Source organism: Leucobacter sp. NPDC015123, assembly GCF_043080205.1.
GTDB lineage: Bacteria > Actinomycetota > Actinomycetes > Actinomycetales > Microbacteriaceae > Leucobacter > Leucobacter aridicollis_A.
This window is the reverse complement of record NZ_JBIBVH010000001.1, coordinates 234994-292218: the sequence shown is the minus strand read 5'-3', so window position 1 is coordinate 292218 and position 57225 is coordinate 234994. Positions and strand designations below refer to the sequence as shown.

Annotated in this window: 48 protein-coding genes and 1 riboswitch (1 of these 49 only partly in view); of the genes, 22 read left to right on the top strand and 26 right to left on the bottom strand. The window is 65.8% G+C overall.

What is annotated here, in order from left to right:
• The 3 genes from ACF07D_RS01245 to sucD form a co-directional block, all read left to right on the top strand.
• Positions 1–765, top strand: partial view of an ROK family protein gene (locus ACF07D_RS01245; protein ID WP_391503603.1) — the 3' portion only. Its footprint begins 363 nt before the window's first position; the window shows 765 of its 1128 coding nt (coding positions 364–1128); the start codon falls outside the window, past its left edge; the stop codon is at positions 763–765.
• A 413-nt stretch (positions 766–1178) separates the two neighbouring features.
• Positions 1179–2345 (top strand): ADP-forming succinate--CoA ligase subunit beta, encoded by a 1167-nt coding sequence (sucC, locus tag ACF07D_RS01240; RefSeq protein WP_119281470.1) that lies wholly within the window; start codon positions 1179–1181, stop codon positions 2343–2345.
• Positions 2346–2379: 34 nt separating this feature from the next.
• Positions 2380–3282 carry a succinate--CoA ligase subunit alpha gene (gene sucD / locus ACF07D_RS01235; RefSeq protein ID WP_391503602.1) on the top strand — a complete coding sequence of 301 codons (903 nt, stop codon included), beginning with the start codon at positions 2380–2382 and terminating at the stop codon, positions 3280–3282.
• Positions 3283–3602: 320 nt separating this feature from the next.
• Here sucD and ACF07D_RS01230 read toward each other — a convergent pair whose 3' ends face one another.
• Genes ACF07D_RS01230 through ACF07D_RS01220 form a run of 3 tightly spaced genes read right to left on the bottom strand, consistent with a single transcriptional unit; the run spans position 3603 to position 5921 of the window.
• Complete coding sequence (locus tag ACF07D_RS01230; protein WP_391503601.1) at positions 3603–4439, bottom strand: MetQ/NlpA family ABC transporter substrate-binding protein; 837 nt, start codon at positions 4437–4439, stop codon at positions 3603–3605.
• A gap of 40 nt (positions 4440–4479) precedes the next feature.
• On the bottom strand, positions 4480–5163 hold the full coding sequence (locus ACF07D_RS01225; protein WP_391503600.1) for a methionine ABC transporter permease: 684 nt from the start codon (positions 5161–5163) through the stop codon (positions 4480–4482).
• On the bottom strand, positions 5160–5921 hold the full coding sequence (locus ACF07D_RS01220; RefSeq protein WP_255809387.1) for a methionine ABC transporter ATP-binding protein: 762 nt from the start codon (positions 5919–5921) through the stop codon (positions 5160–5162). Before ACF07D_RS01220 ends, ACF07D_RS01225 begins: the two co-directional genes overlap by 4 nt.
• Before the next feature lie 158 nt (positions 5922–6079).
• On the opposite strand from ACF07D_RS01220, the gene ACF07D_RS01215 reads away from it, so the two are divergent.
• The 7 genes from ACF07D_RS01215 to ACF07D_RS01185 all read left to right on the top strand — a co-directional run bounded on the left by ACF07D_RS01215 (position 6080) and on the right by ACF07D_RS01185 (position 13867).
• Positions 6080–6535, top strand: coding sequence for an OsmC family protein (locus ACF07D_RS01215; protein ID WP_391503599.1), 456 nt, complete (start codon positions 6080–6082; stop codon positions 6533–6535).
• A 104-nt stretch (positions 6536–6639) separates the two neighbouring features.
• Entirely contained in the window at positions 6640–7695 is a 1056-nt protein-coding gene (locus ACF07D_RS01210; RefSeq protein WP_391503598.1) for a hypothetical protein, read from the top strand.
• 33 nt (positions 7696–7728) lie between these two features.
• A complete protein-coding gene (locus ACF07D_RS01205) occupies positions 7729–9615 on the top strand; it encodes a DUF6350 family protein (RefSeq protein WP_391503597.1) in 1887 nt (628 codons plus the stop codon).
• A 6-nt stretch (positions 9616–9621) separates the two neighbouring features.
• Positions 9622–9731, top strand: a riboswitch (TPP riboswitch).
• Positions 9729–10832 (top strand): thiamine ABC transporter substrate binding subunit, encoded by a 1104-nt coding sequence (locus ACF07D_RS01200; RefSeq protein WP_391503596.1) that lies wholly within the window; start codon positions 9729–9731, stop codon positions 10830–10832. It overlaps the preceding riboswitch by 3 nt.
• Positions 10833–10863: 31 nt before the next feature.
• Positions 10864–12540 (top strand): ABC transporter permease, encoded by a 1677-nt coding sequence (locus ACF07D_RS01195; RefSeq protein ID WP_391503595.1) that lies wholly within the window; start codon positions 10864–10866, stop codon positions 12538–12540.
• Positions 12537–13211: an ABC transporter ATP-binding protein gene (locus ACF07D_RS01190; protein ID WP_391503594.1), complete on the top strand. Its 675-nt coding sequence runs from the start codon at positions 12537–12539 to the stop codon at positions 13209–13211. The genes ACF07D_RS01195 and ACF07D_RS01190 overlap by 4 nt, the downstream gene beginning before the upstream one ends.
• Positions 13208–13867, top strand: coding sequence for a hypothetical protein (locus tag ACF07D_RS01185; RefSeq protein WP_391503593.1), 660 nt, complete (start codon positions 13208–13210; stop codon positions 13865–13867). The genes ACF07D_RS01190 and ACF07D_RS01185 overlap by 4 nt, the downstream gene beginning before the upstream one ends.
• A gap of 129 nt (positions 13868–13996) precedes the next feature.
• Here the strand turns inward: ACF07D_RS01185 and ACF07D_RS01180 are convergent, their stop codons facing one another.
• Complete coding sequence (locus ACF07D_RS01180; protein WP_391503592.1) at positions 13997–14782, bottom strand: SDR family NAD(P)-dependent oxidoreductase; 786 nt, start codon at positions 14780–14782, stop codon at positions 13997–13999.
• A gap of 129 nt (positions 14783–14911) precedes the next feature.
• On the opposite strand from ACF07D_RS01180, the gene purN reads away from it, so the two are divergent.
• From purN to ACF07D_RS01165, 3 genes are all read left to right on the top strand, one after another.
• Positions 14912–15523 (top strand): phosphoribosylglycinamide formyltransferase, encoded by a 612-nt coding sequence (purN, locus tag ACF07D_RS01175; RefSeq protein ID WP_391503591.1) that lies wholly within the window; start codon positions 14912–14914, stop codon positions 15521–15523.
• Positions 15524–15567: 44 nt separating this feature from the next.
• Entirely contained in the window at positions 15568–17232 is a 1665-nt protein-coding gene (purH, locus tag ACF07D_RS01170; protein WP_391503590.1) for a bifunctional phosphoribosylaminoimidazolecarboxamide formyltransferase/IMP cyclohydrolase, read from the top strand.
• Between the two features lie 122 nt (positions 17233–17354).
• Positions 17355–17705: a hypothetical protein gene (locus ACF07D_RS01165; RefSeq protein ID WP_119281457.1), complete on the top strand. Its 351-nt coding sequence runs from the start codon at positions 17355–17357 to the stop codon at positions 17703–17705.
• A 142-nt stretch (positions 17706–17847) separates the two neighbouring features.
• On the opposite strand, the gene ACF07D_RS01160 is transcribed toward ACF07D_RS01165, so the two are convergent.
• The 6 genes from ACF07D_RS01160 to ACF07D_RS01135 form a co-directional block, all read right to left on the bottom strand.
• Positions 17848–18258 (bottom strand): META domain-containing protein, encoded by a 411-nt coding sequence (locus ACF07D_RS01160; protein WP_255809394.1) that lies wholly within the window; start codon positions 18256–18258, stop codon positions 17848–17850.
• Between the two features lie 113 nt (positions 18259–18371).
• Complete coding sequence (locus ACF07D_RS01155) at positions 18372–19124, bottom strand: hypothetical protein (RefSeq protein ID WP_391503589.1); 753 nt, start codon at positions 19122–19124, stop codon at positions 18372–18374.
• Positions 19121–19501, bottom strand: coding sequence for a PadR family transcriptional regulator (locus ACF07D_RS01150; RefSeq protein WP_391503588.1), 381 nt, complete (start codon positions 19499–19501; stop codon positions 19121–19123). Before ACF07D_RS01150 ends, ACF07D_RS01155 begins: the two co-directional genes overlap by 4 nt.
• 155 nt (positions 19502–19656) lie before the next feature.
• Positions 19657–21180: an aldehyde dehydrogenase (NADP(+)) gene (locus ACF07D_RS01145; RefSeq protein WP_391503587.1), complete on the bottom strand. Its 1524-nt coding sequence runs from the start codon at positions 21178–21180 to the stop codon at positions 19657–19659.
• 105 nt (positions 21181–21285) lie between these two features.
• Positions 21286–22308 (bottom strand): agmatine/peptidylarginine deiminase, encoded by a 1023-nt coding sequence (locus ACF07D_RS01140; RefSeq protein WP_391503586.1) that lies wholly within the window; start codon positions 22306–22308, stop codon positions 21286–21288.
• Positions 22309–22342: 34 nt separating this feature from the next.
• Positions 22343–25984: a multifunctional oxoglutarate decarboxylase/oxoglutarate dehydrogenase thiamine pyrophosphate-binding subunit/dihydrolipoyllysine-residue succinyltransferase subunit gene (locus ACF07D_RS01135; protein ID WP_370647877.1), complete on the bottom strand. Its 3642-nt coding sequence runs from the start codon at positions 25982–25984 to the stop codon at positions 22343–22345.
• 319 nt (positions 25985–26303) lie between these two features.
• Here ACF07D_RS01135 and ACF07D_RS01130 point away from each other — a divergent pair, with 319 nt between their 5' ends.
• Genes ACF07D_RS01130 through ACF07D_RS01120 form a run of 3 tightly spaced genes read left to right on the top strand, consistent with a single transcriptional unit; the run spans position 26304 to position 29135 of the window.
• Positions 26304–27647 (top strand): hemolysin family protein, encoded by a 1344-nt coding sequence (locus tag ACF07D_RS01130; RefSeq protein ID WP_391503585.1) that lies wholly within the window; start codon positions 26304–26306, stop codon positions 27645–27647.
• Positions 27644–28693 carry a hemolysin family protein gene (locus tag ACF07D_RS01125; RefSeq protein WP_119281449.1) on the top strand — a complete coding sequence of 350 codons (1050 nt, stop codon included), beginning with the start codon at positions 27644–27646 and terminating at the stop codon, positions 28691–28693. Before ACF07D_RS01130 ends, ACF07D_RS01125 begins: the two co-directional genes overlap by 4 nt.
• 37 nt (positions 28694–28730) lie before the next feature.
• Positions 28731–29135, top strand: a complete 405-nt coding sequence (locus tag ACF07D_RS01120) for a hypothetical protein (protein WP_391503584.1) — start codon at positions 28731–28733, stop codon at positions 29133–29135.
• 17 nt (positions 29136–29152) lie between these two features.
• On the opposite strand, the gene ACF07D_RS01115 is transcribed toward ACF07D_RS01120, so the two are convergent.
• From ACF07D_RS01115 to ACF07D_RS01090, 6 genes are all read right to left on the bottom strand, one after another.
• Positions 29153–30559, bottom strand: coding sequence for an ABC transporter permease (locus ACF07D_RS01115; protein WP_391503583.1), 1407 nt, complete (start codon positions 30557–30559; stop codon positions 29153–29155).
• Complete coding sequence (locus ACF07D_RS01110; protein WP_370647879.1) at positions 30556–31281, bottom strand: ABC transporter ATP-binding protein; 726 nt, start codon at positions 31279–31281, stop codon at positions 30556–30558. Before ACF07D_RS01110 ends, ACF07D_RS01115 begins: the two co-directional genes overlap by 4 nt.
• A 113-nt stretch (positions 31282–31394) precedes the next feature.
• Positions 31395–33089, bottom strand: coding sequence for a hypothetical protein (locus tag ACF07D_RS01105; RefSeq protein WP_255809399.1), 1695 nt, complete (start codon positions 33087–33089; stop codon positions 31395–31397).
• Positions 33090–33092: 3 nt separating this feature from the next.
• Positions 33093–34130, bottom strand: a complete 1038-nt coding sequence (locus ACF07D_RS01100) for a hypothetical protein (protein ID WP_119281446.1) — start codon at positions 34128–34130, stop codon at positions 33093–33095.
• Between the two features lie 168 nt (positions 34131–34298).
• Positions 34299–35504 carry a homoserine O-acetyltransferase gene (locus ACF07D_RS01095; protein WP_255809400.1) on the bottom strand — a complete coding sequence of 402 codons (1206 nt, stop codon included), beginning with the start codon at positions 35502–35504 and terminating at the stop codon, positions 34299–34301.
• A 132-nt stretch (positions 35505–35636) separates the two neighbouring features.
• Entirely contained in the window at positions 35637–36959 is a 1323-nt protein-coding gene (locus tag ACF07D_RS01090) for a bifunctional o-acetylhomoserine/o-acetylserine sulfhydrylase (RefSeq protein ID WP_119281444.1), read from the bottom strand.
• Positions 36960–37125: 166 nt separating this feature from the next.
• On the opposite strand from ACF07D_RS01090, the gene ACF07D_RS01085 reads away from it, so the two are divergent.
• Together ACF07D_RS01085 and ACF07D_RS01080 are read left to right on the top strand one after the other, a co-directional pair.
• Positions 37126–37938: an SDR family NAD(P)-dependent oxidoreductase gene (locus ACF07D_RS01085; protein WP_119281443.1), complete on the top strand. Its 813-nt coding sequence runs from the start codon at positions 37126–37128 to the stop codon at positions 37936–37938.
• Positions 37939–37946: 8 nt separating this feature from the next.
• Complete coding sequence (locus tag ACF07D_RS01080) at positions 37947–38768, top strand: uracil-DNA glycosylase (protein WP_391503937.1); 822 nt, start codon at positions 37947–37949, stop codon at positions 38766–38768.
• A 72-nt stretch (positions 38769–38840) separates the two neighbouring features.
• On the opposite strand, the gene ACF07D_RS01075 is transcribed toward ACF07D_RS01080, so the two are convergent.
• On the bottom strand, positions 38841–40289 hold the full coding sequence (locus ACF07D_RS01075) for an amino acid permease (protein ID WP_391503582.1): 1449 nt from the start codon (positions 40287–40289) through the stop codon (positions 38841–38843).
• Positions 40286–41263, bottom strand: coding sequence for an agmatinase family protein (locus ACF07D_RS01070; RefSeq protein ID WP_391503581.1), 978 nt, complete (start codon positions 41261–41263; stop codon positions 40286–40288). The genes ACF07D_RS01075 and ACF07D_RS01070 overlap by 4 nt, the downstream gene beginning before the upstream one ends.
• A 124-nt stretch (positions 41264–41387) precedes the next feature.
• On the opposite strand from ACF07D_RS01070, the gene hutH reads away from it, so the two are divergent.
• Both hutH and ACF07D_RS01060 read left to right on the top strand, forming a co-directional pair.
• Entirely contained in the window at positions 41388–42971 is a 1584-nt protein-coding gene (gene hutH / locus ACF07D_RS01065) for a histidine ammonia-lyase (RefSeq protein ID WP_370647863.1), read from the top strand.
• 190 nt (positions 42972–43161) lie between these two features.
• Positions 43162–43947 (top strand): IclR family transcriptional regulator, encoded by a 786-nt coding sequence (locus tag ACF07D_RS01060; RefSeq protein WP_391503580.1) that lies wholly within the window; start codon positions 43162–43164, stop codon positions 43945–43947.
• A gap of 97 nt (positions 43948–44044) precedes the next feature.
• Here the strand turns inward: ACF07D_RS01060 and ACF07D_RS01055 are convergent, their stop codons facing one another.
• Positions 44045–44638 carry a TetR/AcrR family transcriptional regulator gene (locus tag ACF07D_RS01055; RefSeq protein WP_391503579.1) on the bottom strand — a complete coding sequence of 198 codons (594 nt, stop codon included), beginning with the start codon at positions 44636–44638 and terminating at the stop codon, positions 44045–44047.
• Positions 44639–44725: 87 nt separating this feature from the next.
• Between ACF07D_RS01055 and ACF07D_RS01050 the strand changes: the two genes are divergently transcribed.
• Positions 44726–46012 (top strand): MFS transporter, encoded by a 1287-nt coding sequence (locus ACF07D_RS01050; protein WP_391503578.1) that lies wholly within the window; start codon positions 44726–44728, stop codon positions 46010–46012.
• Between the two features lie 10 nt (positions 46013–46022).
• On the opposite strand, the gene hutI is transcribed toward ACF07D_RS01050, so the two are convergent.
• The 3 genes from hutI to ACF07D_RS01035 form a co-directional block, all read right to left on the bottom strand.
• The gene (hutI, locus tag ACF07D_RS01045; RefSeq protein WP_391503577.1) at positions 46023–47252 is read right to left on the bottom strand and encodes an imidazolonepropionase; all 1230 of its coding nucleotides are present in this window, start codon (positions 47250–47252) and stop codon (positions 46023–46025) included.
• A 58-nt stretch (positions 47253–47310) separates the two neighbouring features.
• Entirely contained in the window at positions 47311–49038 is a 1728-nt protein-coding gene (gene hutU, locus ACF07D_RS01040) for a urocanate hydratase (protein WP_391503576.1), read from the bottom strand.
• Between the two features lie 151 nt (positions 49039–49189).
• On the bottom strand, positions 49190–50728 hold the full coding sequence (locus ACF07D_RS01035) for an APC family permease (protein WP_391503575.1): 1539 nt from the start codon (positions 50726–50728) through the stop codon (positions 49190–49192).
• 255 nt (positions 50729–50983) lie between these two features.
• Between ACF07D_RS01035 and ACF07D_RS01030 the strand changes: the two genes are divergently transcribed.
• On the top strand, positions 50984–51652 hold the full coding sequence (locus tag ACF07D_RS01030; protein WP_391503574.1) for a hypothetical protein: 669 nt from the start codon (positions 50984–50986) through the stop codon (positions 51650–51652).
• A gap of 191 nt (positions 51653–51843) precedes the next feature.
• On the opposite strand, the gene hpaD is transcribed toward ACF07D_RS01030, so the two are convergent.
• The 4 genes from hpaD to ACF07D_RS01010 all read right to left on the bottom strand — a co-directional run bounded on the left by hpaD (position 51844) and on the right by ACF07D_RS01010 (position 56800).
• Positions 51844–52986 carry a 3,4-dihydroxyphenylacetate 2,3-dioxygenase gene (hpaD, locus tag ACF07D_RS01025; RefSeq protein ID WP_119281434.1) on the bottom strand — a complete coding sequence of 381 codons (1143 nt, stop codon included), beginning with the start codon at positions 52984–52986 and terminating at the stop codon, positions 51844–51846.
• Positions 52987–53054: 68 nt separating this feature from the next.
• The gene (hpaE, locus tag ACF07D_RS01020) at positions 53055–54551 is read right to left on the bottom strand and encodes a 5-carboxymethyl-2-hydroxymuconate semialdehyde dehydrogenase (RefSeq protein WP_391503573.1); all 1497 of its coding nucleotides are present in this window, start codon (positions 54549–54551) and stop codon (positions 53055–53057) included.
• Positions 54552–54601: 50 nt separating this feature from the next.
• Complete coding sequence (locus ACF07D_RS01015) at positions 54602–55273, bottom strand: GntR family transcriptional regulator (RefSeq protein WP_255809411.1); 672 nt, start codon at positions 55271–55273, stop codon at positions 54602–54604.
• Between the two features lie 3 nt (positions 55274–55276).
• The gene (locus ACF07D_RS01010) at positions 55277–56800 is read right to left on the bottom strand and encodes a fumarylacetoacetate hydrolase family protein (protein ID WP_391503936.1); all 1524 of its coding nucleotides are present in this window, start codon (positions 56798–56800) and stop codon (positions 55277–55279) included.
• Positions 56801–57225 lie beyond the last annotated feature (425 nt).

The window sequence follows — 57225 nt, the reverse complement described above, 5'->3', positions numbered from 1 at the left end:
ACACTGCAGGTGAAGGCGGCCTTCCATGAGGCTTCACTCCCGCTCGATAGGCTTCGCGCGGTCGGGCTCTCGCTCCCCGGCATCGTTGACGAGGCGGGGAGCGTGGTGACGTCAGTCGTCATTCCCGAATGGTCTGGGGTTGATGTTGGCAGTCGGCTGGCCGTCGCGCTGGGTGCCCCCGTTGTCGTCGACAATGGCGTTCGGCTGGCGGCAGTCGCCGAACATGAGCTCGGCGCCGCCCAGCTTGTCGACGACGTGCTGTACCTGTCGGTGGGAAACCGTATCGCGATGGGCCTCATACTTGACGGGAAGCCCAGGCGGGGGCGGCACAACGCCGCGGGCGATATTGGCCGCCTGGCGGTTCGGGGCGTTGACCCCGAAACCGGTGAGATCCGCTGGGCCCACGGAACCGGTGCAGCAGAGCTGTTCCAGCGGGTCCGAGACGACGAGCCAGCCGCTATTCAGGAGCTCGCCGCATTCACTGAGGAGCTTGCGCATTCGCTCGCAACGCTGATTATGGCAGTGGACCCGGGCAAGGTCGTTGTCGGGGGAGGGCTCTCGCGTGCCCACGACGAGTTCCTCGTGCCGTTGGGGCGGGCGGTGTCGCGCCGCATTCGGTTGGCAGCGGAAGTGCCGATCGTTGGGGCCCGACTGGGGGACGAGGCAGCTGCACACGGGGCGCTCGTGCACGCTTTTGCCCACGCCTCCGAGCGAATCTATGGAATTGCGGGAATGACGGTGCCGAGAATCACGCCAATCGCGTAAGACGAGCCGAACCGCTCGACGGCTGGCAGGCTGGCCTGCCGTACGGGTGGGCTGACCTGCTGCACGGGCGGGCTGACTGGGCGGGAGCCAAAACGGGCCGCTGCGGTTGCGCGATCCTGCGGATTTGATCCCCACTATGCGCTGCCGAAGCCGTGTCGCGTAAAGAGTGCGATTTCCTACGGTATGGAGGCGCTGATTCGCCTGGATCGCTTGAACCGTGGGTGCCTAAATGCTGGTTCAGTCGAATCGTTGCCGCCGTTCGCGGCCGCGATCGCCGGGTGGCGTCTACAGCTGAGCGCCACGGCTGAATCTACCGAGACACCGGTGTTAGACTGGCAAACGGTCGACATTTCTCTCGACATCGAGACATTTTTGCCTCGGGTAACCAAACATCCCAAGCAGAAGGACAGTACGTGGATCTGTACGAGTACCAGGCACGCGATCTTTTCGAACGATACGGGGTGCCGGTGCTCCCCGGCATCGTCGCTGACACCCCCGAGGAGGTGCGTGCAGCAGCCGAGAAGCTTGGTGGCGTCGTCGTCGTCAAAGCTCAGGTAAAGGTCGGCGGTCGCGGCAAGGCTGGCGGCGTGAAGGTCGCAAAGAACCCCGACGAGGCGTTTGAGGCCGCGCAGGCAATCCTCGGCCTCGACATCAAGGGCCACACAGTCAACCGCGTCATGGTTGCCGCTGGCGCTGACATCAAGGAGGAGTTCTACTTCTCAGTCCTGCTCGACCGGGCAAACAGGTCGTACCTCTCGCTGTGCAGCGTTGAGGGTGGCATGGAGATCGAGGTCCTCGCAGTCGAGAAGCCCGAGGCTCTCGCGCGTATCGAGATCGATCCGATCGCCGGCATTGACGCGGCAAAGGCCGAGGAGATCGCACGTGCGGCGAAGTTCCCTGAGGAGCTCGTCGGCAAGGTCGTGCCCGTCTTCCAGAAGCTCTACGAGGTTTACGTCGGTGAAGACGCAACCCTCGTCGAGGTCAACCCGCTCGTGCTCACAGGCGAGGGCGACATCGTCGCACTCGACGGCAAGGTCTCGCTCGACGAGAACGCTGACTTCCGTCAGCCGGGCCACGTTGAGCTCGAGGACAAGGCAGCCGAGGATCCGCTCGAGGCGAAGGCCAAGGCTCAGGATCTCAACTACGTGAAGCTCGACGGCGAGGTTGGTGTCATCGGCAACGGTGCAGGCCTCGTGATGTCGACGCTTGACGTCGTTGCCTACGCTGGCGAGAACCACGGCAACGTGAAGCCCGCGAACTTCCTCGACATCGGCGGCGGTGCATCGGCTGAGGTTATGGCTGCTGGCCTTGACGTCATCCTCGGCGACCCGCAGGTGAAGTCGGTCTTCGTGAACGTCTTCGGCGGAATCACCGCGTGTGACGCAGTCGCAAACGGCATCGTCGGCGCGCTTGAGAAGCTCGGTGACGCAGCGAACAAGCCCCTTGTTGTTCGCCTCGACGGCAACAACGTTGAGGAGGGGCGCCGCATCCTCAACGAGGCGAACCACCCGCTCGTGACCCAGGCCGCCACGATGGACGAGGGCGCCGACAAGGCCGCCGAGCTCGCCAACGCACGCTGAACCGCCCCCTGGAACTAGAAGGAATTACAGAACTATGTCGATCTTCCTGAACAAGGATTCAAAGGTCATCGTCCAGGGCATCACCGGCGGCGAAGGCACAAAGCACACTGCGCGCATGCTCGCTGCTGGCACCCAGGTCGTCGGTGGCGTGAACGCCCGCAAGGCAGGCACGACAGTGTCGCATGTTGACCCTGACGGCAACGCAGTCGAGCTTCCCGTCTTCGCGACGGTTGCTGAGGCGATGGCTGAGACCGGAGCCGACGTTTCGGTCGCCTTCGTGCCGCCCGCCTTCACAAAGGATGCGGCGATCGAGGCAATCGATGCAAGCATCGGCCTGCTCGTGATCATCACCGAGGGCGTGCCCGTGAAGGACTCGGCTGAGCTCTGGGCTCACGCCAAGGCCACCGGTGGCAAGACTCGCATCATCGGCCCGAACTGCCCCGGCATCATCACCCCGGGCGAGGCGCTTGCAGGCATCACGCCTGCGACGATCACCGGCAAGGGCCCGATCGGTCTCGTGTCGAAGTCCGGTACCCTCACCTACCAGATGATGTACGAGCTCCGTGATCTCGGTTTCTCGACCGCAATCGGTATCGGTGGCGACCCCGTCATCGGAACAACGCACATCGATGCGCTGGAGGCGTTCGAGAACGACCCCGAGACCAAGGCAATCGTGATGATCGGTGAGATCGGTGGCGACGCTGAGGAGCGCGCAGCCGAGTACATCAAGGCGAACGTCACGAAGCCTGTAGTCGGCTACGTTGCGGGATTCACCGCTCCCGAGGGCAAGACGATGGGCCACGCTGGCGCCATTGTGTCGGGCTCGGCGGGCACCGCTCAGGGGAAGAAGGAGGCCCTCGAGGCCGCAGGCGTGAAGGTCGGTAAGACTCCGACCGAGACCGCGGAGCTGTTGCGCGCTGCTTTCGCACAGCTGTAACGCGCAGCGATTACGCACAGGACCCCGCAGGCATTTGCCTGCGGGGTCCTGTGCGTCCTGGGGATTCCGGTTGAGAAGCCCCACCAGCGCTGGCCCCCGGGCCGGGGTGCCGGCCCTGCTCGTGCCGATCTGCCCCGCAAACGCACACGATCCTCGCAAAACCGCCCCTTAATTCAGGTATTTAACGTGTGGTTTTGCGAGGATCGTGTGCACCGGCGGGGCGAGCCGAGAGGCAAGGCCTTGGCGGCGCGGGTTCGGGGCGACCTCCAGCGGCGGCGAGGCATGCCCGGCGCCAGCCCGGCACTCCGGCCGCGTCAGCGCTAGAAGGCTGCAGGCACGTCGAACTCTTCGAGCACGGCGCGCACTTCGTCGCTGTGGAACGCCCGTGCGAGGGCCTTCACCTCTGGCGAGTTCTGATTGTCTGCGCGGCTCACGAGCGACACCGCGAACTGCGGGTCTTGCTCGACAGCAATCGCATCTTCTCCTGGCACGAGCCCAAGCTGTCGCGCGAACGTGCCGTGCAGGAAGACGCCGTCGGCCTCTGGATACGCCGCGTTCAACTGCATGAGATCTACCTCAGTGAACTGGAGGTTCTGAGGGTTCTCGACGACGTCCTTCACCGTGACCTCCCACTTGTCGACCTTCGGGTCGAGCTTGATGAGCCCCGCGCCCGCGTACATCTGTAGCGCGCGCGACTGGTTCGAGAGATCCTGTGGAACGACGATGTGGCCGCCCTCAGGGATGTCCTCCATGCTCTCGTGCTTGCTCGAGTACGTGCCGACGACGGTGAGATACACGGGTTCGATCGCGACGAGCGACGCGTTGTTTGCGGCGTTGAAGTCTTCCATGAACGGCGGGTGCTGTACGAAGTTCGCGTCGAGCTCGCCTGCGGCGAGCATCGTGTTCGGCTGCACGTAGTCCGCGACCTCGACGAGTTCGATTGAGTACGGCTCCTCGATTGCCTCGGCAGCGGCACGCACGACTTCGGGCATTGGAGTTGTCGTCGCGGCAACCTTGAGCACGTGTGTGCCGGAGGTGTCATCGGCAGTGCCGTCTGCGCCTGGGGTTGCCGCGCAACCGGCAAGCGCCAGCATCGCCGTTGCGAGGGCGGCGGCCGTGATGAGCCTCGGGTGCTTGGAGGGTGTCGAGCGAATCATTGTGTGTCTCCTTTCGGGCCGTGGCTATGCCATCGGCCGGTTAACGCTTGTCGAGTGCGCGCGAGATCCTGAGGCCGGTGGCCTGCAGCAGAACGACGCAGGCGACGATGAGCAGAATCGTGGTGTACATAAGGGTGAAGTCGTATCGCTGGTAGCCGTAACGCATCGCGAAGTCCCCGATACCGCCGCCACCGACCACGCCGAGCACTGTCGAGTACGACACGAAGCTCACAGTCGCCGAGGTGAGCGCATACACGAGGCCTGAGCGGCCGTCGACGAGGAGAAACCGGAAGACTGTTTGTGGCACTGTCGCGCCCATCGAAGCCGCGGCCTGCCAGAGGCCACTCGGTAGCTCGAGGAGGATCTGCTCCGTGAGGCGCGCATAGATCGCGACTGCAACGAAGGCGAGCGGGAATGTCGCGGCGACGGTTCCGAAGCTAGTCCCAAACACGAGGCGCGTGAGCGGGATCATGAACACAACGAACAGGAGAAAGGGGAACGACCGAAACACGGTGACGTACAGGTCGGCGATGAGCCAGACGGCCCGGTTCTCGAGGATTCCGCCTGCGCGGGTGAGCGTGATGACGACGCCGAGTGGCAGCCCGATGAGTACGGCGACACCGATGGACGTGAGCACCATGTAGCCCGTCTCAGCCATCGCTGTGGCGATCTCTGCTCCGTGCTCGCCGAACACTCGCTGGAACTCCGTGAGGATCGCATTCATCGCCGGAGCTCCGCTCTCACGTGCTCGACGTAGCTGAGTTCCCGTGAGTCAGCGTGTGACTCGACCCGGATGATGTCTCGCAGTTCGCCCGCTTCGAATATCGCTGCCGAATCGCAGCTGCGCTTCACGGCGTCGAGCTCGTGTGTCACGAGCACGATACTTGTTCCGAACTCAGACCGGGTGGCGCCCAGCAGGGTAAGGATCTCTCCTGTCGTGTGAGTGTCGAGCGCGGAGGTTGGTTCGTCACAGAGCAGCATTGTTGGGTTCGTCGCGAGGGCACGCGCGATTGCGACGCGCTGTTTCTCGCCGCCGGAGAGCTGGGCTGGGTAGTGGTCAAGGCGTGGCCCGAGCCCGACGAACTCGGCGAGCTCAGCGACGCGACGCGCGGCGTCGGTGCCTCTGGCTCGCTGTAGCTTGAGGGGAAGCGCGATGTTGTCGCGCACCGTGAGGTTGCCGACGAGGTTGAACGATTGGAAGACGACGCCGATCCGATGGCGCACGGCGTTGAGCTCTCGCTGGGTGAGCGTCGCGAGGTCAATGCCGTCGAACAGGACGCGGCCGCTCGTGGGGTGGTCGAGTCCGTTCATCATGCGAAGCAGTGTCGACTTGCCTGCACCACTCTCGCCCACGACACCGAATACGGCGCCTCGTGGCACAGCAAGGGAAACGTCTGTCAGGGCGTTCACTTCCTGTGCGCCTGTGCCAAAGCTCCGGGTGACATGAATGAACTCCACGGCGGGAGCTGTTGGAGCGGTCATCGTTCGTGCATCTCGGTGAGTCGGACTTTCGGGGAGGGATGGAGGCGGTGTGTGGTTGTCGGGGCCCGGCCTGGGCAACCCTGCAAGCATGACACATTTATTGGACTGCGTCTAACTTGTGGGTAATGTGGGTGAGACCACTGTCGAAAGGAGTCCAGGTGAACGACCGAGAAACCACGGAAACACCCGGCCATGGCCCGGCCCTGTACACGGCTGTCGCGCGAAACTCGACGGGTGTTAACGGCGAGAGCACAGCAGAAGGTGGACTGACTGTCGCTGTCGCGTCTCCTCCGACTGGCGCTGGCTCTGCCCCCGCGGGAACGACGAACCCCGAGGAACTCCTCGCGCTGTCGTGGGCGACATGCCTGAATGCGGCAGCGCGCGTCGTTGCGGGAGCCAGCGTCGAGGTTTCGGCGCGTGTCGAGATCTCGCTGCACGCGCGCGGGGCGGGCGACGGGTATGAGTTCTCTGGGCGCGCGGAGCTCTTCTTTGCCGGGATCGAGGAACCGCAAGCTGAGGCACTGGCGGCAGCCGCCCACGCAAGATGTCCGGTCTCGCGAATGCTTGCGGGAACCTCGCGCGTGGAAGTCGCCGCAGTGGGCGCCCCGCGCTGACACGCTCGATGACCGCAGCTCCACTCAGCCCAGGGGCGGGCGCCGGACCCGTCACGATTCGCAACACGGAACAGTGTGGGGGATCTGTCGGGGATACTTGAAGCATGAGCGACAGTCAGGTCCAGGGAGCCCACCTCGTGGGAAGCATCAACTTTGACGACGCGGAGCAGACGATGCGCGTCGCCGCCGAAGAACTCGGGGGCCTCCTCCGCAGGATTCCCGACGGCGAGGTTGGGGAGCGCTTTCACTGGATCCTCTTCCAGGCAGATAAGCTCGGCGCAGCCGAGGGCATTGAGCGGGTAGGTGACACGCCGATCCCGATGCGCATGCTCGACATTCGCCCCGTGAAGCTCGCGCAGGGCGTGCAGGCGGCGGATGTCACATTGCCGCCGCTCGGATACGCGGCAGCGGCCGTCGAATCCTGGCGCACCTTTAGTGGGCTGAAAGCCGCCGGGGTCATCCCCGCGAAGACTCGCTTCCAGGTTTCCCTGCCCACACCGCTCGGCGTCGTCGCGAGCCTCGTGCTCGCTGCGGACCGCGAGGCATTCGAGCCCGTCTACGAGCGCGCGCTCGCTGCCGAGCTTGCCGAGATTGTCGCCACAATTCCGGGCGATGAACTCGCGATTCAGTGGGACGCGGCGCTCGAATTTGCAATTCTTGAGGGGCTCACCGCGCACACCGGTGACCGCTACGAGTGGTTCGGCGACGTCTGGGATGCGACCAGCGAGCGGCTTGCCCGGCAGATCGACAGGGTGCCGCTCGACGTCGAGGTCGGCGTCCACCTCTGCTATGGAGACGTCGCTGAGAAGCACTTCGTCGAACCGCGCGACGCCGCACACCTCACCCGGTTTGCAAACGCAGTCGCCGCCGCGGCCGAGCGAGACCTCACCTGGCTCCACCTCCCGGTTCCGATCGAACGAGACGACACCGAGTTCTTCGGTCCGCTCGCCGAGCTGAACGTGCCCGCGACGACTGAGCTATACCTCGGTCTCGTGCACCGCGAGGACGGAGTTGAGGGCGCCACTCGACGTATCGCGGCAGCCACCCAGGTGCTGTCGCGCGATTTCGGCGTCGCGACCGAGTGCGGGTTCGGGCGAGCGCCCGAAGGCACGACGGTGCCGCTGTTCGAGACACACCGGGCGGTCGCTGCAGCCTGGTAGCCGTGTGCGTGTCGCCGGGTAGACTTTCGGACGATGAGAGCAATACTGACCGGGGTTGTCGCAACGATTGAGGCCGTCGCGGTCGCGCTGGCGTCGCTGCTCGCGGTCGCTGCCTACGCGTTCCTCGTGTGGTGGCTCGGCTTCGGCCTTGCCGCCGAACCGAGCGCGGTGTTCGGCGGAGCTGGCGCAGCGTGGCTGCTCGCTCACTTCGTGCCACTCACCGCCGAGATCTCGGCCGAAGCCATGCAGGTGCTCGGGTTCGCCCCTGAGGCGCTGACGTTCTCGGTGTCACTCGCGCCGCTCGGGCTCACTCTCGCAACGGTTGTCTTCGCAGCGCGTGCGGGCTGGCGGTTCGGTGCTCGTGGCGGCGCTGGCGGAGTTGGCGTGCTCGGCGGCGCACTCGGGTTTGGCGCTGTCGCAGCGGTCGTCGCCTCCGCGGTTGCTCCGGGAGGCGAGGTGGCGGTCGGTCTGGGCTGGGCGGCCGCCGCTGGGTGCGCAGCAATCGTCTACGGCGCACCGTCTGGGGTTGCCTACCTCACCCGGGCAGCGCGCGACGAACACCCCTGGTGGATAGCGGCGGTCAGCGGGATCGAAGCTGGGCTCGGGCGACTTCGGATCCCGCGGCCTGCTGTCGTTCCCCGCGTGGCGGGGCAGGCCTTGAGGCTCGCCTCAGCGCTTGTCGCGGCATACATCGGGATCGCCGCGCTCGGATTCACGTTTTCGCTGCTCGGCCGTTTCGCGCTGGTGATCGGCGCGTCAGAGGCGCTGCAGCTCGACCTGGCCGGCACGATCCTGATGTTTCTCCTGCAGCTCGCGCTGCTGCCCGTGTTCGTGATCTGGAGCGGTGCGTGGCTGACAGGCTCCGGCTTCGCCGTCGGTATCGGCAGCTCGGCTTCGCCCTTCGGGCAACTGCTCGGCCCGATGCCAGGCATTCCGGTGCTCGCTGCGATCCCTGACGGGTGGGGGAGCGTCGCGGTGCTCGCTCCGCTTCTCCTCGTGCTCCTCGGGCTTGCAGTTGGGATCGGGCTCGGCGACGTGGCGCGCCGCCAGTCCATGGCACGCCTGGGGGCTCAGATCGCAGGGGCCGTGATCGTCGCAGGGCTCACCATCGCATTGCTTAACTGGACGGCGACAGGCGCTCTCGGGCCGGGGCGGCTCGCAGAAGTTGGACCCGACGTCTGGCGGGCCGCGGGCCTTGCCGCCGCGGAGCTCGGGGTTGGCTGCCTACTTGGTGCGCTCGCGGCGCGCGCCGATATCGCCCGGCGGGTCGTCGCAGGGCCAGGCGAGGTCGCCGCGCTTCTCGGGCTTGGGGACGACGGGGCCGCTGCCGATCCTGATCGAGGGATTGCACTCGGCGGAGAGCCCGACCCAGCGACAGTGCGCCAGGCTCCTGCCAGGACGGCGTCAGAAGAAGATCCCGTCGAGGACGAGCAACGGCTCGCGCCAGTGTCGCCACTCGTCCCGCACGCGCGAGCCTCGGCGGGGAGCCGCGTCGACGATCAACTCACCGAGCCGCTTGAGCTCGATGTCGATGTCGATGTTGACACCGACATCCTGCCCGACCTCAAGGGTACGCCAGGCATGCCGGGCGACAGCGCCTTGGCGCCGGCTAGCGACCGGGCATGGTGGCATACGCGCGACGCCGATCCAGCGGGAGTGGATTCAGCGGACGCGGATCCGGGTAGCCTGCACGTCCCCCAACCAGACGCCGAGCTCTTCGATCAGCACGCGGTGACGGGACCTGTCGAAGCCGTTACCGCACATCCCGCAGAGGAGGCGACCGCGAGCGAAGCCGTCGACGCTCAAATCGACGAGGAAGCCCTCGTCGAGGCTTACTCTTGGGACAACGTCGATCTCGACGCAGACCGCGGTGGCGACGAGAAGCGAGCCGGCTGGCGCTGGCCCGGCCGTAAGGGCTAGGCTGAGGGAGCAATCCACGGGAGTCCCGGCGCGCGGGGCTGAGAGGGAGCACGCGTGCTCCGACCGTTCAACCTGATCTGGTTCATGCCAGCGGAGGAAGGACTCTTCTCGTTATGCGTACACGTGCACGCTCTTACACATTGGCTGCGCTTATCGCGCTCCCACTCGCCGCCATGCTCGCCCTCACTGGCTGCGCTGGGGGCCAGGATTCGAGCGCTGAAGACGGCGACTCGGCGAAGGTCACGCTCGTCGTCCATGACAGCTTCGTCGACGGCGACGAGTTCTCACAGCTCGCGAGCGCGGCGACAGGCTACGACGTCGAAGTTCTCACTGCTGGCGACGGCGGCCAACTCGCGAACAAGCTTGTGCTCACAAAGGGGGCGCCGATTGCTGACGCGTTTTTTGGCGTCGACAATACGCTCGCCTCCCGCCTGATCGAGAACGACGTAGCGCTGCCGGTTCCGGCAAGTCTCCTGAAGGGTGACGGCCTCCTGCTCGCCACCGAGCTCGATGCCGAAAGTGCGGAATCGGGCAGCGTGCCGCTCGTGCCGATCGACCGCGGGGCGACATGCGTAAACATCGACACCGCGTGGTTCGCGGAGAAGGGTATCGCAGAGCCGGAGACGCTCGACGACCTCGCGGATCCCGCCTACAAGGACCTCACCGTGCTGCTCGATCCCACGGCATCAAGCACGGGCGCTTCGTTCATGATCGCGACGATTGCAGCGTTCGGCGAGGACGGCTTCGTTGACTACTGGAAGCGCCTCGAAGCGAACGGCGCCCGCACCGTGCAGGGCTGGACCGAGGCCTACAACACGGAGTTCACCGGCGTGAGCGAGACAGGCACCAGGCCGATCGTCGTCTCCTACTCGACGTCGCCAGCGTTCACTGTGAACGACGACGAGAGCGCATCGAATACGAGGGCGCTGCTCGACACCTGCTCGCAGCAGGTCGAATACGCTGGCGTGCTCAAGGGCGGCGAGAACCCAGACGGAGCGCGCGCCGTCGTTGAGTACCTGCTCTCTGAGGAGTTCCAGTCAGGCATCGCCGACAACATGTACATGTACCCTGTCGACGAAGACGTGGAGCTGCCCGCAAGCTGGGCGAAGTTCGCGCCGCTGCCAGAGTCGGGCCAGACACACGACCTGCCAGCAACCGAGATCCAGGCGGGCCTCGACGGTTGGCTGCGGACGCTCGGCGACGCCGTCGGGCTCTAACAGAGCACGATACAGGTCAGAGGAAGTCGCGGTGCGTGCACGCTCACGTCGCCCGCTCGGGCCCCTCGCTTGGGGGTTCGCAGCGGCGATTCCTGTGCTCTTCGTCGGGGTCTTCTTCCTCTGGCCTGTCATCGCGCTCGTCGCGACGGGTCTCACGAGCGGCGGGCAGCTCGACCTCGGCGGCCTCCCGGAGGTGCTCGGGCTCGAACGCAGCTGGCGGGTGCTGCAGAACACGCTCGTGCAGGCGAGCCTCGCGACTGTCGTCGCGATCCTGCTCGGCGTCCCCGCGGCCTACGTGCTCTACCGCCTTGAGTTCCGCGGGCGCGGGGTGCTCAGGGCGCTACTCACAGTGCCGTTTGTGCTGCCTGCCGTCGTCGTCGGCGTCGCGTTCACCGCACTGTTCGGGCCCGGGGGAGCCCTGTACTGGCTTGGCCTCGACAGGTCGCTCGTGGTCGTCGTGCTCGCGCTCGCATTCTTCAACGTCACCGTCGTGGCGCGCACAGTCGGGGGCTACTGGGCGCAGCTGGACACCCGCCAGGGGCAGGCAGCGCGCACGCTCGGGGCAGGCCCGGTGAGGGTGTTCTGCACGGTCACGCTGCCCGCGCTCGGCCCGGCGCTCGCATCTGCCGGGGCGCTCGTGTTCCTGTTCTGCGCGACCTCGTTTGGCGTCGTGCTGATTCTTGGCGGGCGCGAGTTCGCGAACATCGAGACCGAGGTATACAGGCTCACAGTGCAGTTTCTCGATCTGCGCTCAGCGGCCGTGCTGTCGCTTGTGCAGTTCGCGATTGTAGCGCTCGCGCTCATCGCCTCGGCGCTGCTGCGGAGCCGAAACGAACGTGCCCAGGAGGTTCGCATCGAGGTGCGCGCACCGCGCAGAACGGACGCACCAGTGCTGGCGGTGTTCGGCGTCACAGTGCTGCTGCTGCACGTGCTGCCGATCGGTGCGCTCGTGTGGCGGTCGCTCCAGGGGCCGCGGGGTGTCGGGATCTCGTTCGCGAACTATCGAGCACTCTTCGACCCGCCTGAGCGCTCGCCATTGCACGGGTCAGTCGTCGACGCGGCGCTGCTCTCGTTCGGGATCGCGTGCGTCGCGACCCTCATCGCGGTGACGCTCGGGATGCTTGTCTCGCTGATCGTGTCGCGACGGCCTCGCTCAGCGGCGCTGCGCCGGGGCATCGCCGTCTACGACGCAGCGATCATGCTTCCCCTCGGGATCTCTGCGGTGACACTTGGGTTCGGGCTGCTGCTCACGATGCACAAGCCGCTCGGAATTGGATTCGACCTGCGCACCTCAGTCGTGCTTATCCCGATCGCGCAGGCGCTCGTCGCGTTGCCGCTTGTGGTGCGCACGCTCACGCCCGTACTCAGATCGATTGATCCACGTACCCGAGAGGCCGCAATGATGCTCGGGGCCTCACCGTTGCGCGTCTTGCGCACGATTGATTTCGCGCTGCTCGGTCGGTCGGCTGGCCTCGCGCTCGGATTCGCGTTCGCCGTGTCGCTCGGGGAGTTCGGGGCGACAGCATTTCTCGTGCGCCCCGACGCGCAGACGCTGCCAGTCGCGATCGCGGCCCTCGTCGGCAGCCCAGACCCCGCGAGCTACGGAATGGCGCTCGCCGCTTCAGTGGTGCTTGGGGCGATTGCAGCGGGCATTATGGTCGTAGCTGAACGCTGGCGGGTAGACAGCGGAGTAGGGGGAAGCTGGTGACAGCACAGGCACGCACTGGGGCCGCGAGCGGGCTGAACGTCGCAGACGTCAGCGTCGCATACCGCCGTGACGAGGTCGTCGTGCGCGACGCGACCTTCGGCGTTCCACGCGGCGACGTCGTCGCCCTGCTCGGCCCCTCTGGCTGCGGGAAGTCGACGCTGTTGCGGGCTATCGCCGGGCTCGAGCCGCTGACGTCAGGCGTCGTCAGTTGGGCGGGAGAGGATCTCGTCGGCGTCCCCCCGCACCGCCGCGAGTTCGGGCTTGTGTTTCAAGACGGCCAGCTCTTCACTCACCGCTCGGTCGGGGAGAACATCGCGTACGGCCTGCGGGTGAAGCGTTGGCCGCGTGCGGATCGCGACGCACGAGTCGCTGAGCTTCTCGAACTCGTTGGGCTCGGAGGCTTCACGAACCGCCCAGTCACCGAGCTCTCCGGCGGTCAGCGCCAGCGCGTCGCTCTCGCACGCGCGCTCGCGCCGAGCCCGCGACTGCTGCTGCTCGACGAGCCGCTCTCCGCGCTCGACCGCGAGCTGCGCGACAGACTCGCCGTCGATCTCGCCGATCTGCTGCGCAAGACGGCGACCACAGCGATTCTCGTCACCCACGACGAGAGCGAGGCCGAGACCATTGCCGACAGGGTGCTGCGGATGAGTGACGGGCGGGTCGCGGGGTGAGCGGTCAACTCACCGTTCCCGCGATTGGCGCGGGCGCGGGGCCTTTTGCCTGCGGCGGGCCGGATGCGCTCGCTGCGCGGCTTGGGAGCCGGCTGGGCTCGGGCCGGCTGGGCGCTGGCAGGCTACCTGCGACGGGTCAGAATGACGACCCATCTGGCTGGCCACGGGTGCTGTTCATCGACGGCAGATCAGGATCGGGTAAGACCTCACTCGCCGAGTCCCTCGCCAGCGCACGCGAGGCAAACGGATGGGAGCGCCCGCACATCGTCGGCATGGACGAGCTCTACCCCGGATGGGATGGGCTTGCCGCTGGCAGCGCCGCGGTCCCGGCGCTCCTGCTGTCGGGCGCCTACCGCCGCTATGACTGGTACGCAAAGAGCTTCACACCCGAAGTCGAGTTCGACAGGGCTGCGCCCCTCATCGTCGAAGGGTGCGGCTCTATCAGCGCGCGTGCCCTCGCTGTCGCCCGTTCACTCGGCTCTGCGTACGCGGTGTGGGTGGAGTGCCCGGCAACGCTGCGACGGGAACGTGCGCTTGCCCGCGACGGTGAGACCTTTATTCCGCATTGGGAGCGCTGGGCTGAGCAAGAAGTGCGGCACTTCGCGATCACACAGCCCGTGGCCCGGGCACACGAAGTGCTCCACGTGGCAGGTTGAGCGTCCCGTCGTAACTTGGGATCGTCCACAGCTCGTATCCCTGGGATCGGCAGTTGGTATTGCGCAACCGTGAGACGCAGGCATATGAACTGCAGATCCCAGGTGATAGGACGTACCGCCCCCGGCAAACTAGTGCACGGAGAAGCCGCCGTCGACTGCGAGTGACTGGCCAGTGATGTACGCGGCGGCGGGACTCGCGAGGAAGACTGCCGCGCCAGCGAAGTCCTCGGGGAGTCCGTTGCGCCCAACAAGCGTGCGAGCGGCAAGTGCCGCGACGACTCCCGGGTCCGAGCTCAGCCTGGTGTTCAGCGGGGTTTGCACAAACCCTGGGATGAGCGAGTTCGCGGTCACTCCGCCCGCCGACCACGCCTCGGCCTGCGACCGTGCGAGCCCCTCTACGGCCGCCTTGGACACCCCGTACGCACCGCTTGAGGCGAATGGTCTGTGTGCCTGCTGCGAGCTGATGTGGATGAAGCGGCCGTAGCCGCGCGCAAGCATCGCCGGGGCGAGCCGCTGGCCGAGTACGAATGGAGCTTCGAGGTTCACTGCCATTGTCGTGTCCCACTCGGGCTCGGTCAGCTCGCTAAGCGGTGGCCGGATGTTCACGCCAGCCGAGTTCACGACGATATCTACGTGACCGTGCCCCTCAAGTACGGCGTCAGCGAGCGCATGCGCGCCAGCCCGGTTCGTCAGGTCGGCTCGCAGCCAGGACACCTCTCCGCCCGCAGCGCTGACGGCTTCGTTCGCCGTGACCTCGGCGGTGGTCCGCTCGAGCCCTTCGACGGTCCGTGCTGCGATGACGACGTGTGCGCCTGCGCCAGCCAGCGCTTCGGCAATCGCTCGGCCGATACCCGAGCTTCCGCCGGTGACAAGTGCTGTGCGGCCGGTCAGGCCGAAGAGATCGTGAAGAAGCATGGGGAGAGCTTACCGCCGGGCCTGGCGGGCGCGAGGTGTGGGGTTCGGCAATGCAATTGAGCCAGAAACGCAAGCGCGAGGCTCGTCGTGCGGGCCTCCACACATCTACACAGCGAGTAGACTGGGCGAGTGTTGAGACTCGCGGTTCTTATCTCAGGTGGCGGCAGCAACCTTCAGGCCCTCATCGAGGCGACGGCAGATCCTGATTTTCCAGCTGAGATCGTGTGCGTCGGCGCCGACACCGACGCTGCAGGCCTCGCGCACGCCGCGGCTGCCGCGATCCCGAGCTTTGTCGTTCGACCGGCCGACTACGCGAGCCGCGCCGACTGGGGGGCCGCGTTTGCGGCAGCGATCCAGGACTACGACGTTGACCTCGTGGTGAGCGCGGGCCTCATGCGTATTCTTCCTGCAGCCTTCGTGAGCACCTTCTCGCCGCGGCTCATCAACACCCATCCGGCATTGCTGCCCCTGTTCCCGGGCGCGCACGCGGTGCGTGACGCACTCGCCGCTGGCGCAACCGAAACCGGCGTCACCGTGCACATCATCGATGAGGGCGTCGACACGGGCCCGGTGCTGCGACAGGCGGTCGTCGCCGTGCATGAGGGGGAGGCGGAGGCTGACCTTCACGAGCGCATCAAACAGGAGGAGCGACCACTGCTCGTCCGAACCGTCCGCGAGATCGCCGACGGGTCGCTCGACCTCGCCGCCGTCGCTGCCGCAGCCGCTGCGCCCACCCCGTAGCCACGACTTTTTAGCCCCCACACCGCACGAATTCAAGGAGCCCCATGGCAGTCCAGAGCCACGACCCGAGCCTGTACGAGCATCGCGACCTCATCGAGGTGAAGCGCGCGCTCATCTCTGTGAGCGACAAGACGAAGCTGCTCGATCTCGCCGCAGCGCTTGCCGCTGCCGGCGTCGAGATCGTGTCGACAGGGTCGACTGCCGCCACCATTCGCGAGGCTGGCCACGCAGTGACCGACGTTGCCGAGGTGACAGGGTTCGCTGAGGCACTCGACGGTCGCGTGAAGACGCTGCACCCGGCGGTGCACTCGGGCCTGCTCGCCGACCTGCGCCTCGCGGATCACCGCGCGCAGCTCGAGCAGCTCGGCTTCGCCCCGTTCGAGCTCGTCGTCGTGAATCTGTACCCGTTCGAGCAGACTGTCGCAGCAGGCAAGCCCGCCGCTGACATCGTCGAGAACGTCGATATTGGCGGCCCAGCGATGGTCCGTGCGACGGCGAAGAACCACGCGAATGCGGCGATCGTCGTCTCGCCCGGCCGCTACGACGAGGTCATCTCGGCGATTCAGGCCGGTGGCACGACCCTCGCGCTTCGCCGCTCGCTCGCGACCGAGGCATTCGTGCACACCGCGCAGTATGACGGTGCGGTCGCGAACTGGTTCCTCGACCAGCAGGACGCAGGCTGGGAGGATGCCCCCGCGGCAGCAGAACTCGAGGCCCCCGAAGAAGACGAGGTCGCGGCGATCTTCGCCACGAGCGAGGGTTACGTCGGCTACGAGGTGTTTGGCCTCCGCGAGTCGGTGCTGCGCTACGGCGAGAACAGCCACCAGCGTGCCGCACTGTTCAGCGAGAACGAGGGTGTGGGGATCGCCCAGGCGACCCAGCTGCACGGCAAGGAAATGTCGTACAACAACTATGTTGACGCCGACGCCGCGCTGCGGGCAGCGTATGACCACGAGCGCCCCGCGGTCGCCATCATCAAGCACGCGAACCCGTGCGGCGTCGCTGTCGCCCCCGAGGGTGCAGCCGACCCGATCGCTGCCGCACACGAACTCGCGCACGCATGCGACCCTGTCTCCGCATTTGGTGGCGTAATCGCGGCCAACCGCGTCGTCACCGAGGGCATGGCCAAGACAGTCTCAGAGATTTTCACCGAGGTCATCATCGCGCCTGGCTTCGAGCCTGAAGCGCTGGCGATCCTCGCACAGAAGAAGAACGTGCGCTTGCTCGTGCTGCCTGAGGGGTACGCGCAGAACCCTGTCGAGCTGAAGCAGGTCTCCGGCGGCTTCCTGATCCAGGACGCCGACCGCCACTTCGCACCCGCAGCCGAGTGGACCCTCGCCGCCGGCGAGGCAGCCGACCCAGAGACGCTCGCGGAGCTCGAGTTCGCGTGGCGAGCGTGCCGCGCAGTGAAGTCGAACGGCATTCTGCTCACGAACGGCGGCGCCTCGGTCGGCGTTGGAATGGGGCAGGTCAACCGTGTCGACTCGTGCCGCCTCGCGGTTTCTCGCGCCGGTGAGCGTGCCGCGGGCGCTGTCGCTGCGTCCGACGCCTTCTTCCCGTTCGCTGACGGCCTGCAGGTGCTGCTCGACGCCGGTGTTCGCGCCGTCGTTCAGCCGGGAGGTTCGGTTCGCGACGAAGAGGTCATCGCGGCGGCTCAGGCGGCCGGTGTGACGATGTACTTCACCGGTGAGCGGCACTTCTTCCACTAGGACCCGCGCTTTGCCAGGCGGGCAGGAGAGATGAGCTCGACGCCCTGCCCGCTTGGCCTCACACGTTCCGGCCGTAGCGCCGACACCCACACACATTCGCAATTACACGGGAGGAATACACGATGGAAATTTTGAGAAACATCCTGCTGATCCTGCACATCGTTGGCTTCGCAGGCGTCGCTGGCGCGACGATCGCACAGTTGCCCAAGGTTAAGGAGGGCGTCGCCAAGGTATCGGGCGGCATCCTGCACAGCGCCTGGCTCATGCTTGCGACGGGCCTTGGCCTCGTCGGCATGATGTACGCAATGGGAGGCTCTCCGAACAACATGAAGATCGGCGTGAAGACGATCGTGCTCGTCGCGATCATCGTGCTCGCCCTGGTCTTCAAGAAGAAGGAGAACGTCTCGGGTGGCGTGCTTGGCGCGATCCTGGGGCTCTCGGTGCTGAACGTGGCGCTGGCTGTCGCTTGGTAACTGAGTAAGTCGTTCGCCGGGCGCCGGCGAACAGTTCAACGTCCCGCTGGTGGGCTGGGCGCGCAACGCAAGAGGCGGGGTGAGGATCAGATCCTCACCCCGCCTCTTGCGTTGCTCCTGAGCGATGCCGCCCGGCTGCGACCTACTCGGGGGCAGTGAACTCGGTCTTCTTGAGCGAGCCGATCTTCTTGCCCTCTTCATCGCTGAACGAGATCTTGTCGCCCTCGACGACGGCGGTCGATGCGCCAGTCAGCCACGTGTCGACGCCCTCACAGAACATCATCGTCGAAGCGAGCGGCCCGAATGTAACCTTGCCCTTTTCCTCGGTCCACGTGCCGTTAACGATGTTGCAGCCGTCAGTGCCGAAGGCCTTGCCGTCTGCGGTAAACGTCATTGCCGGTTCGCCGCGGGTATCGAGCGTTCCCCAGCTCGTATCGGCGACGGAGGCGCTGCCAGAGCATGCTGTCAGCACGAGCGCCGCAGCGCCGAGCAGGGCAGCTGCGGTCGCGCCGCGGAAGGTGCGTGAGCGGGTAACGGTGCGTGTGTTCGTCATGTGCTCAGCGTAACCTATCCGGTTCCAATCAGTGCATGGAATCGGCTGAGGGGTCGACTGTGGAATCGAGCGCTGCGCGGGCAGCCTCTGCGACAGCTTCCTGCCTGAACGTATTACCCCTGGGCATCCTCGGGAATGCGCCTGCTGCGGAGTCTGAGGAGGAGCCAGACGGCGGTCAACGGTGCGACCAGTATCGGTGTGACCAGTATCGACGCGTGAGGGCCGGGGAGAAGCGGATTCGCCGAATCCTGCCCGCCCGCCACCGTGCTGAAGAGCCAGGAGAGGAGAGCCGGGATAAGCAACGCAAGTGGTGGGAAAATGATCGCCCAAACTTTCTCACTGATCCGCCAGAACCCACTTGTGGCAACGAGTACGCAGCCGACAAGCCAGCCAATGACTGGCAGCACGATGCCGCCTACTCCGAATGTGATGAGGCCTGCGACTGCATAGCCGCGGGTCTCCGAGAGGGCCCGTACCTGCGCCGGCTGAGGCGCTAGCTGTGTCGGGGCGGCGGAGCGAGATCCTGCCGCCTGGTCAGGCAAGGCAGCGGCTCCAACATGAGCCGGGGGAAGGTTTGTGCTGTAGCCGGCGAAAGGCGAGGCGCTGGTTCCCGGCCCCTCATCGCGCCCTGCGATCGCGGCGGCGCTGGCGACTTCAATGGGGTCCCCAAGTGCGGTGATCCGAGCGCGCAGTTCGTCACCTTCGAGGCAGGCGAGCTCTTCGCCCACCCCGGCGCGGAGTTCGACAGCTAGCCTGTGGGGCAGCCCGCCGATGGCTTCGTCGAGTGCTGCTAGATAGGCGGTTCGTTCATCGTCAGCTGTCAACGGAGTGTGCCGACGATCGTTCGTCGTGTCGTCGTTACTCATGATTCGAGCCCCTTCTCAAGTATCTCGGTGACGTTCTGCGTGAATGGCCCCCACTGGGTGCGGAAGGCCGCGAGGTGGGACTCGCCCTCCTGAGTGAGCCTGTAATACTTGCGCGTCGGGCCGCCCGACGGCGTTGCGACTCCGGCGTCGGGGGTCGGATCGGGTTCGCCATTGTCCTGCTGCTCGAACGTGACGATGAGGCCGCGGTCTCGCAGCCTCCCGAGTAGCGGGTAGAGCGTGCCGATGCTCGCAATGAGGCCGCGTTCAATCAGCGCGGAGGAGAGTTCCCAGCCGTACATCGGGCGCGCCGACAGGAAGCCGAGAACGCAGAATTCGACGACGCCCCTGCGCAGTTGCGTAGCGACGTCATCTATCATGCGACACAAGCTAGCATGTCTCGCAAGATAGTGTCAACACGTGCCAGGGATTCATCTCGCCGCATTCGTCCCCGCCCCCTAAAACGGCAGTGCGGCCCACCCCTGAGGGGTGGGCCGCACGCATATTGAGTCCGGCCGGTGGGCGGACAGCGCCGCTATCCGCGGTACTGGCTGCCCCAGTCGCCCGACTGGCCTGCTGGCGAGATCGCCTGCGGGAGGCCGAGCGGGTTGTCATCGCGCAGCGCCTCGGGGAGGAACGCCTCAGGCGTGTTCTGGAACGCGACAGGACGCAGGAAGCGCTTGATGGCAGACGTGCCGACCGAGGTGCTTGCGTCGTTCGAAGTCGCCGGCCACGGGCCGCCGTGCTGCTGCGCGGGGGTGACTGCGACGCCTGTCGACCAGCCGTTGAACAGGACGCGGCCGACCTGCTTCGCGAGGGCCGCGACGAGTGCGCGGAGTTCGCCAACGTTTGCGGTCGTGCCTGACGCCTCATCGGCGCTCACGTGGATGGTGCCAGAGAGGTTGCCCTCGTAGAACTCGGGCATGAGTGCTGCGAGGTCGGTGCCCTCGGGGGTCTCCACGAGGATCGTGAGAGGCCCGAATGCCTCCTCTACGAGCTCCTGGTGGCCGGCGCGGAAGTCTGCGAGCGAGACCGAAACGACGGTGGGTGATGCCCAGCCGTGGCCCTCTTCGTCGAAGCGAACGCCGCCTGGGATGACAGCGGAGACGCCAGGGGCCGCGAGGATCGTGTCGCGACGCTCGTTGAAGCTCTGCGCGATCCGCGGGTCGAGGAGGCGGTGCTCGGGGAGTTCGCCCGCCGCGGCAGTTACGGCCGCGGGGAGAGCTGAGCCAGCGGGGATGAAGATGAAGCCAGGCTTCGTGCAGAGCTGGCCAGCCGAGCCAGCAACGCTCGTGATGAGGCCCGATGCGATCTCATCTGCGCGCTCGGCGATAGCCGCCGCGGTGATGAACACGGGGTTGACCGAGCCGAGCTCGCCGTAGAAGGGGATCGGGGTGGGCCGCGCGGCTGCGATGTCGGTGAGCAGACGGCCGATGCCGATCGAGCCTGTAAACGAGCCCGCCTTGATCCGCGGGTCCTTGAGCACTGCAACGCCTGCCTCGCGGCCGTGGATGAGGTTGAACACGCCTTCTGGCGCGCCGACAGACGCGAGGGCCTCGCGCGCAACCTCCGCGGTCGCGTCTGAGAGCTCGGGGTGGCCTGAGTGGGCCTTCACGATGACCGGGCAGCCCGCCGCGAGGATCGACGCGGTGTCACCGCCAAGCACTGAGAAGGCAAAGGGGAAGTTCGACGCCGAGAAGTTGATGATCGGGCCGAGGGGCACGTGCGTGCGGCGAATGTCGGGGCGCGGTCCGAGGACGAACTCGGGGTCTGCGTAGTCGATGCGCGCGTCGAGGTACGACCCGTCCATGACGGTTTCCGAGAAGAGGCGGAGCTGCACTGCGGTGCGCGTTACTTCGCCGTTGAGGCGAGCCTCGGTGAGGCCGGTTTCGCGCATTGCGATCTCAACGAGGCGCGGCTTCGCTGCTTCGAGTGCGTCGCCGAGGGCGACGAGGATGCGTGCGCGGTCGGCGGGCGCGAGGGCCGCGTAGGCGGGCGCGGCGGCTGCGGCGCCGGCGACTACCGCTTCGAGCTCGGGGGTGAGAGTGCTCTCGGTCATCTATCGTTCCTTATGTGGTGAGGGATCGAGGCGCGCGATCGGTGCGCGCCAAGCAATCGTCATGTGACATTGTACAGGCTGGGGTGGGGCATGTCGCCCCTGACGCTACAGCGCCGGTTGTTGCTGGGTGATGCAGTGGATACCGCCACCGCGGGCGAAGAGCGGGCGCGCATCGATCGCCATCACCTCGCGGCCGGGGTACACGTCGCGGAGTACGCCGAGCGCGCGGTCATCCGCGGGGTCGGCGAAGGCGCACGCAAGCACGCCGCCGTTCACAACAAGATGGTTGATGTAGCTGTAGTCGACGAAGCCCTCGTCGTCGTGGAGCGTCTCTGGCGCAGGGAGGTCAACGATCTCGAACTGATCCGAGCGGTCGTCGCGGTAGCGCTCGACAACCTCGCGGTTCGCGCGCGCGATTGCGTGGTCTGGGTGGGACTCGGCGTCCTGGCGGTGCATGAGCAGCACGTCTGGCGTGGTGAAGGCCGCCAGAATGTCGGCGTGTCCGCGGGTGCCAAAGGTGTCATGATCGCGTGTGAGGCCCCGGGGAAGCCAGATCGCGCGGTCAGTACCAATTGTGCGCGCGAGTTCAGCCTCAACCTGCTCCTTCGTCCAGCCAGGGTTTCGACCCGGATCGAGTTGCACGGTCTCGGTAAGTACGACGCGGCCAGTGCCGTCGACCTGGATCCCGCCACCCTCGTTCGTCATCTCAGAGTCGACGAGAGTTGCCCCCGCGGCCTCTGCGATGATTCGACCGATGTGCTGATCCTTATCCCACTCGGCCCAGTCTTGCCCGCCCCAGCCATTGAAACGGTAATTCACGGCTCCGAGCGTGCCATCGTCGCCGAGAACAAAGCTCGGGCCGATGTCGCGCATCCAGGCATCATTCAGCGGGGCGACGAGACGATCGATCTGACCCGACAAGTATCGGGAAGCGATCGCCTCGTCACCTGGGTTCACGACCACGGTGACTGCCTCAAACTCGCTGGCAGCATTCGCGACGGCGGCCCACGTCGTGCGAGCCGACTCGACCTCCGCCTCGGTGTCGCCAAGCGTGTAGCCCGAGGTCGGCCATGCGAGCCAAATGCGCTCCTGCGTGTGGCCCTCGATTGGCATGCGCCATGTGGTCATCGGTGATCCCCCTGAATGAAGTACGAACTCGCGCTTAGTCGAACTTGAGCGCCTGCGTGAGCAGGGCTTCCTGCTCGACAGCGTGCACCTTCGCCGAGCCCGTTGAGGGCGCAGCCGACGCCGCACGCGAGACAACTCGAATGCGGTCGTTCGCCAGGTGCTTCGCGAGCACGAGCGAGATGAAGGGCCACGCACCCTGGTTCTCAGGCTCGTCCTGAACCCAGACGAGCTCGGCGTTCGGGTAGGTCGCGATGATGCGAGTAAGGTCGATGACCGGCATCGGGTAGTACTGCTCGACTCGCACAATTGCGACGCGGGAGTCGGGATTCTTCGCGAGCGCACCCTCGAGGTCGTAGTAGACCTTGCCGGAGGTGAGGATCACGCGCTGAACCGCATCGCGATCCTGCACATTCGGGTCATCGATCACGGGCTTGAAGCTGCCCGTCGTGAAGTCCTCGACGCTCGAGGTCGCGCCACGCAGTCGCAGCATCGACTTCGGGGTGAAGACGATGAGCGGCTTGCGCGGACGGGCGTACGCCTGGCGGCGAAGCAGGTGGAAGTAGTTCGCGGGCGTCGACGGACGCGCGACGATCATGTTGTCTTCTGCACACAGCTGCAGGAATCGCTCGATGCGGGCCGACGAGTGGTCGGGGCCTTGGCCTTCGTAGCCGTGGGGGAGCAGCATGACGACGGACGACTGCTGGCCCCACTTCTGCTCGGCCGCGGCGACATACTCGTCGATGACTGCCTGCGCGGTGTTCACGAAGTCACCGAACTGCGCCTCCCACAGTACGAGTGCATCCTCACGCTGCAGCGAGTAGCCGTACTCGAATGCGAGCGCCGCGTACTCAGAGAGCAGCGAATCGTAGATCCAGAAGCGGGCCTGATCCTCGGAGAGGTTCAGGAGCGGCAGCCATTCCTGGCCGTTCGCCCGGTCGTGGAAGACTGCGTGGCGCTGCGTGAACGTACCGCGGCGGGCGTCCTGGCCAGCGAAGCGCACGGGGGTGCCCTCCATGAGCAGCGAACCGAGCGCGAGCAGCTCGCCGAAGCCCCAGTCGATTTCACCGGAGCGGCTCATCTCAACGCGCTTGGCGAGGAGCTGCTGCAGCTTGCGGTGCACGGTGAAGCCCTCAGGGGTGTTGCCGTGTGCGTCACCAATACGGTGGATGACTTCCGTCGATACGGCGGTGTCGAGCACCTCGCCAGTCAGCTGACCGGGCTCTTCGCGCTCGGCGATGCCCGACTGATCGATCACGGGGATCGAGCCGGTCTGCGCGGCGTGTGTCTCCATGAACGCCTGCTCGAGGCGGTCTTGGAAGTCTTGCTTTGCAGTCTCGTACTGCTCCTGCGTGATATCGCCACGGCCGACGAGCCCCTCGGTGTAGAGGCGCCTCGTTGAGCGCTTCGCCTCGATCAGGTCAGTCATGAGCGGCTGAGTCATCGACGGGTCGTCGCCCTCGTTGTGCCCGCGGCGGCGGTAGCAGATGAGGTCGATGATGACGTCTTTATGGAACTTCTGGCGGAACTCGTATGCGAGCTGCGCCACGCGCACGACAGACTCGGGGTCGTCGCCGTTCACGTGGAAGATCGGCGACTGGATCACCTTGCCGACGTCTGACGAGTAGACACCCGTGCGGGAGTCGAGCGGCAGCGTCGTGAAGCCGACCTGGTTGTTGATGATGATGTGAATCGTGCCGCCGGTGCGGTAGCCGCGCAGCTGCGACATCTGGAGCGTCTCGTAGACGACGCCCTGACCGGCCATCGCTGCGTCGCCGTGAATGAGCAGCGGCAGCGTGGTGAACGAGCCGATCGGCTTGAGATCCTGCTTCGCGCGGACGATGCCCTCGAGCACACCGTTCACAGTCTCAAGGTGCGACGGGTTCGCGGCGAGGTGGATCGGGACCTGCGTGCCGTTCGGTGCCGTGAAGACGCCAGACGTGCCGAGGTGGTACTTCACGTCGCCCGAGCCTGTCTTCTGCGCGGTCCCCTCGAACTCGCGGAAGATCTGGCCGTACGTCTTCCCGGCGATGTTCGAGAGCACGTTCAGGCGGCCACGGTGCGCCATACCGATGTCGACAGAGTCCACGCCATCTTCTGCGGCGTCGATGAGCATCGCGTCGAGCAGCGGAATGACTGACTCGCCGCCCTCCAGGCTAAAGCGCTTCTGCCCGACGTACTTGGTCTGCAGGAATGTCTCGAAGGCTTCCGCCTCGTTGAGCTTCTCGAGGATGCGCATCTGCTCCTCGCTTGTCGGCTTCGCGTAGGTCACCTCGAGCTGGTCGCGCAACCAGATCCGCTCTTCCGGATCCTGGATGTGCATGTACTCGACGCCGATCTTTCGGCAGTAGGTGTCGCGGAGCACGCCGAGAATGTCGCGCAGCTTCATTGTCGGCTTGCCGCCGATGCCGCCGGTGACGAACTCGCGGTCGAGATCCCAGAACGTCAGTCCGTGGCTCTCGATCTCGAGGTCGGGGTGCGTGCGCTGCACGTACTCGAGCGGGTCGACGTCGGCCATGAGGTGGCCGCGCACGCGGAAGGCGTTGATGAGCTCCTGCACGCGCGCTGACTTGCCGATCGCGCCCGAGACGTCAACATGGATGTCTTTCGCCCACTGGATGGGCTTGTAGGGGATGCGGAGCGCCGCGAAGACGTCTTCGTAGAAGTTGTGCCCGCCGGCGAGGAGCTCGTGGACGTACTTCAGGAACTCACCGGAGCCCGCGCCCTGGATGACGCGGTGGTCGTAGGTGCTCGTCAGGGTGATCGTCTTCGAGATGCCGAGGTTCGAGAGCACCTCTTCAGAAGCGCCCTGGAACTCTGCGGGGTACTCGAGCGCGCCAGCGCCGATGATCGAGCCCTGCCCGTTCATGAGGCGGGGGACCGAGTGCACGGTGCCGATGCCGCCCGGGTTTGTGAGCGAGATCGTGGTGCCCTGGAAGTCGCTCGCGGTGAGCTTGTTCTCGCGCGAGCGCTTCACGAGGTCTTCGTATGCCGCGAGGTACTCGTTAAAGTCGAGCGTCTCCGCGTACTTGATCGCGGGGACCATGAGCGAGCGGCTGCCATCTGCCTTCTGCACGTCGACGGCGATGCCGAGACCCACGTGTGCTGGCACGACGACGCCGGGCTTGCCGTCGACCTCGGTGTAGAAGACGTTCTGCGCCGGATGCGCCTTGAGTGCCTGGATGAGCGCCCAACCGATGAGGTGAGTGAACGACACCTTGCCGCCGCGGCTCCGGCGCAGGTGACTGTTGATCACGATGCGATTGTCGATGAGGAGCTTCGCGGGGACAGTGCGAACGCTCGTCGCTGTGGGAACAGTGAGGCTCGCGTCCATGTTCTTGGACAGAGTGCGCGCCATGCCCTTGAACACGCTGAACTCGTCGGTTGCCGTATCGTCTGCTGCCGCCTGCGGGGTGACGGGCGTCTTGCGCGGCGCGTCAGCAGGGATCGGGGCGGTGCGAGGCGCGACATTCGTGGTGCGGGCGGGCTGCGTTGCAGGCCCGGTGCCTGGCGCTGCGTGTGCCGCGACCGGCGTGGTGGAAGCCGTCGCAGGTGCCGACGGCGGTGCCGCGGGCGCTGACTGAGACTGAACTGCTGACTGAGTGGCCGCAAACTTCTCGAGCGTCGGCCACCAGGCCGGGTCTACCGAGTTCTTGTCGACGACGTACTGTTTGTACATCTCATCGACAAGCCAAGCGTTCGCACCAAAATCTTCTGCGGAACCATCCTGTGAGGTGGTTTCCGAGCGCTCTGCCAAAGCGACTTCCTCTCCCGTGAGTAATGTTGTCTCGTGCGAAAGTGCCGCTGTATCCGGCGGCACGACCCGCGATAACGGTTCGCCATCGCACACTGTATAAGCCTACGCCGTTCCCGCTCCGAAAACGCCAATCTCGCTGATAAAGTAGAGCAATCATGGAAGCGGACCCCCGAAGACCCTCAGACCCTCCGAGTATCAGCCGCGCAGAAGCGCGGACTTCGCCCAGGAATTCGGTTCTCGTATGAACGAGTGGCTGCAACTTTCTCTCGGTATTCTCCTCACGTTTGGAACAGGTGTGTTCGTCGCGGCGGAGTTCTCGCTCGTCGCGCTCGATAGGCAAGATCTCGAGCGGCGCCGGGGGAGCGGAGAACGCGGCCTCGACCGCGTCATTCGCGGGCTTTCCCACACATCGACTCACCTGTCGAGCGCCCAGCTTGGCATCACGCTCACAACGCTGCTCGCCGGCTACCTGCTTGAACCAGTCATTAGCGGGGCCCTCGGCGGTCCGCTCACAGCGATCGGTCTGCCGCGGGAACTCCTCGGTGTCGTGACGGTTCCGGTGGCAGTTGCAGTCGCGACGATCTTTTCGATGATCGTTGGTGAACTTGTGCCGAAGAACTTCGCGATCTCGATGCCGCTCGCCACAGCGAAGCTCGTAATGCCGCTGCAGGCGGGCTTCACCGCGGTCTTTAAACCCGCGGTGAGGGTGCTGAACGGCAGTGCCAATGGGATTCTTCGCTGGATTGGTATCGAGCCGAAGGAGGAGCTCTCCGGCGCCCGCTCGGCCCAAGAGCTCTCGTCGCTCGTCCGCCACTCGGCGAGCGCTGGCTTGCTCGAAGCTGACACGGCGACGCTGCTCGACAGAACCCTGCACTTCGCAGAGCTCACTGCAGCGGACGTGATGACGCCCAGGCTGCGCATGGAGAGTATTCAGCGTCTGGAGCCTGCGCAGGCGGTGCTCGAACTGTCTGGGCGCACAGGGTTTTCGCGATTCCCGGTCATCGATGAGGATCGCGATGACGTCGTCGGGGTGGTTCACGTGAAGCAGGCCGTCGCGGTTCCGCGTCCGAAGCGCGCTGAGGTGCCTGTCGCGGCGTTGGCGGAGGAGTCACTCCGGGTGCCTGAGACGTTGCGGGTTGACCAGCTGCTTGAACAGCTGCGCGCCTCCGGCTATCAGCTCGCGATCGTCGTGGATGAATACGGTGGCACTGCGGGCCTTGTGACGCTTGAGGATCTCGTTGAGGAGATCATCGGTGAGGTCTCTGATGAGCACGATCGTTCTGCCGCCGGTGTGATTGGCACCGCGAACGAGATGACCTTCCCGGCTGACCTCAGGCCAGACGAGCTGCGCGAGCAGACAGGGATCGAGATTCCAGAATCTGACGACTATGACACTGCCGCAGGGTTCGTGCTGTTCCAACTCGGAGCCATTCCTCTGGTAGGCGACGAGGTCGAGCTGCCAGATGGCGCGACGCTTCGGGTGGAGCGGATGGACGGGAGACGCATTGCCAGGTTGCGGTTCTTCGCTGCGCCAGAGGATGAAGCTCTCGAGGAATCGGGCCACGGCGAAGGGGAACGCGCATGAGTGACTGGCTCGGAATTCTCTGGCTCGTGCTGCTGCTCGCCGCGAACGCCTTCTTTGTCGCCGCGGAGTTCGCGGTGATCTCGGCACGGCGGTCGCAGATCGAACCACGCGCGGAAGCTGGCTCTAAGAGCGCGAAGACAGCCTTGTTCGCGATGGAACATGCGACGCTGATGCTCGCGACGTGCCAGCTTGGTATTACGGTCTGCTCGCTCGTGATCCTGAACGTATCGGAGCCCGCGATCCACCACCTGCTCGCCGGTCCGCTTGAGTGGACAGGGATGAGTGTCGAGGTCGCTGGTATTACCGCGTTTGCACTGACGCTGCTTCTCGTCACCTACCTTCACGTTGTCTTCGGCGAGATGGTTCCGAAGAATGCCGCGTTCACCCTCCCTGATCGCGCCGTGCTGTTGCTTGCACCACCGCTCGTGGCGATCTCACGCGTGCTCCGTCCGATCATCACCGCGCTCAACGCGATCGCAAACGGCGTGCTTCGCATGTTCGGCGTCGAGCCGAAGTCTGAGACGACAAGCACGTTCACGCTTGAGGAGGTCGCGAGTATCGTCGACCACTCGCGTCGGGAGGGAGTGCTTGAGGATCGCTCTGGCGCGCTGACCGCGGCCTTCGAGTTCACCTCGAAGCGTGCAGGCGACGTGCTCGTGCCGATCGACAGGCTTGTTGTGCTCCCTCCGGGGTCGACCCCGGCCGACGTCGAGGCAGCGGTGGCCCGTCACGGGTTCTCGCGCTACCCGATCGTTGACGCCGAGGGCGCGCTCGTCGGCTACGCGCACATCAAGGACCTCGTGCGCATCGGCGAGAGCTGGATCAACGAGCCGATCCCGCCAAAGCGGGTGCGTGAGATTGTCACGATGCGCGTCGATTCGGAGCTTGAGGACGTGCTCTCGCACATGCAGCGTCGCGGCATTCACATGGCGCGTGTTGTCGATGCCCAAGGCGTCGAGCTCGGAGCCGTCTTCCTTGAAGACGTCATCGAGGAGCTCGTCGGCGAGATCCAGGATGCGACGAGGCGCCAACGCTACGAGGAATAGTTGGGTTGGCGTGTCGCCGGGGTGCGATACTTGACGCATGACACGGATGACTGGCCAGACGCTCGGACTCGGAAGCCTGCGGCTTGACGCCGCCTACTGCCTGATCCTTGGCGTGGCAGTCGCGGCGGCGGCAGGCAAGATCGCGGGAGTCATCGCGCTCCCGGAGTCGCTCTTGTTCGCGACCGGTGGCATCGTCGTCGTCTGGGCTGGTCTCGTGTTCTGGATGGCTGGGCGAGTCCCCATGAAGATCGCCTTGCGCGTCGTGATGGGAGTGAACATTGTCGCGACAGCGCTCATTGCGGCTGCATCAGTCACTGCCGCAAGCTGGTTTGTCGTCGCCGTTGTGCTCGCGATTGCAATTGAGGTTGGGTTGTTTGCCGTCAGTCAGGCCGTGGCGATTCGCCGCCTCGCGGCCACTGACGCCGGGTCACGGCTCGCGTAAGCCTCATCGATAGAGGCTTACGCGTCGCGGAGCGCGTCGACAGGTTCGATCTTCGCTGCCTTCATTGCTGGGTAGCTGCCGGCAGCGAGCCCGACAAGCGCTCCGACGGCCACGCCGAGCGGGGCTGCCCACGGGGCGAGCACTGGCGTCCATTGCTGCACGAGACAGACGCCGATGAGTGCGAACATGCCAACCACAACTCCCATGAGCCCACCGAGGAGTCCTGTGGTCACTGACTCGATCATGAACTGGCCGGCGATGTCTCTTGTGCGCGCGCCGAGCGCTCGACGGAGGCCGATCTCACCGCGGCGTTCGGTCACTGACATCAGCGTGACGCTCGCGATGCCGATGCCACCGCCGATGAGCGCGACGACGCCGATTGCGAGAAAGAGCACGTTCACGTCAGCCTCGACGCCTTCCCTGAGCGCATTCGCACTCGACGGTGCGGATACCTTGAACGCGTCTGGGGCGTTGGGGTCGAGTGCGATCGGTGCCTGCCTCGCGACGACGTCTCCTGCCCCGACGGCGATCCTGATGTCGAGGCTGTTCGCGGCCGTGAGGCCGAGCTCACCGCGAGCCGTGTTGACAGGGACAATCACTGAGTCGAGGAGGGTGTTTCGGGTGCCGACCTTGTCGAGGATCCCGATCACCGTGTAGGCGCGCTCCTCGATAAAGATTGCAGGCTGACCGCTCACCCGGTTCACGCCGAGGCGTTCGGCGGCGTCCTTGCCCAGCACGACAACCCGGTCTCCACGGTCGTCATGGCCAGCGTCAAAGAAGCGGCCAGCGCTGATGTGACCGGCGACAGTGTCGAGCAGTTCTGGCGACGCAGCCACCACCGGGGGTGCTGCCTTCGCCGCCGCCGACGGGTCGTTGACGCGTACGGTCACGACGTCTTTGACGTTGTCGAGCTTGGCATAGAGCGCCGCGTGCTCGACGCCAGCGAGGTCGCGAACCCTGTCTGCCGCGTCCCACGGCAGGCGGGCAGTCGCACGCTCTTTGCCGCCAGCTGCCTTCGCCTTGCCAGGTTCGACAGTCACCCGGGTCGCCGAGAGTGCATCGAACTGCTGAGCGATCTGACCGCCCGCAGTTTGCGCGAACCCGATCGTCGCGACGAGAGAGGCGATGCCGAGCACTGTACCCGCGAGGGTGATGAGTAGGCGAGAGGGGCGAGACCCGACGCCCTCGAGCGCTTCTCGAACGAGGTCGCCGCGCGAGATCGTCGACCTGGGGGCGCGGGCGTCCTGCTGCTTGCGGGCACGACGCGACGCAAACAGGCGCTGCCGCTTCTTCTCCGGCTGCTCGGAATCCGTTGACAGGCCCTGCGTGAGCTCCTCGAGCGTGATCTCCGGTGAAGCCGAAGCGCCTGCCGGTGAAGTCTCACGCCGCTTTCTACCGCGCCAACCGCGCTGATTGGGCTTCATTCGATCACCGTAAGCTCTCCGTCATTGATCCGGACTCGGCGGCCGGCGGCCTCAGCCACAGCCTCGTCGTGCGTGATCATCACGATCGTCAGGCCATCGCGTGAGAGTTCGTCGAAGAGCGCCATGATTGCCCGAGAATTTGCCCGGTCCAGGTTGCCCGTTGGCTCGTCAGCGAGGAGGAGGCGAGGGGACGTGCAGACGGCGCGAGCGATCGCGACACGCTGGCGCTCGCCGCCCGACAACGTGTTCGGCGTCGAATCGATGCGGTGCGAAAGCCGCACCCGATCGAGCGCCCGCCGCGCCAACGGCTCCCGCTCCTCGCGGCTGAGTCCGGCATATGTTCCTGCCAGCATGACGTTCTCGAGCACGGTTCGGGTCGGCATGAGATGGAACGACTGGAAGACGAAGCCGATTGCCCGCGAGCGGAGACCCGCACGCTCGTCCTCGCTGAGCCCAGCGACGTCGATCCCCTCAAACAGGAACGTGCCTGTACTTGGCCGATCGAGGAGGCCGAGGGTATTGAGCATCGTCGACTTTCCCGAGCCCGACGGGCCGATGATTGCGAGATAGTCGCCGCGGTCGACAGTGAGGTCGACTCCGCGCAAGGCGTTCACTGGGGGAGGGCCCGGGAAGAACCGGGTCACTCCGCTCAGTTCGGCGATGGGGCCCTCGAACTCCGGGTCCCCGATGTCCGCGCGCTTCGAGGATGCATGCGCCTGCACACCGGCCCCCGTAGTAGCCGCGTTCGCGAGGGTGGCGTCTGCCGCTTCTGCAGCGCCGGCCGAAGCGTTCGAGGGCCCCGCCGAGTCCTCGCGGAACAACTCATCGACGCCACTCACCGACCAACCACGACCTTCGCGCCCTCGACGATGCGGTCGTCGCTGCTCGTGATCTCGACGTAGCCGTCGGCGGCGAGACCTGCCTCGACGGTGACGGTCTCGGTCTCTGCGTTGTGACCGTCACGAACGTCGATGAGCAGCTCCACTCGATCCTCGCCGCCCGAGCCCGCAGACAACGCTGCGATCGGTACTGCGATGACCTCACCGTCTGTCGAAGCAACTGGAATCCGAAGGCGCACGTTCGTGCCGCGCAACTGATCGAACTGCTCAGTCGTGAGATCGACTGGCTCGAGCTCGACAGTGTAGCGGGCGCCGCTGGTGTCGCCGCCGCCACCACCGCCACCTGAACCGCCGCCGCCCTCTGCGCCTTCGCCACCTTCTGAACCGCCACCAGACTTGGGGGCCTTCACCGCGGTGACCTTTGCAGTGAGGGCTGCGCCGTCGGGGCCCGAGAACTCGGCGACGAGACCCTCCGACAGGAGCTCAGCATCTTGCTTGGAGACGGTGCCGCTGATCGACAGCGTGGCGCCAGAAACGCTCATCGGAGACCCCGAGAGCACGTCGCCGCGCTTCACGCTCACCTCGTCAACCCGGCGGGGAAGCCCCGCAAGGAACAGCGCCTCGCCTGCCGGGAGCGTCGGAAGCACGGCAGCCTGCGCCTCACCGAGCGCCTCCTGCGCGTCGTTCACACCCTCCCAGGCCGAGTTCACTGCGGCCTGCTCGCTGGTGACGTTCGGGGCCTTCGCCGCGCGTGCCTCGTCAAGGGCAGCCTGTGCCTGTGCCGCGGCAACATTCGCGTCGCGGAGGGCACGCTCTGCGCTTCTCAGCTGGTCGCGCGACTCGTCGCCGCCAGTCGCTGCGGTGTACCCAAGCTGCTCGTAGAGCGCCCCAACACCCGCAGCGGTATCCCAGTCGAACGTATCAGTGTTGAGGTCACCACTCGCGTAGCCGAGCGCCGACAGCGCCTGCTTGAGCTGGGTCACGTCGGGGCCGCGCATGCCGATGCTCAGGCTGCGGTAGGCGGGGAGCTCTCCGGGAAGCACGATGACGGGCCTGCCGGCGACCTCAAGAGCCACGTTGCCGGCCTTGAAGATGGCGCCGACGGCGGGCACCTGCCCAGTGATGACTGCCTTCGATTCGCCACCAGCGGCGTCGATCGCGACTGCGACCGAGTCTGCGTAGGCGACCTCGCCGCGCAACACCACCGTGTTCTCGATAATCCGGTTCTCGATCGGCGCAGTGACCGGGCCGGGCTTTGGGGCCTCGGTGCGGGCGGCAAGCGTCGCGGGAGAGACGATGAACTGCATGACGATCACGCCGAGCAGGAGCGACGCCACAGCAACCGCGGCGATCAGGGCGACAAGACGCTTGCCGGTCCAGGGCTTCTTCGCGTTCGAATCGTCACCCTCGGCATCTTCTGGCTGTGCAGATTTCCCGGCCTTCGCGGCTTTCGCCTTGGAGCGCTTAGCCCGCTTCGGTGAGTCAGCTTGGGCCCCGCCAGTGCTGGCCCCGCCGGTGCTTGCCTCGACCGTGTCAGCGGCAACGTCAGCGGCAGACTCGGCAGCAGCCTCGGCGGAGCCGGCAGCCTCGGGTTCTGGGGTCTCGGCGTCAGTTACTCCAGCTGCGTCGGTTTCAGCTGTGGGCATGGATTCGGAGGCGTCGCCTCCCTGGCGACGCCTCTTGAAAGCCACGGGTTACTTCTCCTCAGACTTTGAGCCAGACTTCGTCTGGTACTTCGCGAGCATCGCGTCGAGCTCGGCCTTGTGCTCATCAACGAACTTCTGCTCTTGCGCATGCATGATCTTCGTCGACTTCTTGTCGAAGTCGATCTTCTCCTTGCAGGTGAAATCAGCGACTGCCGTCTCGACCTCAAGCTTCTTGAGTTCGTCCATTTCCTTCTTCGACGGCTCCTTGGGCTCCTCACCCTCGACGTACTCGCCGTAGAGACCGTTCTGCGCTTCCATGATCGAGTTCTGCGCATCATCTGGGCTCGCGAACTGCGCGTAGCCGCTGTCTGCCATGCACGAAGCCCACTCGGTGTTGAGCGCGGTCATCTCCTCGGAGGGCTCCATGCCCCATACCTCGTTCATCGCTTCGAATAGGTCAGCGAACTCTGGGTCTTCGTAGGCAGCCTGGGCGCCCTGTGCGTCCTGGGAGATCTCGTGGCGGGCCGCTCCCTGGCAGCCCTCCTGAGTCCAGTCTGAGGTGTAGCTGCCGCCGTCTTCCATCTCGGCCATCTGCTCCTCGGTCGGGCCGGGACCGTACAGCACCTCGTAGAACGCCTGCTGCTCAGACTCGCTCAACGACTCTACGTACTTCTGGTTGGGGTCGACGTATTCGTTCTCGGGCTCTTCGACCTGATTGTTCCAGGGGCTGTCAAAGAATCCGTAGCCGTACTGCTCGGCGAACTCCTTCGTGCCCCACTGGGGGCCGTCCATTTCTTCCTCGTCGCCCGAGAAGAAGGTCATGCTTTGGGTGTCGGGCTCGTACTCGAACCCCTCCTTCTGCATGCAGACAGCGACGAGCTCCTCAACCTTGAGTTGCTCCTCCTGCATTGCCTCCTCCGTCATCTCCTCGCCGTCCCAGAGGGCCGACAGGTACTTGCTCAGCGGCCCCTCCTCGAGCTCCGGCGCCTTGTCGCCTGGCTTTGCCGAGCAGCCAGAGAGTGTGAGGGCCACTGCCGCGGCGATAGCGGTAATGGGCAGGAGAGCCTTGCGGGCATTGCGGGGCATGAAAAGACCTCATTTGATCATGAACGAAGTGTCAGGATGAATTTGAAAGTTAGCACACAAAGCAACACCCCCTGGTGCTTGTGAGCGGTTTGCCAGCTTGTCGTGACCAAGCCGATGCAGAGTCTTCGGCAGGTGTCGGAGAACCGGGCGAAGGTCACCTCACCGGCGCTACAGGGCGAGCAGCCTGTTGAGTTGCGCGCCAACGAGCTCGAACTCGATGAGGAATGAGTCGTGCCCGTAGGGGGAGTCGATCCGCGTCGCCTGGGTACCGTCGAGGCTGCCGGGTGTGTGCCGTGCGATCTCGTCCTGGCCCTCGATCGTGAAGAGACGATCGCTCGGAATTCCGAGGACAAGGGTCGGGATCTCGAGCGTCTGCAATGCAGCCCGTACGCCACCCCTGCCTCGGCCGACATCGTGAGAGTTCATTGCCTGCACGAGCGTCACGTAGCTGTTCGCATCGAACCGCCGAGTGAACTTGTTGCCGTGAAAGTCGAGGTATGACTCGACTGCGAAGCGGCCGCCGCCGCCGAGCGGGCTCACCGCCGACTGCCACGACCTGCCAAACCTGTCGTCCAGTTCGGTGTTGCTTCGGTAGTTCAATAGCGCGAGCCTGCGTGCCGTCGCGAGTCCGTGATGCGGGCCGATCCCGTCGGGAGCATCGTAATAGTCGCCGCCGTGGTACGACGGGTCTGAGCGAATCGCCTCGAGCTGCACGAGGTTCAGCCCAATCTGATCGGCAGTCGTCACTGGCGGTGCGGCGATCACTGCAAGGCGCTCGGTGCGATCCTGATTGATGATTCCCCACTCGAGCGCATGCATTCCGCCCATCGAGCCACCAATGACGGCGGCGAACCGATCAACACCGAGCGCGTCAGCAAACTTGGTCGCTGCAGCCACCTGGTCGCGAACCGTGAGGTACGGGAACCGGGCGCCCCACTCGCGGTGGTCGGCCGCGAGTGAGCCGGGCCCGGTCGAGCCCTGGCAGCCACCGAGCACGTTCGGGGCGATGATGCAGTACCTGTTTGTGTCGAGCGGACGGCCCGGCCCGACGATCTCGCTCCACCAGCCATCAGTCGGGTGACCGGCGGTCGCAGCCCCCACAAGGTGACTGTCCCCAGTGAGCGCATGGAAGACAAGGATGGCGTTGTCGCGAGCCTCATTGAGCTCGCCAAACGTCTCGTAGGCGATGCGCACGTGGGGGAGCTCCTCGCCCGCCTCTGTCGTCAGCGAGCCGATCGACACGAACTGTCGGTTGCCCACAGGATCGCCGTCGCGCCAGCCACCTGAGATTGGCGGTCGACCCATGAGTGCGCGCAACTGCGCGTCGGTGATGAAATCGGTCGGGAACGAGTCCTCGGGGGTCTGCCAGTCCATAACTCCCTATTCTGGCCTGGTTCTTCGCCCGCCGTGCGAATGTTACGCCGCGGCGCGCGAGGCACCATCACGCAGAAGCGCCGCCTGCCCGGAAACCCGGAGCAGGCGGCGCTTCACACCACTGAACCCAAGCTAGGCAGCGGCAGCGGCTACGACCTTTCGTGCCGCCGCGAAGCCGACCTCAAGATCAGCCTTGATGTCGTCGATGTGCTCGAGGCCGACTGAGAGGCGTACGAGGCCGGGGGTCACGCCGCCCGACAGCTGCTGCTCAGGAGTGAGCTGAGAGTGCGTCGTCGATGCCGGGTGGATGACGAGCGAACGCACGTCGCCGATGTTCGCGACGTGGCTGAAGAGCTCAAGGCTGTTCACAAACGCCTTGCCAGCCTCAACGCCGCCCTTCAGCTCGAACGAGAGCACAGCGCCCACGCCCTTCGGGGCGTAAACGTTCGCCGCAGCGTAGCTGGGGTCAGTCGGCAGGCCAGCGTAGTAGACCGAGGCAACGTCGTCGTGCGAGTCGAGCCATTCCGCCACATTCTGTGCGTTCTGAGTGTGGCGCTCCATGCGCAGCGACAGCGTCTCGACGCCCTGCAGCAGCTGCCAGGCGCTCTGTGGGGCGATTGCCGAACCGAGATCGCGCAGCAGCTGAACACGGGCCTTGATGACATACGCGATGCTGTCGCCAACGGCACCCGTGTAGCTCACGCCGTTGTAGGAGGGATCAGGCTCGGTGAGGCCAGGGAACTTGTCGACATTCTCAGACCACGGGAACGAGCCGCCATCGACGATCGCGCCGCCGAGCGTCGTGCCGTGACCGCCAAGGAACTTGGTGACCGAGTGCAGCACAACATCGGCGCCGTGTTCAAGTGGACGGACGAGGAACGGGCTCGCGACAGTGTTGTCGACGATGAGCGGGAGGTGGTTCTCGTGAGCGACGTCAGCAACGGCGCGGATGTCGAGAATCTTCGTGCGGGGGTTCGCGATCGATTCCGCGAAGAAGAGCTTCGTGTTCGGGCGAACGGCGCGCTGCCACTCGGCCGGATCGTCCTGATCCTCAACAAACGTGACCTCAATGCCGAGCTTGGCGAGCGAGTACTTGAAGAGGTTGTAGGTGCCGCCGTAAATGGCAGCAGACGAGACGATGTGGTCGCCCGAGTTCGCGATGTTCAGCACCGCGAAGGTCGACGCAGCCTGACCGCTCGACAGCAGCAGCGCCGCAGTGCCGCCCTCAAGCGCGGCGATGCGCTGCTCGGCGACATCCTGAGTCGGATTCGTGATGCGGGTGTAGATCGGACCGAACTCGGCAAGCGCGAAGCGGTTCGCGGCCTGCTCGGTGCTATCGAAGACGAAAGCAGTGGTCTGATGGATTGGCAGTGCGCGCGACCCCGTTGTCGGATCAGGCTCCTGGCCTGCGTGAATCTGCTTGGTTTCAAAACCCCATGCGGTCTTGTCAGTCATTGTGTGCTCCCCAGAGTTCGGTGTGGTGATAAGACGAGAGTAGGGAAGCACAGGCAGTTCGCGCAATCGCGCCCGACACGAACCGTAATGTTGCGCGTTAGGCTCGGACGTAGAGCGCGGGCGAGGATGCCCGTCGCGTGGACAACAAGAGATGGAGTGGACAGCGATGGCGCAGCGAGTAGTCGTAACGGGAGCGAGCTCAGGAATCGGCGCAGCGACGGTGCGCCGATTCGCAGAACTCGGGTACGAAACTGTCGCCGTGGCGCGCCGTGAGGATCGCCTCCGCGCCCTCGCGGATGAGACCGGTGCGTACGTTATTCAGTGCGACGTGACCGACGAAGCGGCTGTCGCGCGAATGGCCGAGGAGGTCCGGGCGACCGGTGGCGCCTCAGGCCTCGTGAACAATGCGGGCGGTGCGCTCGGCACGGACTCAGTTGAAACCGCGCTCAACGACGACTGGAGGCGCATGTTCGAGGTGAACGTCATCGGGCTGAGAAACGTCACGGCGGCGCTTCTGCCGGTGCTTCGTGAGGCGACCCAGCGGCCGCAGGCTGGGCACCCTGGCGCCGCCTCTGGTGTCGACGCCGGGCACGGCTGGGCATCGATCCTGAACCTCACCTCCACTGCGGGCCTCGCTTCCTACCCTGGCGGCGGCGGATACAACGCGGCGAAGTACGCGGCGCACGCCGTCACGGAGGTGCTGCGGTTGGAGCTCGCGGGCGAGCCGATTCGCGTCATGGAGGTCGCGCCTGGGCTCGTGCACACTGAGGAGTTCACCCTCAACAGACTGCGCGGCGACGCGGCGGCAGCGGCGCTCCCATACGAGAGCGTGACGCCACTCACCGCCGAGGACGTCGCGCGCGTGCTCGTCGGCGCGTTCGAGCAGCCGCCGCACGTGAACCAAGACCTCATCGTTCTGCGCCCGGTCGCACAGTCGAGCGTCTTCCACGTGCACCGCGGCCCACTCGCCGCGAAGTAGTTCGTGTGATTCCAACCTCGCTCACAGAACTCGTCTCGTCGGGTCGCGTCGCCGCCGACTGGGGTGAGGCGCTCGCCGCAGCCGACACCGGAGGCACGCTCGACTCGACGCTTGCTGGGCTCGCCGAGTTCCTTGCCGCCGAGGAGGCCGCCGGGGCAGAAGTGCTGCCCTCCGCTGACCTCGTGTTCCGGGCATTCGCTCGACCGCTCGCTGACGTGCGGGTGCTCATCGTCGGTCAGGATCCGTATCCCACCCCAGGCCACGCCGTCGGACTGTCGTTCTCGACAGCCCGCGACGTGCAGCCGTTGCCGCGGAGCCTGAAGAACATCCTCCGGGAGCTCGACGAAGATCTTGGGGCGGGGGACAGCGGCTCTGGCTCCCTCCCGGAGACCTCGTCTGATACGTGGGCGGAAGACTTCTGGGCCTCCCCAGCCGACAGCAGGGCTGTGGCGGGGCGCTTGGCCGGCGGCGCGCGGAACGCACACGGCGATCTTTCGCCCTGGGCTGACGCGGGTGTGCTGCTGCTCAATCGTGTGCTCACCGTGCGCGCCGGAGATGCTGGCTCGCACCGCCGCGCCGGCTGGGAGTATGTGACTGAGCTTGCGATTCGGGCGCTCGTGGCCCGGGGCGGCCCGCTCGTTGCTGTTCTGTGGGGGGCCGACGCCCGAGGGCTTGTGTCCCTGCTCGGGGAGACTCCGATTGTTGAGAGTGCGCACCCGTCGCCGCTCTCGGCCTCGCGCGGATTCTTCGGATCGCGGCCGTTCAGCCGCGTGAATGAGCTACTTGAAGCTCAGGGTTCGACCCCGATCGACTGGGCCGCTCGGGCGTAGAGGAGGGCCACTGGCTTGGGCCGGGGCGAGTCGGGAAGGGCCTGAAGCGCCGACCCGAACCCGCCCCGGCGGTTACCGCTCCTGGCGTCGCTTCCGGCGAGCCGACACCGCCTGCACCTCAATGGCGCCAGTCTCGTCGACAAGCTCGTAGCGTCGTCGGCCCGCATCCTTCACCAGGAACCGGTAGCCGAGCATGAGCAGCAAGACCCACCCGGCCCCAACGAAGATCGCGGGTCGCGAGTCGGGCACGAGGCCGATCATCACGATTACGAACAGGATAAACGCGATCGCCGCGTACGAAGCTCCAGGCCAGAGGGGCACAGGGAACTCGCTTGGCAGCCGTGACTCGCGGGCGATCTCCCGTTTCATGCGTACGTGGGCGACGAGGATCATCAACCACACAAGCACCGTCGCAAACGTTGCGAGTGCTGCGATGAAGAAGAAGATCTGGTCAGGGAATATCGCGTTGAGTACGACGCCGATCAAGAGCGCCCCAACCATGGTGACGACGGTGAGCCACGGCACGCCGCTCTTCGTGAGTTTCATGAACTGTTTGGGTGCCTGGCCCTGCTCGGCGAGGCCGCGGAGCATGCGTCCGGCGCCGAAGATGTCTGCGTTGATCGCCGACAGCGCTGCGGTGATGACGACGACGTTGAGCACGTGCGCAGCACCTGAGAGGCCGAGGGATTCGAAGATTGATACAAACGGGCTCGTCTTGCCGTCAATCGTTGTCCAAGGCTGGAGGCTCATGATGACGCCGAGGGTGAGCACGTAGAAGAGGAGGATGCGCACGGGGACCGAGTTGATCGCCTGCGGGATGACCTTCTTCGGGTTCTGGGCCTCTCCGGCGGTGATACCGATGACCTCGATGCCACCGAACGCGAACATGACGACGGTGAATGAGGCGAGCAACCCCCAGAGGCCGTTCGGCATAAATCCGCCGTGAGAGACAAGGTTCTGGATGCCCGCGGCCCCTTCGCTCTGATTGCCAAGCCCAAAGACGATGATGCCGATGCCACCAGCGATCATGAGGACGATCGCGGTGATCTTGATGAGGGAGAACCAGAACTCGAGTTCGCCGAACACCTTCACGCTGATGAGGTTGATCGCGGCGATGAAGAAGACCACAGCGAGTACCCAGATCCAGCGTTCGACGTCGGGGAACCAGAACCCCATATAGAGCCCGAACGCAGTCACGTCGGCGAGGGCGACGACGAACATTTCGAACGTGTAGGTCCAGCCCGCGAGGAAACCTGCGAACGGACCGATGTAGCGCGAGGCGTACTGCGCGAATGACCCGGAGACGGGGTGACGAACTGCCATTTCGCCGAGTGCGCGCATGACCATGAAGACTGCGGCGCCGCCGATGATGTAGGCGAGCAAGACTGCGGGCCCTGCGGCCTGGATCGCGCCTGCAGATCCCATGAAGAGGCCAGTGCCGATGGCGGAGCAGAGCGCCATCCAACGAATGTGACGGGCCGTGAGCCCACGCTTCAATGCTTCAGGTGCCGCCATGGTCATGCCTTCCCGAGACGCTGCGCGAGGCCTGCGGCGGCTTCGAGTACGCAGAGTGCTGCGAGTCGAACCGTTCGCCCGTCGGGGGCGTCGGCTGTCGCGTCGACCTCAGCGAGGTCGATGCCTCGTACGCGCGGGTCTGCGGCGAACGTCCGGGCGAAGGCCCGCAGCTCGTGCGCCGCGATCCCGCCGGGAATCGATGCCGGGCAGCCCGGAGCGATCGCGCGGTCGCAGACGTCGACGTCGAGGTCGACGTGGATTGGCCCACCGCCAGCCCCGGCGACCTCGAGCGCCTCTGCGGCGATGTCCGCGACCGTGCGCGTGAAGAGCTCGTCGCGATGGATCACGGTGATGCCCCACTCCTTGGCGCGTTCACGGTAAGCGCGGGAGTTCGCAAAGTCGGCGATGCCGATCTGCACGATTCGGCTCGGGTCAAGTCCTGCCTCGACGAGCCTGCGAACGGGTGATCCGTTTGAGCGGCCGTCGCGCAGGTCGTGGTGGGCATCGAGGGTGATGAGTCCGGCACTTGCGAGCGCGTCTCCCGAGACACCCAGCGCCGCGGGCACGGTGAGTGCGTTGTCGCCGCCGAGAACGACGACGAGCTCCGTTCGGGCGGCAAGTTCGCGCACAGTCTGCGCGGCGGCGAGTTCGCCCTCCTCTGTGTCAGGATCGACGACGTCCCCAGCGTCGCGAATCGTGAGCGCCTCCCCAAGCACTGTGTCGAGTTCTTTGCCGCGGTCGCCCGGCGAACCCGGGGCTACGACGTGGTCGGAGTATCGGCGGAGTGCCTCTCGCACTGCGGCGGGTGTGAGGTGTGCGTTTGTCGGTGACAGCGACGTTCGCGACGTCGGAATTCCAATCAGCGCAAGATCGATCGGGGCGTCGAGATCGGCCGCGCCGGGCGTGGGCCAGGAGCCGGCTCGCGGCCAGTTGGGGTCGTGGGAGAGAGGACGAGCGTCGTTGCTAGTTGGGGTGGTCATAGTTGCACGCTAGCAACGGACGCGAGTTGATCGGTGCGCCCGGTCGGCTCGATCGTCCGGGGTACCGGACAGCAGGTGGTGGAGTGAGCAACACGACAGACGGGGGATGCGGTGTGATCGAATCATGACCGATATGACCCACACAGTGCTCCTCGGAGATGCGCCACTCAACCGCGACGACGTCGTCGCGGTCGCTCGCCATGACGCACGAATCTCAATTTCAGTTGCCGCGCTCGAACGCGTCGCGGCCAGCCGCGCAGTGATTGACGAACTCGCCGACGACACCCGCCCCCACTACGGTGTTTCGACTGGGTTCGGGGCGCTCGCGAAGGTACAGATCCCTGTCGAGAAGCGGCAGCAACTCCAGCGGAGCCTCATCCGCTCGCACGCAGCCGGCACCGGCCCAGAGGTCGAGCGCGAGGTGGTGCGTGCGCTCATGCTGCTCCGTCTGCAGACACTTGCAACGGGGCGAACTGGGGTGCGCCCCGTCGTAGTCGAAACGTACGCTGCGATCGTCAACGCGGGTATCACTCCTGTCGTGCACGAGTACGGCTCGCTCGGCTGCTCGGGCGATCTGAGCCCGCTCGCCCACTGCGCACTCACGCTCATGGGCGAGGGGAACGTGCGAGTAGGGACAGCAGCAGACGAGGATCCGTATGCGCCCACGATTCCCGCGGCCCAAGCGCTCGCGGCTGCCGGTATCGAGCCGCTCGTGCTTGCCGAGAAGGAGGGCCTCGCGCTCATCAACGGCACCGATGGGATGCTCGGCATGCTGTGCCTCGCGCTCCACGATCTCGACGGACTGTTCGCCATCGCTGACGTTGCTGCTGCCGCGAGCATTGAGGGCCTCACCGGAACAGATGCCGTCTTCCAGCCCGAACTGCACGCCCTTCGCCCGCATCCGGGCCAGGCTTCGTCGGCAGCAAACATGGCTGCGGTGCTTGCCGACTCGCACTTGGTGCAGCGCCCGAAGGAGGGTGAGTTTAGCCGGGTGCAGGACGCGTATTCGCTGCGCTGCGCGCCGCAGGTGCACGGTGCCGCGCGCGACACCGCCGCCCACGCGGACCGAGTCGCAGCCGTCGAGCTTGCCTCGGCCGTCGACAACCCGGTTGTGCTGCCAGACGGCCGAGTCGAGTCCAACGGAAACTTCCATGGCGCCCCTGTCGCATACGTGCTTGACTTCTTGGCCATCGCCGTAGCGGACCTCGCGTCGATTTCTGAGCGCCGCACAGATCGGTTCCTCGACGTCGCCAGAAACCACGGGCTCCCGCCGTTCCTGGCAGCAGACGCGGGCCTCGACTCTGGCCTCATGATTGCGCAGTACACGGCTGCTGGCATTGTCTCCGAGCTGAAGCGGCTCGCGACGCCGGCGTCTGTTGACTCGATCCCGTCGTCGGCGATGCAGGAAGATCACGTCTCGATGGGGTGGGCGGCCGCCCGCAAGCTTCGGCGGGCGATTGACGGGCTCGCCCGCGTGCTCTCGATCGAGCTGCTTGCGTCCACGCGCGCGCTCGATTTCCGCGCGGCCGAGGGGGCTGGCGCCCCGGCCCCCGCGACGGCGGCGATCCACGCGCTCTTCCGCACCGAGATCCCCGAGCCAGACACAGACACCTTCCTCTCGCCGACGATCGACGCGGCCCATAGCTTCGTCGTGAGCGGCGCGGCTCTGGGTGCGGCCGAGGAAGCGCTCGGGGCGAAGCTGGCGTAGCGGTGCGGAGGCGGACTCGCGACTTGCATCGCGAGTCCGCCGTGCCCGAGGAGCGCGGGCCGGGTTCCCGCTTCTCGGGCCGAGGAGCACTCGCTCCGGACGCCAGCGGGCCGCTGCGATAGTCTGCAGCTGATTACTCGACGGGCGAGGCCGAGCCGACGGGCCGTGAAATGGGAGAGGGGTGCGGCGAATGCGAGAGCCGAAGGTTCCCGCGGCGGATCAGACGTTGCGCATACTGAGCCTGCTTGCGCGGTCTCGCGGCCCTGTGCCCGCCGGAATGATCGCGACGCAGTTGAAGCTGCCCCGCTCCACTGTGTACCAGTTGCTCGCCACGCTTCAGGAGCATGGCTATGTGATGCACCTTCCCGAAGAGCGGCGCTATGGGTTAGGGATCGCCGCCGTGGAACTCAGCTCCGCCTACGAGCGGCAAGAGCCGCTCGCTCGGTTGGGGCGTCCGTTGCTTGCCGCCCTCGTTGACAGGGTTCGGCTGAGCGGGCACCTTGCCGTCCCAAGCGGCAGCGACGTGTTGTATGTGATCGAGGAGCGTTCACCAGGCTCGCCGTCACTCGTTACTGACGTCGACGTTCGGCTGCCGATGCATCTCACGGCAAGTGGGCGTGCGGTGCTCGCTGCGCTGCCGCGCGCTCAGGTGCGCGCGCTGTATCCGAACGCGCAGGCCTTCTCGCATCGGCTCGCTACGCCAGACGGAATCAACCGCTACTCGCAGCTGCGCACGGTGCTCGATGACGCTGTGACACGCGGCTTTGCGACAGAGCGCGGATCGGTGACGGAGGGGTTTTCATCGGTCGCCGTGCCCGTGCGCGACCACCGTGAGTGGCCGATCGCTGCGGTGGCCATCACGTTTCGAGATGAGGAAGTCTCGGAGGAGCGATATGGCGAGGTGGCGGCCGAAGTTCGTGAGACCGCTGAGGCGCTCTCGGCCCGCATTCACGGCAGGGGGCATCCTGCCCTCTAGCCGCTGGCCGCGCGGGGAGCGCGCAGCTAGCTGCCCTCACTGGCTGGCTCAGGCGAGGTGTTTTAGCGGCAGGTTCACGCTCGGGGCGGGCGCCGGGTCAGCGGTCGGCGAATGAACGCCAGCCATCGTTCAAGATCCGGAACGATCCGGCGAGCATCGTCGCCGGGTCGTCATCATTGTTCGCGAGCAGTTGGATTTGCAGTACGAAGCGCGCGTATGCCCGAATCTCGGGGCTCGGAGTGTCGAGCCCCATGTCGTCTGCGATGGCAGCGGCGAGGGCGTGTTCGTGCCGCGTCCACATGCGCGCGGCGTAGTCGGCGAGCGCGGGCGTGTTGTCGAGCAGTGCGAGAAATTCGCGCGTGCTGTCGCCGTGCCAGGCGCGGTCCTCGAGCATGCCGTGAAGGTAGTACTCGTAGAGTGCGTCAGTAATTGAGACGCCGGCGGGGCGCTCTCGAACCGCAGCGACGAGGCCGTCCCGATGCTCCTCGTCCTCATCAAACACGAGGGCCTCTTTTTGTGGGAAGTGAGCGAAGACCGTCGTTGGGGAGACGTCTGCGCGATCAGCGATCTCTCGAATGCTCACATTGTCAAAGCCGCGTTCGAGGAACATGAGCGTCGCCGTGTCGGAGATCGCCTTTCGCGTTGCCGCCTTCTTGCGCTCGCGGCGTCCGAGTGGGGGTTGCTCAGCCATGTCCCGATTCTATCGCCACCTGTCTCGATCCTGGTATCAATCCAAACTTGGCTTGACTACGAAAGTGGTATTGATACACTTTTTGACATGACTTCTTCCCTCTCGGCGCGAACGCAGGCGGCAGCGACCAGGCGCAGAGCCTGGATCACACTCATCTCAATCACCATGCTCAACGTCATCGGAATGACAGTCGTGCTCCCTGTGCTTCCGTTCGTTGTGCAGCGCTACGTCGATAGCCCAGCCCACCTCGCAGTCTGGGTTGGCGTGTTGGAGTCGGTGAACGCGCTCTGCGCCTTTCTCGTTGCGCCACTGTTCGGTGGACTGTCAGACCGCTTCGGGCGACGCCCGGTCATCATCGTGGCGACGCTCGGCGCCGCGGTCGGGTTCGCGACATTCGGCATCGGCGGCTCGATCTGGGTATTGCTTGCAGGCAGGGTTATTCAGGGCATCACCGCAGGCGACATGCCAGCGCTGTTCGCCTACGCTGCCGACATCACACCGCCTGCGGAGCGTGCGAAACGCTTCGGGCTGCTTGGCGCGCTGAATGGCGTTGGCTTCATGGTCGGCCCGGCGCTAGGTGGGCTGCTCGCCGCGATCCACGTCGACCTCCCAGTTTTTGTCACCGCCGGAATCGCGCTCGGTGTCGCCATCGTGAGCTTCTTCGCACTCCCAGAAAGCCTGGCGCCCGAGAAGCGCACGTCGCGGTTGAAACTGGAGGGGCTCCACCCAATAGCGGTCTTCCGGGGTGCCTTCGGCAGGCCAGAGCTGCGCGGACTGCTCCTAGCGCTCGTGTTCGTGGCACTCCCGTTCGGGATGTTCGTGAACAACTTCAGCGTGCTCGCGCTCGACCAGGTGCGGTGGACGGCAACTGCGATCGGGCTGCTTACCGCCGCGATCGGCATTCTCGACATCGTCTTGCAGGGCGTGCTCATGCAGATCCTCCTCCCACGGCTTGGGGAGCGAGGCATCATTGTCTCCGGGCTCATCGCCCAGGCAGCCGGACTCGCGGCGCTTGCCGTTGTCGGGTCGGTGTTTGCGGAGCCATGGATCCTGATCGTTGGGACGCTGCTCATTGGCGGAGGCCAAGGACCCGCGACCGCGGCGATGGACGGTGTGCTGTCGCAACAGGTCGGCGAGCACGAACAGGGGTGGATCGCCGGGGTGATGCAATCGCTGAACACCGGGGTGAACGTCATCGCGCCGCTCATCGCCGGGGTGCTGTATGCGAGCGTCTCTCACGCTGCACCGTACGCCCTCGGGTTCGTGCTGATGATCGTGGCTGTCGTCGTCGTTGGACGCTCCCGGTTTACGAGCCTCGCAAAGCGGGACCGGGCCGCGCTCGATGTGCAGCGGGACCTGCCAGCCGTCTCATAGTGCCATCGGGCTAGACCGAGCGGACACCAGCCTTCCACACGCCGTGAGTGAGGCGCATCCCAGGGCGGTATGCGAGGTGCGTGACTGACGGGGCGTCGAGCAGCTGCACATCGGCGCGTGCGCCGGGGGAGACAACACCGACTCGCCCCTGGGCCTCGCCACGGGGATTGACCCAGCCGTCCTCGTGCATGCCGAGCGCGATCGCGCCGCCGAGCGTCGCTGCGCTGACGGCCTCTTGAATCGAGAGCCCCATTTGCAGCACCGCGGTCGCGACGCAGAACCCCATCGAGCTCGTGTACGACGTCCCAGGGTTGCAGTTCGAGGCGATCGCGACGACGGCGCCTGCGTCAATGAGGCGCCTCGCCGGGGCGAGCGGCATGCGCGTTGAGAGGTCGCATGCGGGGAGCACTGTCGCGACTGTCCCTCGTTCGCCGTTCGCCCGCGACCACGATCCCGAGAGCGCTTCGACGTCGGCGTCGTCGAGGAAACCGAGGTGGTCGACGCTCAACGCCCCGTGCGCGACGGCAAGCTGCGTGCCTGGGCCGTGCCCGAGCTGATTGCCGTGTACGCGGGTCGCGAGGCCGGCCGCGGCCGCCGCGGTGAGGATCCGCTCGGTTGCCGCCCCGTCGAAGGCGCCGGTCTCGCAGAACACGTCGACGGCGCTGACGAGCGGTGCCACGGCAGCGAGCATCGGGCCGGTCACGAGTTCGAGATACTCGGCCGGATCTGCGCCAGCAGGCACCAGATGCGCGCCCAGGAATGTGACTGCGTCGACCTGAGCGGCCGCGACGCGCGCCGAGCGCACCTCGTCGGCGACCGTCAGCCCGTAGCCTGTCTTCGTCTCCATCGTTGTCGTGCCATCGCGAAGCGCCTCGCCTACGAGCCGTGCGAGGTTCGCCCCGAGTTCGGCCTCGGAGGCCGCCCGAGTGGCGTCCACCGTGACATTGATGCCGCCAGCGGCATATCCCTCACCGGCCATGCGCGCCTCGAACTCGGCGGTGCGGTCGCCCGCGAACACCATGTGGGTGTGAGAGTCGACCCAGCCGGGAAGCGCCGCGCGGCCCTCGGCGTCGACACGTTCGTCGGCCGCCGGGGCGTTCGCTGCTGGGCCAACCCACGCGATCCTGTCGCCGTCGATCACCACGGCGGCATCCCGCATGCGGCCACCGACCCCGTCCCCGAGTGCGGGGTCGTTCGTTGTGAGCTCGCCGATGTTGTCGATGAGGATCGCGTGGGTCATGTGCTCAGTCTCCCAGGATGTGTCGTGAGTTATCTCTGCAGGGGTGCGCCAGCAGGAATTACCAGGCTGCCTCAGTGTTCCGGATCGTGGGTTCGAGTGGCACGCGTACCCCGCGCTCCTTCGCGACCTCGTCTGCACGCTGGTATCCAGCGTCGACGTGACGGATGACACCCATTCCCGGGTCGTTTGTGAGTAGGCGCTCGAGCTTCTCGGCAGCGAGGTCGGTGCCGTCGGCGACCGAGACCTGGCCGGTGTGGATCGAGCGCCCGATGCCAACGCCGCCGCCGTGATGGATCGACACCCAGGTCGCCCCCGACGATGTCGCAGTGAGGGCGTTAAGGAGCGGCCAGTCTGCGATTGCGTCCGAGCCGTCGGCCATTGCCTCGGTCTCGCGGTAGGGCGACGCGACCGACCCGGAGTCGAGGTGGTCGCGGCCAATCACGATCGGCGCCTTCACCTTGCCCTCGGCGACGAGCCTGTTGAAGAGCAGCCCGGCCTGGTGGCGCTCGCCGTACCCGAGCCAGCAGATGCGCGCGGGAAGGCCCTCGAACTCGACGCGTTCGGCAGCGGCGTCGAGCCATTTGTGCAGGTGCGCGTTCTCCGGGAACAGCTCCTTCAGCGCCTCGTCTGTGACGCGGATGTCTTCGGGGTCGCCCGAGAGGGCCGCCCAGCGGAACGGTCCGAGTCCCTCGCAGAACAGCGGGCGGATGTACGCAGGCACGAAGCCTGGGAACTCGAATGCGCGGTCGTAGCCACCCTTGCGGGCCTCATCACGGATTGAGTTGCCGTAGTCAAACACCTCGGCGCCAGTATCCTGGAACTCAACCATCGCCTTGACGTGAGCGGCCATCGCCGCCTGCGCGTCACGGGTGAACTGCTCAGGATCCTGCTCGGCGCGAGCGAGACGCTCGTCGACCGAGTAGCCGATGGGCAGGTACGACAGGGGGTCGTGCGCGCTCGTCTGGTCGGTCACGAGGTCGATTGTGATTTCGCCTGCCTGGTGACGGCGCAGAATCTCGGGGAAGACCTCGGCCGCGTTACCAACGAGGCCGACAGACCAGCCGCGGCGCTCTTGCTTCGCCTGCTGTACCTTCGCGAGCGCCTCGTCGATGTCTTCGACGACCTCGTCAAGGTACCTCTTGCCGACGCGCCTGTCGAGGCGGGTCTTGTCGACATCAACGATGAGGCATGCGCCGTCGTTCAGGGTCACCGCGAGCGGCTGCGCGCCGCCCATGCCGCCGCAGCCGCCGGTGAGCGTGATTGTGCCAGCGAGCGAGCCCTTGCCCTCGACAGGGGTGATGCGCCCTTGCCCCTGGAGCTTGCGGCCAGCCGCCGCGAAGGTTTCGTAGGTGCCCTGCAGGATCCCCTGCGTGCCAATGTAGATCCACGAGCCCGCCGTCATCTGCCCGTACATCATGAGGCCCTCTGCCTCGAGCTTTCGAAACTCGGGCCAGGTCGCCCAATCGCCGACGAGGTTCGAGTTGGCGAGCAGCACGCGGGGCGCCCACTTGTTCGTGCGGAACACGCCAACAGGCTTTCCAGACTGCACGAGCAACGTCTCGTCTTCTTCGAGGTCGCGGAGCGTGTCGACGATCGCGTCGAACGCCTCCCAGCTGCGGGCGGCGCGGCCTGTGCCGCCGTAGACGACGAGGTCGTCAGGGCGCTCGGCAACCTCGGGGTCGAGGTTGTTCATGAGCATGCGAAGCGGGGCCTCGGTCTGCCAGCTCTTCGCTGAAATCTCGGTGCCGCGGGGTGCGCGGACGGGGCGTGCGCCGGGGAGAGCCATCGTTGGTTCCTTTCAAACGGTCTGTGATCGAGCCGATGACTCCATCTCACCCTGCCTGACGGACCCAAACAACGTCGCACCAGGCGACCCTGTCCGGAATACCGGACGTGGGCACCTGGTGCGACGTGCTGGCTCGTGGTGACTGCGCAGGCTACCCCTCGGAGGCGCCGACGACGTCGACAGCCTCGGTGCCGTAGGCGCCCGGCTCCGTGCCATGACCGATCCGCGCGTATACAGCTGGTCGCCTCGCCTTCAGCACGAGACCCCAAATGACGCCGGCGGCGCCTGCAAGAGCGACGATGATCGGCAGCACGTAGGTGGCCGCCGACGGAGCCTCCTGCCCGAGCTGCAAGTGGAAGTTCGCGATGATCATGACGAACACCCACGCGAGCAGGAGACCTGAGATCAGCGGCGCGACGAGCGTGGTCCAGAGGCCCAGGCCGCGCCTGTCACGCGCGAAGAAGCCGATGACTGCCGCGGCAATGACTGCCATGAGCATGACGAGGCCCATCGCGCCAGTGTTCGTGAGCCAAGTGAACATCGTCAGCACCGGGTAGAGGAACCCCTGCTCGCCAAGCGCAGCTTCGCCGCCGAGCGCGCCGGCGATTGCGAAGCCAGCCGTCACCACAAGCGCGATCACTGTCTGCGCGACGGATCCCGCCCACGGCGCCCCTGACTTCGCTGTGTGCGCGAACCAGCCTGGCAGCACGCCCTCGCGGCCAAGCGAGAAGAAATATCGGGCGACAGCATTGTGGAACGACTGCAGTGCCGCGAACAAGCTTGTGAGGAACAAGATGTTCATGATGTCCACGAAGATGACGCTGACGTGCTCAGACATGAACACGAACATGAGGTCTGGGCCGAACTCCTGCGAGGCCCCAACAATGCTCGAGGGCCCAACGCCCACCGAGAATGCCCACGCACTGAACGCGTAGAAGACGCCAATGATCGCGACAGCCGCGTAGGTGGCGCGCGGGACTGTCCGCTTCGGATCCTTCGCCTCTTCACCGTAGATCGCCGCTCCCTCAAACCCCATGAAGGCTGCAACGCCGAACACGAGCACGATGCCGAGTGATGGGCCAAACAGCTCTGCCGGGTTGAGGGTAGCCGCAGTCACACCCTCAGGCGCGGCTGCAAGCGCGTAGACGTCGAACACGATGACTACGAGAAACTCGAGCGCGACGAGGACGCCGAGCACCTTTGCCGAGACGTCGATCTTGTTGACGCCGAGGAGCCCGACAGCGATGATGCCGATGATGATCCAGAGCCACCACGGCGAGGAGAACCCGAGCTTTGCCTCCAGAAACATTGAGAGCTGAAACCCGAACAGCCCAAAGATGCCGATCTGCATTGCGTTGTAGGCGACGAGTGCGATGAGCGAGGCCCCGACGCCTGCCGCCCTGCCGAGCCCTCGGGAGATATAGGCGTAGAACGCGCCAGCGTTCGTGATGTGCCTGCCCATCGCGGTGTAGCCGACCGCGAAGACTGTGAGAATAGCTGCGATGAGCAGGAATCCGAGCGGAACGCCGAGAGACCCGGTGACTGCGAAGGAGGTCGTGACTCCGCCCGCCACGACGGTGAGCGGGGCAGATGCAGCGATGATCATGAGGGTGATCGCGGGGACGCCGAGCGTGCGGCGGCTGAGCCCTGGGTCGTGCGCGCTGTGCTGAGTGTGCGGTGCTTCGCTCATATGCGTGAGTCCTCTCGTGGCGTCGTTGCCTGTGCACGCCCTGGGGCCCAGAGACGTGCGTCGATCAGAGTCTAAGAAGGCGCACAGCTTGGAGATAGGGCTGGGCTGTGTCAGCAGCGCACAGCCCATGTCTGCGAGTGCAGACCTCGACGATCAGTCAAAAGTGAGGCCGCAGGCGGCGCACGGTGCATGACTGTGGGCGCACGTCTCGCCTAGGAAGCGCCCCGCCACCGGAGTGCTTCCTAGGGTGAAAGCATGTACGCAGTGACGGCGGTGCCGATGATGCCCGTGGTGATGGTCTCCGCCGCCGCGCTGTGCCTGTGGTGCGCCGCGCGGTCGGGAAATCGGCTGCAGTTGGGCGCCACATGCGTGATGTTCGCGGCGATGTTCGATCACGCGATCGTCGGGCTCGTGGCTCCCGCGCTATGGGCAGCGCTGCTCGTCTGCGCCGGGCTCATTACCGCGGCCTCGCTGCGGCCAGCCGGAGGGCTGGGCGTTGGCCGGGCCGGCGATTGGAGTGCTGGCTTCGGCGCGGACCGTGGTGCGGCTGGCGATGGTGACCCGACGTGCGATGGCGGTGCTGCCGTCGGACTGTGGCGATCACCCGGACCTGCCGCAGCGCCAGCCACCCTGAGCGGGGCCCGAGTTGCGCACGGGATCCTGACCGCCCTGTCGTACCCAGCAATGGGGGCGCTGCTGCTCGTGAGTGCCGCCCCTCGATCCCAGCCTGCCGCGTCTCCGCTTGCTGTCACGGCAGCGCACAACCACGGTGGGGCGCCATCGGTCGGATGGCTGCTTGCGGCAGTAGTGGTGTTGTCCGTCGCGCTCGCGACCGCGGCGCTTGCCGCGGCCAGGGGCGGCCGCCGACTCGCGGCGGTCGACGCCGGTGCCATGACGCTTATGCTTGGGGCGATGCTCGCCTGACTCCCTTCCGTCTCGCCCCAAACGTTCTCCTCGCCCGCAAATGCTATGGGAGTTCGGGTGCGATGAGAACGTGTGAGCGCCCGCGGAGCTTGCAGCCACCTGCCGGGTTACGACGGGTCGCCGCCGGCGCAGCTGAAATGGCGGAGGGGCTGGAGCACGTGCGCGCTCCAGCCCCTCCGCCATAGCTCTGGTTACAGGGTGTTGCCGAGCTTGAAGCCCTTCTCGCCCTCGTCGTCACGGGTGTACGAGAAGCCGTCGGCGCCGATGGTCACCGCCATCTCGGAGGCGTCGGTGCGGGCCACGACGGGCTGCGGGTTGCCGTCGAGGTCGAGCACGAGCGACGCCTCGGTGTACCACGACGGCACGACCGGGTTGCCCCACCAGTCGCGGCGCTGGTTGTCGTGCACATCCCAGGTGACGACAGGGTTGTCTGGGTCACCGGTGTAGTAGTCCTGGGTGTAGATCTCGACGCGGTGGCCGTCGGGGTCGAGGATGTAGAGGTAGAACGCGTTCGAGACGCCGTGGCGGCCGGGGCCGCGCTCGATGCGGTCGGACATGCGCAGCGCGCCGAGCTTGTCGCAGATCGCGAGGATGTTGTGCTTCTCGTGCGTCGAGAATGCGACGTGGTGCATGCGGGGGCCGTCGCCGCCCGTCGCAGCCGTGTCGTGCACGGTCGGCTTGCGGCGCAGCCAAGCTGCGTACACGGTGCCCTCTTCGTCCTGAATGTCCTCGGTGACGCGGAAGCCAAGATCCTGGTAGTGGCGCACCGCGCGCGGCACGTCGGGGGTGACCTGGTTGAAGTGGTCGAGACGCACGAGCGCGCCAGGGGTGTAGAGGTCGTAGCGCCAGGCGAGACGCTCGACGTGCTCGACATCGTAGAAGAACTCGAACGGGAAGCCGAGCGGATCCTCAACGCGCACTGAGTCGCCGATGCCCTTGGTAAAGCCCTCGCTGCGGCGCTCGACCCGGCAGCCGAGCTCGGTGTAGAAGGCGACGGCCTTGTCGAGATCCTCGGGGGTGCGCACGCGGTACGAGAACGCGGCGACAGCGGCAACCGGGCCCTTGCGCAGCACGAGGTTGTGGTGAATGAACTCTTCGAGCGAGCGCAGGTAGATTGCGTTCTCGTCTTCCTCGGTCACGGTGAGGCCGAGTACGTCGACGTAGAACTCGCGCGACTTCGCGAGGTCGGTGACAACGAGCTCCATGTACGCGCAGCGCAGGATGTCGGGTGCCTCCGACGTCGGCGTGAGGATCGGGTTGTCGGTCTGGATGGGGGCTTCCTTGGTGACGTAGAAGCCAGATGAGGTCTTTTCGCGACCCTTGAGATCAGACATGGGGATGTCCTTCCTGGTGGGGTGGCCAGCGCGCTCGTCGCGGAACGCGCTGGCCGGATTCTTGGTGGTTACTTGCCAGCTCCGAAGCGCGGCGAATGCGCCTCGTTGAGCGTGATGTGCACGGCCTGCTGGTCGGTGTAGAAGTCGATCGAGCGGTAGCCGCCCTCGTGGCCGAGGCCAGAGGCCTTCACGCCGCCGAACGGGGTGCGCAGGTCGCGCACGTTGTTCGAATTCAGCCACACCATGCCGGCCTCGACTGACTGTGAGAAGTTGTGTGCGCGCTTGAGGTCAGACGTCCAGATGTACGCTGCGAGGCCGTACTTCGTGTTGTTCGCGAGCTCGAGCGCTTCCTCGTCGGTGTCGAACGGGGTGATCGCGACGACGGGGCCGAAGATCTCCTCCTGGAAGATTCGCGCGTCGGGCGCGACGTCAGCGAACACAGTGGGGGAGACGAAGTTGCCGACCGGGAACTCGTCGGGGCGACCTCCGCCGGCGACGAGGCGGCCCTCGGTCTTGCCGATTTCGACGTAGCTCATGACCTTCGCGTAGTGCTCGGGGTGCACGAGCGCGCCGACCTCTGTCGCCGGGTCGGAGGGGAGGCCCACAACAACGTTCTTCGCCCGCTCGGCGTAGCGCTCGACGAACTCGTCGTAGATCGAACGCTCGACGAGGATGCGGCTGCCGGCGGTGCAGCGCTCGCCGTTCAGGCTGAACACTCCGAAGACAGTGGCGTCGAGCGCAGACTCGAGGTCGGCGTCAGCGAACACCACAGCCGGGCTCTTGCCGCCGAGCTCCATGGAGAGGCCCTTGAGGTAGGGGGCCGAGTTCGCGAAGATCAGCGAGCCCGTGCTCGACTCGCCAGTGAACGAGATGAGCGGCACCTCGGGGTGCTTCACGAGCGCGTCGCCGGCCTCCTCGCCGAAACCGTTGACAAGGTTGAAAACACCGTCGGGCACGCCAGCCTCGCGGAAAATCTCTCCCCAGAGCGACGCTGACAGGGGCGTGAACTCGGCAGGCTTCAGTACAACGGTGTTGCCTGTCGCGAGCGCGGGGCCGAGCTTCCACGACTCGAGCATGAAGGGCGTGTTCCACGGCGTGATGAGGCCGGCGACGCCGATCGGCTTGCGGTTCACGTAGTTGATCTGCCGGCCCGGCACCTTGAAGGTGTCGTCGTGCTGCGCGACGATGAGATCGGCGAAGAACCTGAAGTTCTCGGCGGCGCGGCGGGCCTGACCCTTGGCCTGGGTGATCGGAAGGCCCGAGTCGAAGCTCTCGAGCTCAGCGAGCTGCGCGTCGCGCGACTCGACGATGTCGGCGACCTTGTGAAGGATCCGCGAGCGCTCGCGCGGCAGCATCTTCGGCCACGGGCCCTCGGTGAACGCGCGGCGTGCGGCCGCAACGGCGAGGTCGATGTCGGCCTGCTGGCCGGCCGCCGCCTGGATATAGGTCTCGTTCGATACGGGATCAAGAACGTCGAACTCCTCGCCGCCGACCGAGTCAACGAACTTGCCGTCGATGAAGTGGCGGATCTTGTCAGGGAGCCCTGCGGGCTTCGTGTGAGTCATGCTGTCGCCTCCGTGTTTGGGTAGTGGAAACTTGAAAATGGGTGGATGGGTTACGCGGCCGAGACCGGATGCTTGAGCTCGTCGGAGTGTGCGAGTACCGCGTCAAGAGTTGCAGTGCGGTGTGCGCGGGCCGCGAGCTCAATCTCGAGCGGGCTGGCACCCTGTTCGATGAGGTCGAGGATGCGTTCGTGCTCCTCGACAGACTCGCTCGCGCGGCCTGGCACGAAGCTGAACGATGAGTTCCGCAGCACCTTCATGCGGTTCCATCCGCGGTGCACGAGGTCGAGAATGTGGGGGTTCGGGCAGGTCTCGAACAACACGGCGTGGAACTCGAGGTTGAGCTCGGTGAACCGTGTCGGGTCGAAGGCTGTGAGCGATTCGCGCATAGTCTCGTTGACTGCGCGTGCGCGGCTGAGCTGATCCTTCGTGATGAACGGCGCTGCCAAGCCCGTCGCCGAGCCCTCGACGAGCGCGAGGGTTTGCATCGTGTGCAGGTACTCGGTCTCCTTCACGAGCGAGACCTGGGCGCCAACGTTCCGCTCGAATGTGACGAGCTGCTCGGCTTCAAGGCGGCGGATCGCCTCGCGCACGGGCACGACCGACATGTCGAGCTCAGCGGCGATCGGGGCGAGCACGAGCCTGTAGCCGGGCATGTACTCGCCGGCGTCGATCCTGCCCCTAATAAGGCGGTACGCGCGCTCGGACTTCGATTCAGCACTCATCGGTTAGCCCCTGCCGGTTTCTGCGACATAGCGTGCGCGCCACTCAGCGTTCATGGGGAACAGCCCGTCGACCGCGTGCCCCTCGGCGACACGATCGGCGACCCAGGCGTCCTCGAGTTCCTGAGCGGCGGCCTCGGTGGCAACCTCTGCGAGCAGGAACGGCGGGATCACGATGACGCCGTCGCGGTCTCCCATGATGATGTCGCCCGGCTGGACGGCAGCCCCGCCGCACGCGATTGTCACGTCGGTCTCCCACGGCACGTGGCGGCGTCCCAGCACGCTCGGGTGCGCGCCCTGCGAGAAGACAGGGATGTCGAACTGCTGCACGGCCGCGAAGTCGCGTACGCCGCCGTCGGTGACGACGCCGGCCGCGCCGCGAACCTGCGCGCGGAGGGCAAGCACGTCGCCGACGGTTCCGGTCGAAGGGACACCGCGCGCCTCGACGACGAGCACCTCACCCTCGTTCACGGTGTCGAACGCGCGCTTCTGGGCGTTGAAACCGCCAGCGTGCTCCTTGAACAGGTCGGGGCGGAACGGAATGAAGCGGAGCGTCTTCGCCGTGCCGAGGATCGTGTCGCCCTCGTGGTTCGGGTACACGCCATCGATGAAGATCTCGGTGTAGCCGCGCTTGCGGAGCGCCGCGGAGACCGTTGCGACCGCAACGCCGCTGAGCAGTTCGCGGATCTCCGGGGTGAGCGGGCTCGCGTCGGCCCCGTTTGCTGCGGCGCTGGTGCCTGCGTTTGCGGCGGCGCTGGTTGCTGCGCCGGTTCCGTCGAGGGGGGTCGCGCGGCCCGCGGCGACGGCCGCGGCGTGCTCGTCTTCGCTGCCCCACGCTTCAATCCGCTGGAGATCGTTCACCGCAGGACGGTTGCCGAAGTCGCCGAACTCGGTCTCGCCCTGTCTGACTGTCGTCACGAGACGCCCGGTGGTCGGGGCGCCCGGCGCCGTCGGGGCGTCGACTTCGACCTCAACCACGTCGCCGGGGAGGAGTACCGACGAGCCCGCGGGAGTGCCTGTCAGGATCACGTCGCCGGGCTCGAGCGTCATGTGCTGCGAGAGGTCGGCGACGAGCTGGCCGAACGGGAACCTCAGGGTGGCGCTCGTGTCGTTCTGTACGAGCTCGCCGTTGACCCAGGTGCGCACCCGCCAGTCGCCCTCACCGATGCCATCGGTCGGGATCGTGACCGGGCCGATCGGCGTGAACCCATCGCCGCCCTTGTTGCGCACGTTCGAGCCCTTGTCTGCGGCGCGCAGATCGTAGAGCCCGAGATCGTTGGCAGCGGTCACTTGCGAGACGTACTTCCAGCCGTCTTCGGGGGAGACCCAGCGGGCCTCTTCGCCAATGACGAGCGCGATCTCGCCCTCGAATGCGAGCAGCTCAGTGCCGGCTGGGCGCTCGACGGTGCCGCCCGTTGGCGCGAGCGACGAGGCTGGCTTGAAGAAGTATGAGGGGAACTCGGGGGTGCGGCCGCGCTGTGCGATCCGCGAGGGGTAGTTCAGGTGGACGGCGATGATCTTGCCAGGCATGTCGATTCCGAACTCGTTGTCGAGCACGGCCTCGAACTCTTGGTCGAAGTCAGCCTCAAACTCGGCTTCGTTTTCAAGCGCTGCATCGTTTTCGAGCGTCATGACTACCTCGTCTCCTCTTTGTATTTCATATCGTATACGATCTGGTGGCCGTTGGGAAGGGGTGGGTGCGGGAGGGCACCGGCTCCACCTCGCCGTCTTCACCCCACCGGAGAGTAGCTTCCCTGCAAAACGGGTCCTTAAACACTGTGGGCAAGGGGGTGTTTTGTCAGATAGTGTCTGTCTTGCGAGCTGAGGGGCCTGGGTAGGCCAGGTCCAGGGTTAGAGCTAGAGCTAGAGCTAGAGCTAGAGCTAGAGCTAGAGCTAGAGCTAGAGCTAGAGCTAGAGCTAGAGCTAGAGCTAGAGCTAGAGCTAGAGCTAGAGCT

Excerpts from the sequence above, each read along its gene's own strand:
- sucD (WP_391503602.1), top strand. The coding sequence starts at position 2,380 with ATGTCGATCTTCCTGAACAAGGATTCAAAGGTCATCGTCCAGGGCATC.
- ACF07D_RS01230 (WP_391503601.1), bottom strand. The coding sequence starts at position 4,439 with ATGATTCGCTCGACACCCTCCAAGCACCCGAGGCTCATCACGGCCGCC.
- ACF07D_RS01225 (WP_391503600.1), bottom strand. The coding sequence starts at position 5,163 with ATGAATGCGATCCTCACGGAGTTCCAGCGAGTGTTCGGCGAGCACGGA.
- ACF07D_RS01220 (WP_255809387.1), bottom strand. The coding sequence starts at position 5,921 with ATGACCGCTCCAACAGCTCCCGCCGTGGAGTTCATTCATGTCACCCGG.
- ACF07D_RS01210 (WP_391503598.1), top strand. The coding sequence starts at position 6,640 with ATGAGCGACAGTCAGGTCCAGGGAGCCCACCTCGTGGGAAGCATCAAC.
- ACF07D_RS01205 (WP_391503597.1), top strand. The coding sequence starts at position 7,729 with ATGAGAGCAATACTGACCGGGGTTGTCGCAACGATTGAGGCCGTCGCG.
- ACF07D_RS01200 (WP_391503596.1), top strand. The coding sequence starts at position 9,729 with ATGCGTACACGTGCACGCTCTTACACATTGGCTGCGCTTATCGCGCTC.
- ACF07D_RS01180 (WP_391503592.1), bottom strand. The coding sequence starts at position 14,782 with ATGCTTCTTCACGATCTCTTCGGCCTGACCGGCCGCACAGCACTTGTC.
- purH (WP_391503590.1), top strand. The coding sequence starts at position 15,568 with ATGGCAGTCCAGAGCCACGACCCGAGCCTGTACGAGCATCGCGACCTC.
- ACF07D_RS01165 (WP_119281457.1), top strand. The coding sequence starts at position 17,355 with ATGGAAATTTTGAGAAACATCCTGCTGATCCTGCACATCGTTGGCTTC.
- ACF07D_RS01160 (WP_255809394.1), bottom strand. The coding sequence starts at position 18,258 with ATGACGAACACACGCACCGTTACCCGCTCACGCACCTTCCGCGGCGCG.
- ACF07D_RS01155 (WP_391503589.1), bottom strand. The coding sequence starts at position 19,124 with ATGAGTAACGACGACACGACGAACGATCGTCGGCACACTCCGTTGACA.
- ACF07D_RS01150 (WP_391503588.1), bottom strand. The coding sequence starts at position 19,501 with ATGATAGATGACGTCGCTACGCAACTGCGCAGGGGCGTCGTCGAATTC.
- ACF07D_RS01145 (WP_391503587.1), bottom strand. The coding sequence starts at position 21,180 with ATGACCGAGAGCACTCTCACCCCCGAGCTCGAAGCGGTAGTCGCCGGC.
- ACF07D_RS01140 (WP_391503586.1), bottom strand. The coding sequence starts at position 22,308 with ATGACCACATGGCGCATGCCAATCGAGGGCCACACGCAGGAGCGCATT.
- ACF07D_RS01135 (WP_370647877.1), bottom strand. The coding sequence starts at position 25,984 with ATGTACAAACAGTACGTCGTCGACAAGAACTCGGTAGACCCGGCCTGG.
- ACF07D_RS01130 (WP_391503585.1), top strand. The coding sequence starts at position 26,304 with ATGAACGAGTGGCTGCAACTTTCTCTCGGTATTCTCCTCACGTTTGGA.
- ACF07D_RS01125 (WP_119281449.1), top strand. The coding sequence starts at position 27,644 with ATGAGTGACTGGCTCGGAATTCTCTGGCTCGTGCTGCTGCTCGCCGCG.
- ACF07D_RS01120 (WP_391503584.1), top strand. The coding sequence starts at position 28,731 with ATGACACGGATGACTGGCCAGACGCTCGGACTCGGAAGCCTGCGGCTT.
- ACF07D_RS01115 (WP_391503583.1), bottom strand. The coding sequence starts at position 30,559 with ATGAAGCCCAATCAGCGCGGTTGGCGCGGTAGAAAGCGGCGTGAGACT.
- ACF07D_RS01100 (WP_119281446.1), bottom strand. The coding sequence starts at position 34,130 with ATGCCCCGCAATGCCCGCAAGGCTCTCCTGCCCATTACCGCTATCGCC.
- ACF07D_RS01095 (WP_255809400.1), bottom strand. The coding sequence starts at position 35,504 with ATGGACTGGCAGACCCCCGAGGACTCGTTCCCGACCGATTTCATCACC.
- ACF07D_RS01090 (WP_119281444.1), bottom strand. The coding sequence starts at position 36,959 with ATGACTGACAAGACCGCATGGGGTTTTGAAACCAAGCAGATTCACGCA.
- ACF07D_RS01085 (WP_119281443.1), top strand. The coding sequence starts at position 37,126 with ATGGCGCAGCGAGTAGTCGTAACGGGAGCGAGCTCAGGAATCGGCGCA.
- ACF07D_RS01075 (WP_391503582.1), bottom strand. The coding sequence starts at position 40,289 with ATGACCATGGCGGCACCTGAAGCATTGAAGCGTGGGCTCACGGCCCGT.
- ACF07D_RS01070 (WP_391503581.1), bottom strand. The coding sequence starts at position 41,263 with ATGACCACCCCAACTAGCAACGACGCTCGTCCTCTCTCCCACGACCCC.
- hutH (WP_370647863.1), top strand. The coding sequence starts at position 41,388 with ATGACCGATATGACCCACACAGTGCTCCTCGGAGATGCGCCACTCAAC.
- ACF07D_RS01060 (WP_391503580.1), top strand. The coding sequence starts at position 43,162 with ATGCGAGAGCCGAAGGTTCCCGCGGCGGATCAGACGTTGCGCATACTG.
- ACF07D_RS01055 (WP_391503579.1), bottom strand. The coding sequence starts at position 44,638 with ATGGCTGAGCAACCCCCACTCGGACGCCGCGAGCGCAAGAAGGCGGCA.
- ACF07D_RS01050 (WP_391503578.1), top strand. The coding sequence starts at position 44,726 with ATGACTTCTTCCCTCTCGGCGCGAACGCAGGCGGCAGCGACCAGGCGC.
- hutI (WP_391503577.1), bottom strand. The coding sequence starts at position 47,252 with ATGACCCACGCGATCCTCATCGACAACATCGGCGAGCTCACAACGAAC.
- hutU (WP_391503576.1), bottom strand. The coding sequence starts at position 49,038 with ATGGCTCTCCCCGGCGCACGCCCCGTCCGCGCACCCCGCGGCACCGAG.
- ACF07D_RS01035 (WP_391503575.1), bottom strand. The coding sequence starts at position 50,728 with ATGAGCGAAGCACCGCACACTCAGCACAGCGCGCACGACCCAGGGCTC.
- ACF07D_RS01030 (WP_391503574.1), top strand. The coding sequence starts at position 50,984 with ATGTACGCAGTGACGGCGGTGCCGATGATGCCCGTGGTGATGGTCTCC.
- hpaD (WP_119281434.1), bottom strand. The coding sequence starts at position 52,986 with ATGTCTGATCTCAAGGGTCGCGAAAAGACCTCATCTGGCTTCTACGTC.
- hpaE (WP_391503573.1), bottom strand. The coding sequence starts at position 54,551 with ATGACTCACACGAAGCCCGCAGGGCTCCCTGACAAGATCCGCCACTTC.
- ACF07D_RS01015 (WP_255809411.1), bottom strand. The coding sequence starts at position 55,273 with ATGAGTGCTGAATCGAAGTCCGAGCGCGCGTACCGCCTTATTAGGGGC.
- ACF07D_RS01010 (WP_391503936.1), bottom strand. The coding sequence starts at position 56,800 with ATGCCTGGCAAGATCATCGCCGTCCACCTGAACTACCCCTCGCGGATC.